51 protein-coding genes and 2 pseudogenes (1 of these 53 only partly in view) are annotated in these 57,385 nt (G+C 59.6%); 24 read left to right on the top strand and 29 right to left on the bottom strand.

Features of this window, described 5'->3' with window-relative positions; genetic code table 11:
* The first annotated feature begins 9 nt into the window (after window positions 1–9).
* Window positions 10–777 (top strand): 5-oxoprolinase subunit PxpA, encoded by a 768-nt coding sequence (locus RBH10_RS04065; protein WP_281038925.1) that lies wholly within the window; start codon window positions 10–12, stop codon window positions 775–777.
* Window positions 778–826: 49 nt separating this feature from the next.
* Entirely contained in the window at window positions 827–2,032 is a 1,206-nt protein-coding gene (locus RBH10_RS04060) for a pyridoxal phosphate-dependent aminotransferase (RefSeq protein ID WP_281038926.1), read from the top strand.
* 48 nt (window positions 2,033–2,080) lie between these two features.
* Here the strand turns inward: RBH10_RS04060 and nac are convergent, their stop codons facing one another.
* Window positions 2,081–2,986, bottom strand: coding sequence for a nitrogen assimilation transcriptional regulator NAC (nac, locus tag RBH10_RS04055; protein WP_045015544.1), 906 nt, complete (start codon window positions 2,984–2,986; stop codon window positions 2,081–2,083).
* Window positions 2,987–3,197: 211 nt separating this feature from the next.
* Here nac and RBH10_RS04050 point away from each other — a divergent pair, with 211 nt between their 5' ends.
* From RBH10_RS04050 to RBH10_RS04015, 8 genes are all read left to right on the top strand, one after another.
* The gene (locus tag RBH10_RS04050) at window positions 3,198–3,977 is read left to right on the top strand and encodes an SDR family oxidoreductase (protein WP_045015545.1); all 780 of its coding nucleotides are present in this window, start codon (window positions 3,198–3,200) and stop codon (window positions 3,975–3,977) included.
* Window positions 3,974–4,681 (top strand): amino acid ABC transporter permease, encoded by a 708-nt coding sequence (locus RBH10_RS04045; RefSeq protein ID WP_045020143.1) that lies wholly within the window; start codon window positions 3,974–3,976, stop codon window positions 4,679–4,681. Before RBH10_RS04050 ends, RBH10_RS04045 begins: the two co-directional genes overlap by 4 nt.
* Complete coding sequence (locus tag RBH10_RS04040) at window positions 4,678–5,436, top strand: amino acid ABC transporter permease (protein ID WP_281038927.1); 759 nt, start codon at window positions 4,678–4,680, stop codon at window positions 5,434–5,436. Before RBH10_RS04045 ends, RBH10_RS04040 begins: the two co-directional genes overlap by 4 nt.
* On the top strand, window positions 5,433–6,191 hold the full coding sequence (locus RBH10_RS04035) for an amino acid ABC transporter ATP-binding protein (RefSeq protein ID WP_045015548.1): 759 nt from the start codon (window positions 5,433–5,435) through the stop codon (window positions 6,189–6,191). Before RBH10_RS04040 ends, RBH10_RS04035 begins: the two co-directional genes overlap by 4 nt.
* A gap of 30 nt (window positions 6,192–6,221) precedes the next feature.
* A complete protein-coding gene (locus RBH10_RS04030) occupies window positions 6,222–7,058 on the top strand; it encodes an ABC transporter substrate-binding protein (RefSeq protein ID WP_019566615.1) in 837 nt (278 codons plus the stop codon).
* A 101-nt stretch (window positions 7,059–7,159) separates the two neighbouring features.
* Complete coding sequence (locus RBH10_RS04025; RefSeq protein WP_045015549.1) at window positions 7,160–7,834, top strand: 4-carboxy-4-hydroxy-2-oxoadipate aldolase/oxaloacetate decarboxylase; 675 nt, start codon at window positions 7,160–7,162, stop codon at window positions 7,832–7,834.
* A gap of 394 nt (window positions 7,835–8,228) precedes the next feature.
* The gene (locus RBH10_RS04020; protein WP_281038928.1) at window positions 8,229–12,236 is read left to right on the top strand and encodes a Pls/PosA family non-ribosomal peptide synthetase; all 4,008 of its coding nucleotides are present in this window, start codon (window positions 8,229–8,231) and stop codon (window positions 12,234–12,236) included.
* Complete coding sequence (locus RBH10_RS04015) at window positions 12,233–12,871, top strand: 4'-phosphopantetheinyl transferase superfamily protein (RefSeq protein ID WP_281038929.1); 639 nt, start codon at window positions 12,233–12,235, stop codon at window positions 12,869–12,871. Before RBH10_RS04020 ends, RBH10_RS04015 begins: the two co-directional genes overlap by 4 nt.
* Before the next feature lie 22 nt (window positions 12,872–12,893).
* On the opposite strand, the gene RBH10_RS04010 is transcribed toward RBH10_RS04015, so the two are convergent.
* From RBH10_RS04010 to RBH10_RS03960, 11 genes and pseudogenes are all read right to left on the bottom strand, one after another.
* A complete protein-coding gene (locus RBH10_RS04010; RefSeq protein ID WP_306180424.1) occupies window positions 12,894–13,553 on the bottom strand; it encodes a response regulator transcription factor in 660 nt (219 codons plus the stop codon).
* Complete coding sequence (locus RBH10_RS04005) at window positions 13,550–14,614, bottom strand: sensor histidine kinase (protein WP_281038931.1); 1,065 nt, start codon at window positions 14,612–14,614, stop codon at window positions 13,550–13,552. The genes RBH10_RS04010 and RBH10_RS04005 overlap by 4 nt, the downstream gene beginning before the upstream one ends.
* 124 nt (window positions 14,615–14,738) lie before the next feature.
* Window positions 14,739–16,071: pseudogene (locus tag RBH10_RS04000) on the bottom strand (AAA-associated domain-containing protein).
* Between the two features lie 23 nt (window positions 16,072–16,094).
* Window positions 16,095–17,855, bottom strand: a complete 1,761-nt coding sequence (locus RBH10_RS03995; protein WP_281038932.1) for an ABC transporter permease subunit — start codon at window positions 17,853–17,855, stop codon at window positions 16,095–16,097.
* A gap of 9 nt (window positions 17,856–17,864) precedes the next feature.
* Window positions 17,865–18,194 carry a hypothetical protein gene (locus tag RBH10_RS03990; RefSeq protein ID WP_281038933.1) on the bottom strand — a complete coding sequence of 110 codons (330 nt, stop codon included), beginning with the start codon at window positions 18,192–18,194 and terminating at the stop codon, window positions 17,865–17,867.
* Between the two features lie 436 nt (window positions 18,195–18,630).
* Window positions 18,631–21,015, bottom strand: a complete 2,385-nt coding sequence (locus RBH10_RS03985; protein ID WP_281038934.1) for a caspase family protein — start codon at window positions 21,013–21,015, stop codon at window positions 18,631–18,633.
* Window positions 21,016–21,596: 581 nt separating this feature from the next.
* The gene (speB, locus tag RBH10_RS03980; RefSeq protein WP_281038935.1) at window positions 21,597–22,550 is read right to left on the bottom strand and encodes an agmatinase; all 954 of its coding nucleotides are present in this window, start codon (window positions 22,548–22,550) and stop codon (window positions 21,597–21,599) included.
* A gap of 19 nt (window positions 22,551–22,569) precedes the next feature.
* Complete coding sequence (locus tag RBH10_RS03975; protein ID WP_281038936.1) at window positions 22,570–23,352, bottom strand: amino acid ABC transporter ATP-binding protein; 783 nt, start codon at window positions 23,350–23,352, stop codon at window positions 22,570–22,572.
* A 1-nt stretch (window position 23,353) separates the two neighbouring features.
* Window positions 23,354–24,004 carry an amino acid ABC transporter permease gene (locus tag RBH10_RS03970; RefSeq protein WP_281038937.1) on the bottom strand — a complete coding sequence of 217 codons (651 nt, stop codon included), beginning with the start codon at window positions 24,002–24,004 and terminating at the stop codon, window positions 23,354–23,356.
* A complete protein-coding gene (locus tag RBH10_RS03965; RefSeq protein WP_281038938.1) occupies window positions 24,001–24,651 on the bottom strand; it encodes an amino acid ABC transporter permease in 651 nt (216 codons plus the stop codon). Before RBH10_RS03965 ends, RBH10_RS03970 begins: the two co-directional genes overlap by 4 nt.
* A gap of 19 nt (window positions 24,652–24,670) precedes the next feature.
* Entirely contained in the window at window positions 24,671–25,513 is an 843-nt protein-coding gene (locus RBH10_RS03960; RefSeq protein ID WP_281038939.1) for a transporter substrate-binding domain-containing protein, read from the bottom strand.
* 114 nt (window positions 25,514–25,627) lie between these two features.
* On the opposite strand from RBH10_RS03960, the gene RBH10_RS03955 reads away from it, so the two are divergent.
* The 3 genes from RBH10_RS03955 to arsK all read left to right on the top strand — a co-directional run bounded on the left by RBH10_RS03955 (window position 25,628) and on the right by arsK (window position 28,245).
* Window positions 25,628–26,569 carry a LysR family transcriptional regulator gene (locus RBH10_RS03955; protein WP_281038940.1) on the top strand — a complete coding sequence of 314 codons (942 nt, stop codon included), beginning with the start codon at window positions 25,628–25,630 and terminating at the stop codon, window positions 26,567–26,569.
* 124 nt (window positions 26,570–26,693) lie between these two features.
* On the top strand, window positions 26,694–27,065 hold the full coding sequence (locus tag RBH10_RS03950; RefSeq protein WP_281038941.1) for a helix-turn-helix transcriptional regulator: 372 nt from the start codon (window positions 26,694–26,696) through the stop codon (window positions 27,063–27,065).
* Complete coding sequence (gene arsK, locus RBH10_RS03945) at window positions 27,010–28,245, top strand: arsenite efflux MFS transporter ArsK (RefSeq protein WP_372339779.1); 1,236 nt, start codon at window positions 27,010–27,012, stop codon at window positions 28,243–28,245. The genes RBH10_RS03950 and arsK overlap by 56 nt, the downstream gene beginning before the upstream one ends.
* Window positions 28,246–28,269: 24 nt before the next feature.
* On the opposite strand, the gene arsH is transcribed toward arsK, so the two are convergent.
* From arsH to RBH10_RS03870, 15 genes are all read right to left on the bottom strand, one after another.
* The gene (gene arsH / locus RBH10_RS03940) at window positions 28,270–28,998 is read right to left on the bottom strand and encodes an arsenical resistance protein ArsH (protein ID WP_372339767.1); all 729 of its coding nucleotides are present in this window, start codon (window positions 28,996–28,998) and stop codon (window positions 28,270–28,272) included.
* The gene (arsC, locus tag RBH10_RS03935; protein ID WP_281038943.1) at window positions 28,973–29,398 is read right to left on the bottom strand and encodes an arsenate reductase (glutaredoxin); all 426 of its coding nucleotides are present in this window, start codon (window positions 29,396–29,398) and stop codon (window positions 28,973–28,975) included. Before arsC ends, arsH begins: the two co-directional genes overlap by 26 nt.
* A 2-nt stretch (window positions 29,399–29,400) precedes the next feature.
* Entirely contained in the window at window positions 29,401–30,459 is a 1,059-nt protein-coding gene (gene arsB / locus RBH10_RS03930; protein WP_281038944.1) for an ACR3 family arsenite efflux transporter, read from the bottom strand.
* Window positions 30,459–30,986, bottom strand: coding sequence for an arsenate reductase ArsC (locus RBH10_RS03925; protein WP_281038945.1), 528 nt, complete (start codon window positions 30,984–30,986; stop codon window positions 30,459–30,461). Before RBH10_RS03925 ends, arsB begins: the two co-directional genes overlap by 1 nt.
* An 83-nt stretch (window positions 30,987–31,069) precedes the next feature.
* Window positions 31,070–31,423, bottom strand: a complete 354-nt coding sequence (locus RBH10_RS03920; protein ID WP_045015570.1) for a helix-turn-helix transcriptional regulator — start codon at window positions 31,421–31,423, stop codon at window positions 31,070–31,072.
* 264 nt (window positions 31,424–31,687) lie between these two features.
* Complete coding sequence (locus RBH10_RS03915; RefSeq protein ID WP_281038946.1) at window positions 31,688–32,407, bottom strand: ribonuclease activity regulator RraA; 720 nt, start codon at window positions 32,405–32,407, stop codon at window positions 31,688–31,690.
* Window positions 32,408–32,441: 34 nt separating this feature from the next.
* On the bottom strand, window positions 32,442–33,239 hold the full coding sequence (locus RBH10_RS03910; protein ID WP_281038947.1) for an NAD(P)-dependent oxidoreductase: 798 nt from the start codon (window positions 33,237–33,239) through the stop codon (window positions 32,442–32,444).
* A gap of 18 nt (window positions 33,240–33,257) precedes the next feature.
* Window positions 33,258–34,982: an L-arabinonate dehydratase gene (gene araD / locus RBH10_RS03905; RefSeq protein ID WP_281038948.1), complete on the bottom strand. Its 1,725-nt coding sequence runs from the start codon at window positions 34,980–34,982 to the stop codon at window positions 33,258–33,260.
* Between the two features lie 39 nt (window positions 34,983–35,021).
* A complete protein-coding gene (locus RBH10_RS03900) occupies window positions 35,022–36,101 on the bottom strand; it encodes an ABC transporter ATP-binding protein (RefSeq protein ID WP_045015574.1) in 1,080 nt (359 codons plus the stop codon).
* Window positions 36,102–36,124: 23 nt separating this feature from the next.
* Entirely contained in the window at window positions 36,125–37,168 is a 1,044-nt protein-coding gene (locus RBH10_RS03895; protein ID WP_045015575.1) for a carbohydrate ABC transporter permease, read from the bottom strand.
* Entirely contained in the window at window positions 37,161–38,129 is a 969-nt protein-coding gene (locus tag RBH10_RS03890) for a carbohydrate ABC transporter permease (protein WP_045015576.1), read from the bottom strand. The genes RBH10_RS03895 and RBH10_RS03890 overlap by 8 nt, the downstream gene beginning before the upstream one ends.
* A gap of 58 nt (window positions 38,130–38,187) precedes the next feature.
* Window positions 38,188–39,456 (bottom strand): ABC transporter substrate-binding protein, encoded by a 1,269-nt coding sequence (locus RBH10_RS03885; protein ID WP_281038949.1) that lies wholly within the window; start codon window positions 39,454–39,456, stop codon window positions 38,188–38,190.
* A 22-nt stretch (window positions 39,457–39,478) separates the two neighbouring features.
* Window positions 39,479–40,552, bottom strand: coding sequence for a Gfo/Idh/MocA family protein (locus RBH10_RS03880; RefSeq protein WP_281038950.1), 1,074 nt, complete (start codon window positions 40,550–40,552; stop codon window positions 39,479–39,481).
* Window positions 40,549–41,565 carry a Gfo/Idh/MocA family protein gene (locus RBH10_RS03875; RefSeq protein WP_045015579.1) on the bottom strand — a complete coding sequence of 339 codons (1,017 nt, stop codon included), beginning with the start codon at window positions 41,563–41,565 and terminating at the stop codon, window positions 40,549–40,551. The genes RBH10_RS03880 and RBH10_RS03875 overlap by 4 nt, the downstream gene beginning before the upstream one ends.
* Window positions 41,558–42,610, bottom strand: coding sequence for a Gfo/Idh/MocA family protein (locus RBH10_RS03870; protein ID WP_045015580.1), 1,053 nt, complete (start codon window positions 42,608–42,610; stop codon window positions 41,558–41,560). The genes RBH10_RS03875 and RBH10_RS03870 overlap by 8 nt, the downstream gene beginning before the upstream one ends.
* Before the next feature lie 106 nt (window positions 42,611–42,716).
* Between RBH10_RS03870 and RBH10_RS03865 the strand changes: the two genes are divergently transcribed.
* Together RBH10_RS03865 and RBH10_RS03860 are read left to right on the top strand one after the other, a co-directional pair.
* Window positions 42,717–43,430: a GntR family transcriptional regulator gene (locus RBH10_RS03865; RefSeq protein ID WP_281038951.1), complete on the top strand. Its 714-nt coding sequence runs from the start codon at window positions 42,717–42,719 to the stop codon at window positions 43,428–43,430.
* Window positions 43,431–43,467: 37 nt separating this feature from the next.
* A complete protein-coding gene (locus RBH10_RS03860) occupies window positions 43,468–44,391 on the top strand; it encodes an SMP-30/gluconolactonase/LRE family protein (protein WP_281038952.1) in 924 nt (307 codons plus the stop codon).
* Between the two features lie 37 nt (window positions 44,392–44,428).
* Here RBH10_RS03860 and RBH10_RS03855 read toward each other — a convergent pair whose 3' ends face one another.
* A complete protein-coding gene (locus RBH10_RS03855) occupies window positions 44,429–45,343 on the bottom strand; it encodes a LysR family transcriptional regulator (RefSeq protein WP_045015582.1) in 915 nt (304 codons plus the stop codon).
* A 161-nt stretch (window positions 45,344–45,504) separates the two neighbouring features.
* On the opposite strand from RBH10_RS03855, the gene RBH10_RS03850 reads away from it, so the two are divergent.
* From RBH10_RS03850 to RBH10_RS03825, 6 genes and pseudogenes are all read left to right on the top strand, one after another.
* On the top strand, window positions 45,505–47,106 hold the full coding sequence (locus tag RBH10_RS03850) for an ABC transporter substrate-binding protein (RefSeq protein ID WP_372339766.1): 1,602 nt from the start codon (window positions 45,505–45,507) through the stop codon (window positions 47,104–47,106).
* A gap of 88 nt (window positions 47,107–47,194) precedes the next feature.
* Window positions 47,195–48,172 (top strand): ABC transporter permease, encoded by a 978-nt coding sequence (locus RBH10_RS03845; RefSeq protein ID WP_045015584.1) that lies wholly within the window; start codon window positions 47,195–47,197, stop codon window positions 48,170–48,172.
* On the top strand, window positions 48,169–49,116 hold the full coding sequence (locus RBH10_RS03840) for an ABC transporter permease (protein ID WP_281038953.1): 948 nt from the start codon (window positions 48,169–48,171) through the stop codon (window positions 49,114–49,116). Before RBH10_RS03845 ends, RBH10_RS03840 begins: the two co-directional genes overlap by 4 nt.
* Window positions 49,117–49,126: 10 nt before the next feature.
* Window positions 49,127–50,104: an ABC transporter ATP-binding protein gene (locus RBH10_RS03835; RefSeq protein ID WP_281038954.1), complete on the top strand. Its 978-nt coding sequence runs from the start codon at window positions 49,127–49,129 to the stop codon at window positions 50,102–50,104.
* A pseudogene (locus RBH10_RS03830) lies at window positions 50,101–50,931 on the top strand (ATP-binding cassette domain-containing protein); the annotation flags it as partial. The gene RBH10_RS03835 and the pseudogene RBH10_RS03830, both read left to right, overlap by 4 nt.
* Before the next feature lie 88 nt (window positions 50,932–51,019).
* On the top strand, window positions 51,020–52,210 hold the full coding sequence (locus RBH10_RS03825; RefSeq protein WP_281038955.1) for an amidohydrolase: 1,191 nt from the start codon (window positions 51,020–51,022) through the stop codon (window positions 52,208–52,210).
* A 116-nt stretch (window positions 52,211–52,326) separates the two neighbouring features.
* Here RBH10_RS03825 and RBH10_RS03820 read toward each other — a convergent pair whose 3' ends face one another.
* A complete protein-coding gene (locus RBH10_RS03820; protein ID WP_281038956.1) occupies window positions 52,327–54,621 on the bottom strand; it encodes an FdhF/YdeP family oxidoreductase in 2,295 nt (764 codons plus the stop codon).
* A 381-nt stretch (window positions 54,622–55,002) separates the two neighbouring features.
* Between RBH10_RS03820 and RBH10_RS03815 the strand changes: the two genes are divergently transcribed.
* The 3 genes from RBH10_RS03815 to RBH10_RS03805 form a co-directional block, all read left to right on the top strand.
* Window positions 55,003–55,695, top strand: a complete 693-nt coding sequence (locus RBH10_RS03815; RefSeq protein WP_045015589.1) for a hydrolase — start codon at window positions 55,003–55,005, stop codon at window positions 55,693–55,695.
* Between the two features lie 71 nt (window positions 55,696–55,766).
* Window positions 55,767–56,057, top strand: coding sequence for a XapX domain-containing protein (locus tag RBH10_RS03810; RefSeq protein WP_045015590.1), 291 nt, complete (start codon window positions 55,767–55,769; stop codon window positions 56,055–56,057).
* A protein-coding gene (locus RBH10_RS03805; protein WP_281038957.1) for an amidohydrolase crosses the window boundary here: on the top strand, window positions 56,057–57,385 show its 5' portion. 654 nt of this gene lie beyond the right edge of the window; the window shows 1,329 of its 1,983 coding nt (coding positions 1–1,329); its start codon is at window positions 56,057–56,059; its stop codon lies beyond the right edge, outside the window. Before RBH10_RS03810 ends, RBH10_RS03805 begins: the two co-directional genes overlap by 1 nt.

Genomic DNA, 57,385 nt, shown 5'->3' with positions numbered 1-57,385 from the left:
GAGGAAACGATGAAGATCGATCTGAACTCCGACATGGGCGAAGGCTTCGGTCCTTACCGGCTCTGTGACGACGAAGCGATGATGAAGCTCGTATCGTCGGCCAACATTGCCTGCGGTTTTCATGGCGGTGAACCGGACACCATGGCCCGAATGGTTCGTCTTGCGAAGGAAAACGGCGTCGGCATCGGCGCGCATCCGGGGTTGCCGGACCGAGCAGGTTTTGGCCGACGCGAAATGCCGTTTCAGCCGGATGAGTTGAGACAGCAGATGCTCTATCAGCTCGGGGCCTTGATCGCGATTGCCAAAAGCGAAGGCGTCGAAGTCGGGCACTTCAGTTTTCATGCGGCCATGGGCAATATGGTCAATCGCGACCCGGCGCTTGCCGATATGATGATGAATGCCATTTCTGCCGTTGATCCGAAGCTTGTGGTGTTCGTAACGCCGGACAGCGAAATCGAGAGAGCGGCAAAACGCGCTGGCTTGAAGACCCTAGCATTGTTTTTGGCCGATCGCGCCTATGACGCCAAGGGAAGCCTTGTCGCGCGGGGTCTTCCCGGCGCGCTGGTCAAGGATGAACCATCGGTGCGCGCCCGTGTCTGCCGGTTCCTGACCGATGGCACGGTCAAAGCCATCGATGGCACGATCATCACAATGCCGGCTCGCTCCATCCTCGTCCACAGCGATACGCCCGGTTCACTGGAGCTGGCGCGTATCGTGCGTAGTGAAATCAGCGCCTCCGGCGCAACGCTCGCGCCTGCCGCAGAACTCGCGTCTTAATGGGCCTCTGGTTGGCCCGTTTTCCAAATCTTACCGAAAGATCACGCAGATGCCCTCTACATCAGACCGCCTGAAAAACGTTTCCATTTCCGCTTCCGCCGCCATGACCCAACGCGCCAGAGAGCTGGCCGCGCAGGGTGTCAAGGTGGTCAGCCTCTCCTCGGGTGAACCGGACTTTCCGACGCCCGCTCACGCTGTCGAGGCTGCGCACGAAGCAGCCGTTGGCGGGCAGACGAAATATCCGCCAATGGATGGCACGCCTGCGCTGAAGGCTGCGATCGCCAGAAAGTTCAAGCGGGACAACAATCTGACCTATGATGCCAGCCAGATCATCGTTTCCGCCGGCGGCAAACAGGTGATCTTTAACGCGATGCTCGCAACCTGCAATCCGGGTGATGAGGTCGTTATTCCCACGCCGTCATGGGTCAGCTATGCGGATATCGTCAAATTCGCAGGTGGCGTTCCCGTCGCTGTGCCGTGTTTTGAACAAACCGGCTTCAAACTGCGCGCCGAAGATTTGGAAGCTGCGATTACGCCGCGTACCAAGTGGCTCTTTCTCAATTTTCCCAACAACCCCACAGGTGCTGCCTGCTCGCGTGCGGAGATGGCGGCAATCGCAGAGGTTATGCTGCGCCATCCCGATGTCTGGATTCTGACTGACGATATCTACGAACATCTGGTCTATGACGGTTTCGAATTCAGCACAATTGCCGATGTTGAACCGCGACTTTATGACCGCGTGCTGACCATGAACGGCGTGTCGAAGGCCTACGCCATGACGGGATGGCGTCTGGGTTATTGTGCCAGCGGTTCGAAGGAACTCATCGCGGCAATAAGCAACGTAAACGGCCAGAACGGCGGCGGCATTGCTACCGTTTCGCAGGCGGCAGCGATTGCAGCACTTGATGGTCCCCAGGATCTCCTCAAGGAACGTGCCGCTATCTATCGGGAGCGTCGCGATTTTGTTCTGGGTAAACTCGCCGGGATTGAGGGTTTGCGCTGCCATAAGCCTGAAGGCGCATTCTATCTCTATCCCAACATGTCGGGGCTTATCGGCAAGACCACCAAGGGTGGGCGCAAGATCGAAAGCGATGTCGATTTCGTGATGGCGCTGGTGGATGAGCACCACGTAGCAACGGTGCAAGGCGCTGCCTATGGCATGAGCCCGCATTTCCGGATCTCCTATGCGACGAGTATGGAGATGTTGAATGAGGGTTGCGCACGCATTGCTCAGTTCTGCCAGGATATGCGTTGATCCTGACACGATCCTTTGGCCCGGTTGCCGGGCCAAAGGATGATTGTCCTAGAGCTTCAATTTTTCCGTCAGCTCCACCAGAATATCCTTCACGGCAAAAGCCGGCTCCGACAGTGAATTCTGGTCGGACATGCACAGCGACAGGGTCTCTTCGATCCGTGGCGACAAGAGCCGGCAAATAAGCGGTTCGCTCGTTTCCGAGACGATCCGGTTGGCAATGGCTTTTGGCATGATGGTTGCGCCGAGACCACTGGCGACGGCCCGGGCAAGTGTCCTGACGATTTCCACTTCCGCGACGACCTTGAGATTGATCCGGCTGCGGGTAAATGCCGTGTCCACAGCGCGCCGGACAAAATTATAGGCTGGTGGCATCAGCATGGGCATGCCGTCCAGCGCGGCAATCGGCACCGGTTTGGAGTCCGCTTCGATTGCGAAATCGCGATGTGCAACAAGATAAAATTCTTCGCTGAGCAGAGGCTCGAATTTTACACCCTTGATCGGCCCGACGCCGTGTATCAATGCCAATTCCAGACGCCCATTCATGATCATCTGGCTATAGGTTTGACCGACGCTTTCCGTCAGGTGGATCAATATCCCCGGATGTCGCTTTCGCGTTTCCGCCAACAGCTCCACGGAAAGCGTAGCCGCGCTGCTGAATGGAACCAAGCCGACAGAGACACGCCCGGCAAGTGAGTTGCCCGCGGCCGATACGTCGACCTGTGCCTGTTCCATCTGGCGCAATATGATCTGTGCGTGGCGGTAAACGGCATGTCCCGCATCCGTCATCGTCACGCCTTGCTGGCTGCGGATGAGCAGTTTCTGGCCGAAATGCTCTTCAAGGGCGGCTAGTTGCTGGCTGAGCGCCGGTTGCGCAAGGTGCAGAATATCGGCGGCGCGCGTGATGCTGCCGCTGTCTACGATGACGATGAATGATTTGAGACGTCTTATATCCATGCTTGCGACAGCTTACAGGCTCGCGCAGGTTTTGCAATCTGGGAGCCCGAGCGGGATGCTCCTGTCCGGGTTAAAAATCGCGCCGGAATCCCGTGTCGAAGTACCCGTTTGTGGGCCTCCATAAAAGTTACTTATTACTCCAAAAATAATCGGTCTTAGGCAAGCGCAGAAAGCTTCGCTAGTGTTCATGGTAACAAATAAGGGGATCAGAATGCCATTCTCCGATTACAGGACCGCTTTGGTCACCGGTGCTTCATCCGGTATCGGTGCCGCCATCGTCGAGCGGTTTTGCCGCGAAAACATTGAAGTCCATGCGGTCGCCCGCAGTGCCGGCGCCTTGAATGAACTGGCCGAACGAACCGGCTGTATTCCGCATGCGATTGACGTTACGGATCGCGCTGCAATTGCCGATCTTGCGAACAGGGTGCAGTTCGACATTCTGGTGAACAATGCCGGCGTCGACAGGCCGAAGAAGTTCCTTCAGGCGGATGCGGAAGATATCGACCTTTTGATCGATGTGAACCTCCGCGCCGTTCTTCACATCTGCCGCCTGATCGTTCCGGGCATGGTGGAGCGTGATCGCGGGCATGTCGTCAATATCTCGTCCATTGCCGGAAACTATAATTTCGGCGGCAACTCGACCTATCATGCCGTAAAGGCCGGGGTCGCCATGCTGTCGAACCAGTTGAGGCTGGATGCGTTCGGCAGGCGGGTACGCGTAACGGAGATTTGCCCCGGCCGCGTGGCGACGGATATCTTCAATCACGTTCATGGCAACGATCCGAGTGTGCGCGAGCGCTTCATCGACGGTTTCGAGTTGCCGAAAGCGGAAGATATTGCCGAGGCGATCGCATTTGCCATTGCCGCACCGGTTGCCATGAATATCGGCCATATGGAAATCACCCCGACATTGCAGGTTATGGGCGGACTTCAGACGGCCAAACCGCAGACTTTGGCGGAGGCTGACGCACCGAAGGAACAAAAGCCGTGAGCGGTTTCGACCTGTCGGCAATCCTGAGCAACCCGCAATATATTGCAATGCTTTGGCATGGATTGCAGATGACCTTCGTCATCTTTATCGGGTCCTGGTCTCTCGCCATGACGCTTGCGCTGGTCCTGTTATGCGTGCGGTTTTCATCGTCCCGTTTTGCTGATCGCGCCGTGGCCGCCTATGTTTCCTACCACCGCAATGTGCCGACACTCGTGCAATTGATGCTGTGGTACTTCGGGATATTCACTCTCCTGCCTTCGGGTTTGACGGACTGGCTGATTGCTCATAATGCCGAGGCAATCTTTGCCGTGGTCGGTCTCGGGCTCTGTCAGGCAGCCTATTTCAGCGAGGATCTGCGCTCAGGCCTGCGTTCCGTCAGCCCGGGCCAGATGGAAGCGGCGAAGGCATTGGGGCATGGTTATCTCTCCGCGATGCGCTTCATCATCATGCCGCAAGGCGTGCGCAATGCCCTGCCACCGCTCATCAATCACAGCGTCTCTCTGTTCAAGAACAGCAGCCTCGCCCTCATCATCGGGGCTTCCGAATTGACCCATGCCATCAAGGAAATTGAAAATCTCAGCTTCCAGACCTTCGAGATCTATCTTGTCGGAACCGTTCTGTACCTGTTCTTCTCGCTGTTGATAATGGGTGCCGGTGCTTATCTTTCGATGCGTCTCGATCCGGCGTGGAGGGCACGCGCATGATCGGCGACATGATTACCATCGTTCATGACTACTGGTTGCTGCTGTTGATCGGTCAGTATCCGAACGGCCCGCTTGGCGGCCTTGCGAACACGATCATCCTCTCCGCCCTCGCCATCGCACTGGCCTTTCCCGTCAGCATCCTTATGGCGTTGGCTCGCCTGTCCAAGTGGCGGTTCCTGCGGTGGCCGGTAACGGCGCTGGTCTATGTCACGCGCGGCGTGCCTTTGCTCATGCTCATCCTGTGGAGTTATTTCCTCGTCCCGCTCTGGACCGGTGCCGATGTACCGAGTTTCGTCATCATGTTGACGACACTCGTCATCTATCAGGGCGCATTTCTCAGCGAAGTCGTAAGGGCAGGCATTGTCGCTCTCGGTGCCGGACAGATGGATGCGGCAAGGGCGCTTGGCCACAGCTATATCGGTGCAATGCGCTTCATCATCTTGCCGCAAGCGCTTTACAACATGATCCCGAGCATGATCTCGACATTTGTCGCCACGATCAAGGATACGACGCTCGGTTACGTCATCAATGTACCCGACCTCACCTTCGCGGCAAGTCAGGTCAACAATCAGCTTCTGACCCAACCATTCCAGGTCTTCCTCATCCTCGCTGTTGTCTACTACGCCATTTGCTGGAGCTTGACGTATCTCGCAAATGCCGTCGAGCGGCGTATCGCCAAACGCCGTGCCGGTGGGGTCAATCGCCCGCAACAGGCATTGCAGGCGCAGGCGAAAATCTTAACGGAGCAGCCATGACAATCACTGCATCGAAACAGCAGACGATCCGTATTTCCAATGTCTGCAAGAGCTATGGCGACTACGAGGTTTTGAAGAATGTCGACGCCGAAGTTGCGCGGGGCGAGGTTATCGTCATCTGCGGCCCCTCCGGTTCCGGCAAATCCACATTGATCCGTACCGTCAATCGTCTCGAAGAGATCAACAGCGGCTCCATCATGCTCGATGGGCAGGATATTCATGCCGCAAAGAAAACAAGGGAACTCAATCTTCTGCGCAGCAGAGTGGGTTTTGTGTTCCAGAGTTTTAATCTCTTCCCGCACCTGTCCGTTGTCGAAAATGTCACGATCTCGCCGATCCGCGTAAAAGGCATCGCACCTGACGTTGCTCGGGAGAAGGCTTTGAAGCTTCTGGATCGGGTAGGCCTGTCCGACAAGGCTGGCGCTTATCCGGGGCAACTCTCCGGCGGCCAGCAGCAGCGCGTGGCGATTGCGCGTGCACTGGCCATGGAGCCGCCCGTCATGTTGTTCGATGAGCCGACAAGCGCGCTCGATCCGGAAATGGTTGGCGAAGTGCTGGCCGTTATGAAGGGGCTGGCCGCAGAGGGCATGACCATGCTTTGCGTGACCCACGAAATGGGCTTTGCCCGTGAAGTGGCCGATCGCATCTGGTTCATCGACGCCGGCGAAATTCTCGAAAAAGCGACGCCGGAAGAGTTTTTCACAGCACCACGCCATCCGCGCGCGCAGCGGTTCCTTTCCGATCTGCGCCACTGATACCAATCAATCATAAGAGGAGAACTGACGATGAACTGGAAATGCCTGACACTTACCGTTGCACTGGCCGGAACCGCTCTCGCTTCGCCGGCGGCGGCTGATCAACTCGACACGATCATGGCGAACAAGGTGCTGCGTTGCGCGACCTTCGCCGATGTCGTGCCATTTGCGGCGCCGGATCCGAAGACCCGCGAAATGGCCGGTTTTGATGTTGATCTTTGCAACGCGATCGCCAAAGAACTGGGCGTAAAGGCGGAAGTCAAGCCGGTCTCGGTGGAAGCCCGTGTACCGGAAGTCAAACTCGGCCGCGTTGATATCACCGTTGCCAATCTCGCTTACACACAAAGCCGTGCAGAGCAGATTCAGTTCAGCGATCCCTATTATCTCGCCAAGGAAATGCTGATCGTACCGGTTGATGATGCCGGCAAGAAGAAGTCGGATTATGAAGGCCAGCGTGTCGCCTCGACCAAGGGCTCGACCTCTGAAATGTCGATCAAGCTCAACAAGTCCGAGCCGCTGACCTTCCAGGATACTGCGTCCGCCTATCTTGCCGTTCAGCAGGGCAAGGCGCGGGGCATGGTGGCAAACACCATGACCACCACCAAGTTCGTCAATGAATCGAAGACCAAGGGCAAGCCGATGCGCATGATCGAGGAGCCGATGCTCTATCAGCCGATCGGTGTCGGCATGGCAAAGGACAATCCGGCGCTGACTGCCAAGATCAACGAAGTGCTTCGCACACTTGACGCCTCCGGTGAGATCAACAAAATCTGGGACAAGTGGCTTGGCCCGAACACCGAATACAAGATGACCCGTACCGACAAGGTCGTTCCGCTTTCCGAGCTGAAGTTCGACCCGATCCCCTGATCCGGCCGGCTTCGAGCCACGGCAACGATTGAAACATAACAATTAAACTCAATGCGAGCGGCGGGACGTTCCCGCCGCCAGCCTTACCGTGGGAGGTTTTTATGATCCACATTAAAGATATAGCAGAACGGCCAAGCAAGGCAGACGTCGAAGCCCTTTCGAAGTTTTCGCCAGCAACCATTCACGAGGCGCAGGGTCGAAGAGGCGCACTTTCCTCCCGTATCAAGCCGATCGATTACCGCATGAAACTGTGTGGTCCGGCCTTTACCGTCAAATGCGCGCCGCGTGACAACATCATGCTGCAGCTGGCCATCAATTACGCCAAGCCCGGCGACATCATCGTGGTTTCGGCCGGTGAATACGAAGAAGCGGGTTCCTTTGGTGACGTTCTGGCGAATGCCTGCCTCGCAAAGGGGATCGGTGGTCTGGTGACGGATACCGGTGTGCGCGACACCTTGCAGCTTCGAGACCTCGGCTTTCCCGTGTTCTCGTTTAGCGTCTGCATCAAGGGTACCGTCAAGGAAACGATTGCGGCAGTCAACGATACGATTATCATTGGCGACGAGATCATCAACCCCGGCGACATCATTGTTGGCGATGCGGACGGTTTGGTCGTCGTGCGTCGTGCGGAAGCGCAGGAGTCGGCCCGTCTCTCACAAATTCGCGAAGATGCCGAAGCGGGCTTCATCGAAGCTTACAAGCAGGGCAAATCCGTTATCGAAGTCAGCAATCTGGAGCCTGTCCTGAAGGCAAAGGGACTTGTCGTCGATATCTGATTTCGGCGTGGTGCAGCAAAACGCATCTGACATTCCGGGAAGGTCCAGGCCGACGATTCCAGTCCGTTCAGGGCCGCGAATTTTATAAATCGCGATGCCGTCAGGGCTGCCACCGAAGCTGCAAGCAATGCAAATAAAAGCCCTCCCAACGCGGAGGGCTTTTGTCGTTTCGGCGACAGCGTCAGGGTTTCAGCGACATCGCCGCGCAGTACAACCTCCACTTCCTTTACCGCCCCGAACAATCTCGATAAAGCGTGACGTCGTCCCTTCGCAGGGATGCGTTATTCTTAATAAGCGGGTGTCTGCGTGCCCGGCTGCTGCTCCTTTCGACGCAATTCGAAATCATGTATACGAGCATCGATTTTAGATGCCGGGTGACCCAATGAATCGGAATATGACTGCTGACAGGCAGCCGGAACTCACAGTATTTGCACCGATTGCGCCGTCGCTGCCAGTACGCGAGGATGAGCCTTACGCGCGCGATGAGATGTTGCACGAAATATTCGAGCGCACGAGCAAGCTATATTATTCGAAATGCGCGGTCAGGCTTCTTGGTCACGATCCCGAAAACAGTCGCCGCACGGAACTCAGCTATTCGCAGCTCGGCGAGCGCGCCATCCGGTTCGCACGGCAGCTTCGCTCCATGGGCGTTGAGCGTGGAGATCGCGTTGTTATCTGTCTGCCGCGCGGCCTCGATCAATATATGGCCATCCTCGGCACACTCTGGGCCGGAGCCTGTTATGTTCCTGTTGACTGGACCTATCCGCAGGACCGGATCGATTTCATCGCCGAGGATAGCGGCGCCACTCTGATCGTAACGGATGGTGAGCGCGCGGGCGACATGCCTGTCAGGACACTCGTGGTCAACGAGACCCTCGGCGATCTGGCTGCTCAGGATGCGGTGCCGATCACGCGCGCCGAAAGCGGTGCGTCTCCTGATGACCTCGCTTACATTATCTATACCTCGGGAACCACCGGTCGCCCGAAGGGTGTCATGATTTCCCACCGCAGCGCCTGCCATTTCCTGCGCTCGGAAGGTGCCGTTCTCGCAATCGATGAAAGCGACAAGGTTTTCGGTGGCTTCAGCATTGCTTTCGACATGTCGATCGAGACGATGTGGAGCGCGTTTTCTGCCGGCGCGGAACTTCTTGTTGCCAACGAAGCCCTGCATAAGGCCGGACCCGATGTGGCGGTCGCTCTGGCCTCGGAAGGCGTCACCGTCTGGCATGTCGTGCCTTCCCTGTTCACATTGGTCGAGGCGGAAATACCCACGCTTCGGCTCGTCAACCTTGGTGGTGAGGCGTGTCCGCCAGACCTCGTCGACCGCTGGGCGCGTCCCGGCCTGCGGATGCTCAACACCTACGGCCCGACCGAAACGACGGTAACGGCAACCTGGACCGAGGTGCAGCCCGGCCGTCGCGTCACGATCGGCCGCCCGCTGCCGGGATATACGGCCTGGATCCTTGACGAAAAGCTTTGGCCGGTCGATGCGGGCGCTGAAGGTGAGCTGGTGATCGGGGGGCCGGGTTTAAGTTCCGGCTACGTCAATCGCCTCGATCTGACAGCGGACAAGTTCGTCAACACCCCCTTCAATGGACCGGATGGGTTACCGGTCCGGATCTATCGTTCAGGTGATCTCGTGCGTCTGGACGCCGTCGGCGACATCGAATTCATGGGGCGAATAGACACGCAGGTAAAGATCCGCGGGTTTCGTGTGGAACTGGCCGAAATCGAAGCGGTCATCGCCGAAGATGCTTCCATTGCACAGGCAGTCGTCCATCTTTTCCGCGATAATGACGGTGCGGAATTCCTGGCCGCATTCCTTGTGGCGCGCGGAAATGCGGCGATCGACATCGAAGCCGCTCGCAAACGTGTGCATGATCGTCTGCCGAATTATATGCGACCGGTTGCCTATCAGGTGCTGGATGCTCTGCCGACCCTGCCGGCCTCCGGCAAGGTGGATCGAAAGGCGCTGCAGCGCCCGGTCGTCGTCCCCGTGTCAGACCGGGAAACAGTTGCTCCCGAGACGCCGCTCGAAGCACAACTCCACGCCATCTGGTCAGACGCCTTTGCCCCGCAAAAGGTTTCGGTGGAGGACGACCTGTTCGAGGATCTGGGTGGCCATTCCCTGAAGGCCGCTCGTCTTGCATCCGCCATCCGCAAGTCGCCGGGCCTTTCCGGCGTCTCGATCCAGGATCTTTACGCAGCACCCACGATCCGGCGGCTTGCCGAGCGGCTGCGGGATCGCATCGTTGCGGACACCGTGGTTCTGGAGCCTTTTCATCGCGTCTCGGCATTTCAGAAGCGTCTGTGCTGGGTACTCCAGACAATCGCTCTGGTGCCCATTTACGCGGTTGCCGGGTTGCAGTGGTTTTTCCCTTACCTCGCCTACACCTATCTCGTCGAAGACTTCGGTCGCGTGAAGGCCCTGCTTCTGGGTGGTCTGACCTTTCTTCTCATTCCGCCATTGGGGATGCTGTTCGCGATCGTCGTGAAATGGCTGATCATCGGCCGCTACAGGGCAGGGGACTATCCGTTGTGGGGCAGCTATTACCTGCGCTGGTGGTTCGTTCGTCGCCTCTCTGATGTCATCGCCACGCCTTATCTCAGCGGCACGCCGATGATCCGCTTCTATTATCGCCTGTTGGGCGCAAAAATCGGTCGCCGTGCCTTCATCGGAACGGTGAGCATCGATACGACCGATCTTGTCAGCATTGGCGACGATACCATCATCAGCGATTATGCAATGCTGGCTACCAGTTCGGTTGAGCGAGGCCTGTTACGCATTGGCCGCGTTACCATTGGAAAAAGCGCTTTCGTCGGCACCATGTCCGTGGTCGGACGCGACAGCTCGATTGGAGATGCGGCGGCGCTGGACGACCTGTCTTCCCTGCCGATGAACAAGTCAATTCCTGACGGGGAATGCTGGAGCGGCTCGCCTGCGAAATGCAGCACAACTGGCCGGGTGGCGCAGTGCGATGAAGAGGCTGGCTTCTTGCGCCGCCTGCTGGTCGGCATCGGGCTTTTCATCGCCGCCGCCATTCTTCCTCTCGTCGCCATCCTGCCGATTGCGCCGGGTCTCATTGCGATGATCGAAATAGACTGGAGCACTGAGGGCTACTCCTATCTCCTTATTTCGCCGTTCCTCGCCCTCACCTACATCGTTCTGATGTGCGTATTGACCGTCGCCGCCAAGCGACTGATCCTCGGCCCGGTCCGGCCCGGGCGTTATTCAATCCATAGCTGGTTCTACCTGCGCTTCTGGTTCGTTCAGCAGGTAACGGATCTGGCGCTGGCGCTGCTGCATCCGATCTATGCCACGCTCTATGTGATCCCCTGGTATCGCGCGCTGGGCGTGCGTATCGGCAAGAGAGCCGAAATCTCGACCGCCGCCAAGATCGTTCCAGATCTGGTTGACATCGGTGCGGAGAGCTTCATTGCGGATGCGGTGGTGTTCGGCGCGGCGCGGCATGAGCCAGGAATTATCGAACTGGCTCACACCCGGATCGGGCGACGCTCCTTCATCGGTAATTCGGCGCTGCTGCCGACCGGCGCAACCATCGCTGATGGCGTTTTGATCGGCGTGCTCTCCAAACCGCCCGTGGACGGCGGCGCCGAGCGACCGGATGGAACCTGGTTTGGCTCTCCGCCGATTTCGCTGCCAGTCCGGCAGGCTGTGGGGCTGTTCGACGAAGGTGCGCGCTTCAACCCGCGGCCACGTCTTGTCGCAACCCGTCTCGCCATCGAGGCCATCAGGGTAATCCTGCCGCTGACATTGTTTCTGGCATTTTTCAGCCTGCTCTTCTCCATCGTGGGCGACATTCAGGATTTCGATGACAGCCAGTCGCTGATTGCTCTGGTTTTCCCCCTTCTCTACCTGTGTTTTGCGCTCGCCTGCGGTCTTTCCGTCGTCGCGCTCAAATGGCTGGTCATGGGACGGTACAAACCAACGACCAAGCCGCTGTGGAGCACCTTCGTATGGCGAACGGAATTGGTGACGGCGACCTACGAAAACCTGGCGGTTCCCAACCTGCTGGAGCCGTTGCGTGGCACACCCTGGCTGCCGATGTATTTTCGCCTTCTCGGCTGCAAGATCGGCCGCGACTGCTTCATCGATACGACAGATATCACCGAACATGATCTGGTGCGCATAGGCGACGAAGTCGCGCTCAACGAATTTTCCGGTCTGCAAACGCATCTGTTCGAGGATCGCGTCATGAAAGTGAGCGGTGTAACGGTTGGCGACCGCGCGGTCATCGGCTCCTATTCCATCGTGCTTTACGATGCGGAGATCGGCGAAGATGCGCAACTTGGCGATCTCTCCGTGGTGATGAAAGGCGAGACCTTACCCGCCGGAACGTCGTGGGAAGGTTCTCCGGCCCAGCTCGTGCGTAACCCGTGACGGAGGTCGTCTGGCATTCAGGATATCTGGATCTGCCTGCCGACCCCGGTGATGCGCCTGTTGTTTGGTACGTGCGCCTCGACGACGCGGACACGGAAAAGACGGCACATTCCGCAACACTGTCGCGTGCCGATCTGGAAGATTTGGCACAGCGACCGGAAGCGGGGATGCGGGGCATCCGTCGCCGGCTATTGAAGGTTCTTCTGGCGCGTCTGTCGGGCCTTCATCCGGATGAGATCATCGTTGGCAGAACGGAGCCTGGCGCACCGCGGATACTTCATCCCGCCGGGTGGAACATCAGCGTCGCTGGCCGTTGGCCGCATTGCCTGATCGGGGTAAGCCGCTCTCCCATCGGCGTTGATATAGAGCCGCTTGACGCCGAGCCGCCTGCCGAAGACAGCTTCACCCCGGCGGAAGCCATCGAACTCCAGGGCGCCTCAAGTGCTGCCCTCCTCGCGCGTTGGGTAGCCAAGGAAGCACACGCCAAATGCCTGGGCATAGCCTCACGCATCGATGCAGCCGAGATCGAAACACGCACCGCAAGAGACCGATTGGACGTTGTCTCGGGCTTTGGAACCACCGCGAGCATTGTCCGGGTCCATGACAACACGGTGCAGGCGTTTGCCTTTCTCTAGATCACTTCCGATAATCGCCTGATCAGGATGCCGGCGGGTTTGCATTGCCGTTGACGGACGCGTCGGATACCCCAAGACGATCGGCCATCCTGATAAGATCGGCGACGGACTCGGCCCGCATCTTGCGCATGACCTGGCCACGGTGGACTTTCACGGTGATTTCGCTGAGGCCGATCTCCGCCGCGATCTGCTTGTTGAGGCGACCCCGCGTGACGAGTGCCATCACCTGCCGCTCGCGAGCCGTCAACGTCGCAAAGCGCTCATGGAGAGCAGCGGCAGAGGTCTGCTGCTGTAGCCGGGCACGATCTTTCTCTAAAGCCTCCCGGATCGCGTCGAGAAGGTCCTGTTCCCGAAAGGGCTTGAGCAGGAATTCTACCGCGCCGGCCTTCATCGCCCTGACCGACATTGGCACATCGCCATGGCCAGTCAGGAAGATTATCAGCAGGGGATTGCCGGTCCTTGCCAGCTCATCCTGGAAATCAAGGCCACTTGCATCCGGCATCCTGACGTCGAGGACAAGGCAGGAAGGGCTTTCGGATCGCTGGTGGCCGAGGAAATCGCGTGGCGATGGAAAGCTGCTGACGTCATAGCCGACCGAGCGCAGCAGGCTGTCCAGCCCATCCCGGACGGACGGATCGTCATCGATGACGTAAACGGTCGATTTCGGCTCCGGCATGGTCATCCCCTTGCTCCGGCATTCGATGGCAGGATGAAGCCGAACACGGCGCCGTGCGGGAAATTGGGTGCCGTATAGACCGTACCGCCATGCGCCTCGATGATCGACCGGCTGATCGCCAGCCCCATTCCCATTCCTGTCGGCTTGGTCGTGAAGAAGGCCTCGAACATTTTCTCGGAAGGGGCAGACGGCACGCCGGTGCCGGTGTCGCGCACGCTGATGGTTATTTTCCTGTCGTCAGTTGCGGCACTGACCAGCAGCTCGCGTTTTTCCGTGTCGACGCCCGCCATCGCCTCGATGGCATTGATGACGAAGTTCAGGATTACCTGCTGGAGCTGAACCCGGTCACCCGTCACGGATGGCAGATCGCTGGCAAGTTCGGTGCGCAGCAGGATATGGTTTTCGCGGATTTCGCCGCGCACCAGCGCCAGCGCCTCGGTGACGACTTCGACCATGTCGATCCTGTCGCGCGATGGTGCAGTTCGCGCAACGAGGCTACGGATGCGGCCGATCACCTCGCCGGCGCGGCCGGCATCCCTGACGATCCTGTCAAGCGCGTGCCGTGCTTCCTCATGGTCGGGAGGTGTTGCCGACAGCCAGCGCAGCGCCGCATTGCCGTTGGCGACGATCGCGGTGATCGGCTGGCTGACTTCATGGGCAACGGACGTGCCGAGTTCGCCCATCGTCATGATGCGCGACATCCGCGCAAGCTCGGATTGGGCCTGTCTGGCCCTTGCCTCGGTTGTCTCGATCCTGATTGCCAGATAGGTGGTCGCGCCAATTGCAAGCAGGCTGATCGCCCCGTTGACCATGCCGGATTGGAAGTCCCCATGCCGCGTCAAAAAATAGCTCGCTATGGTGAGAACGGCGCAGGCGATCCCCACGACCATGACGGCTCCGGGCCGGCCGGAACGGACGGAGAGGAGGATCACCGAGACATAGAGCACCGCAAAGGCGATCTCCAGATTGGTCACGGTGTCCGCAACGAAAATCAGGGTGGTGAGCAGCGTAATGCCCAGCCACATCAACGGCGCTTCGACCAGATAATGCAGGACCTCGCGCCTCATATCGTCTTAACCTTCCTACACGAATCTGCCGCCGCACATGCGACGGCAGGGTGCACGATCGGAAGCCCATCGGCAATGCCGGCCATTGGGGTGGCCAATGGCCGGCATCAACAAGACATGGTCCTCAGCTCGGGTTTTCCAGCGTGAACAGGTCCGCATTTTCGTCATAGGCGAAATATTCGGCATAACGGGCCCAGTTCGTCACGGCTTTCAGCGTGGTATCGGCATAGTCCTCCGACATGTAATCCTCAAGCTCGTCGCGGAAGCGCCGGGCCGGTGCACGATGCGTCGGCCGCTCGTCAAGGACGCGGCGGATGTGGGCGGCAAGCGGCACATAGCTTGCTAGATGCTGCGAGAACAGGCGTTTGCGTTCATCGACATCGCTGTCGGAGAAGCGCAGGCCCGGTGCCGTCAGCCGGATGTCGCCGCCTTCCAGATCGACAAAGCGCAGCAGTTGCAGCGTCTCGGCAACGGGGAAAAGGTCGTCGATGCCGAGATGCAGATGCGCGGCAAGCGGCGGCAGGTCAGCCTGTCCCCGATAGGGTTCGGCCGCGACCGTTTCGATCAGGCCGGACATCAGGTTTGTCGATACCCGCGGCAAGGCCATGGCAATGCCGGTGCCGGGGAATAGCCCGTCGCGCGCCGTCGTGCCGGTTTTCGCCGTCATCCTTGCATAGATGTCCTCGACCAGAACCCGGAAGCTGGGGTCGAGGCGGTTGCGCGGCTGAGGCAGGTCGACACGAATTTCGGCGATGACACGGCCGGGGTTCGACCCGAATATCAGGATGCGGTCGCACATCAGCACGGCCTCTTCGATATTGTGGGTCACCATTAGGATGGATCTCGATCGGCATCCGGCCCTCGCACCACAGATCGAGAAGATCGGTGCGCAGTGTTTCGGCAGTCAGCACGTCGAGTGCTGAGAAGGGCTCGTCCATCAACAGCACCTTTGGGCGCACGACGAGGGCGCGGGCAAGGCCGACGCGCTGGCGCATCCCGCCCGAAAGCTCCTTGGGATAGGCGCTTTCGAAGCCGTCGAGACCGATGAGATCGATGGCGGCAAGCGCCCGCTTGCGCCGTTCCGCCGGTGCGACGCCCTGGGCCTCGAGGCCTAGTTCGACGTTCTGCAGGACCGAAAGCCAGGGGAAGAGCGCGAAACTCTGAAAGACGACCGAGACGCCCGAATTGGGACCCGTCACGGGCCGGCCCTCGAAAGTGACCTCGCCCCTGCTTGGCCTGATCAGGCCGGCAATCGCCCGCAGTAGGGTCGACTTGCCGGAACCGGAGCGCCCGAGCAGTCCGACGATCTCGGCGGAGCGAAGCTCCAGATCGACATTGTCGAGGACGACCAGCGAGCCGGATGCACCCTTGTCATAGATCTGGCAGACCTGTCTGGCGGAGACCAGCGGCGCGGCTTCGGCAATTCCTGCCTTCTTCGTGAGTGTGATGTTTTCCATGATTGTTACTCCGACTGGAATGATCAGTTGAGGCGCAGGCGTCGTTCGGCGAAGACGTAGAGCGGGCGCCAGAGAGTTCTGTTCAGAAGCGTGACGAAGAGCGACATGACGGCAATGCCTAGGATGACACGCTGGTAGTCGCCGGCCTCCGTGGCCTTGGCGATGTAGGAACCGAGGCCGAAGGCTTCGAGCTTGGTATGGCCCCAGCTCACCACTTCGGCGACGATGCTGGCGTTCCACGAGCCGCCTGAAGCGGTCAGCGCTCCGGTGACGTAGTAGGGAAAAATCCCCGGCAGGATGGCGCGCCGCCACCAGGTCCATGACCGGAGCTGGTAGACCGAGCAGGCCTCTTTCAAATCCGTTGGAAAGGCGCTCGCACCTGCGATGACGTTGAAGAGGATGTACCATTGCGTGCCGAGCACCATGAGCGGCGATAGCCAGATATTCGGGCTTGCTCCGGTGGCGACGATTGCAATGACCGCGAAGGGAAACAGGACGTTGGCGGGGAAGGCTGCGAGGAACTGCGCCACCGGCTGAACACGCTCGGCAACGGCAGGCCGGAGACCGATCCAGACGCCGATCGGCACCCAGATGACGGACGCCACCGCAATCAGCACAAGCACGCGCAACAGGGTAACGAGACCTCCCTGAAAGGCTTCCCATGCGTCGCCCCATGTCAGGGTCTGGCTCACGAAGGCAAAGGCGTTCCAGATGCCCCAGATACCGATGGCTGCGATCATGGCGAACCAGGCATAATCGAACAGGCGTGTGGCCATGCCAGTGTTGGGCCTGTCGACGGTTGCCTTTCGGGTCTTCGCCGGCAGTCGGACGAGCATCAGGCCGCCCCATACCCAGGCAAGCGGTCTCATCAGGCGCTTCAGCAGGCGCGTGCGCTGGATCAGCGAATAGACCCATGAGCGGGGCTTTTCCTGTCCGGCGATCTGCTCGAACCGGAATTTGTCGGCCCAGGCAACGATTGGCCGGAACAGCAGCTGGTCATAGAGAACGATGACGACGCCCATGGCGAGCACGGCCCAGCTCACCGCCGCAAAATCCTGCTTGTCGATGGCAACGGCGAGCCAGGAGCCGAGGCCCGGCAGCTGCACCGTGGTATTGCCCACGGTGATCGCTTCGGAGGCAACAACGAAGAACCAGCCGCCAGACATCGACATCATCGTGTTCCAGATCAGCCCGGGTGCGGAAAAAGGTGCTTCCAGCCGCCAGAACCGCTGCCAGGCGGAGAGGCCGAAACCACGGCTCACTTCGTCCAGATCGCGCGGCACGGTCCGCAGCGACTGATAGAAGGAAAATGCCATGTTCCAGGCTTGGCTGGTGAAGATCGCGAAGATCGATGCACATTCGGCGCCAAGCTGGCTTCCGGGGAAAATCCCCATGAAGAAGGTGACGGTGAAGGTGAGAAAGCCAAGCACCGGCACGGATTGCAGGATATCGAGGGCGGGAATGATGATCATCTCCGCCCGCCGGCTCTTGGCCGCCAGCGTTGCGAAAACGAAGGTGAAGATCAGCGATGCCCCGATTGCGGCGAACATCCGCAGCGTCGTGCGCAGGGCATATTCCGGCAACCGCGCGGGGTCGAGCGAAATGGGAGCGCTTGCAAGGCCCTCCAGCGGAGCACGCATTTCGGCCGCCCCATGCAGAGCGAGCACGGCGAGTGCGGCGACGAAGGCGAACGCTGCGAGATCGTAGCCATTCGGCAGGATGCGGGCCCGCGCCAGTTCGGCAACGGCGCTATGCCCCCGGCGATCATTGGAAAGAAAAACCATGTGATAACCTCATGGAAGAATGTGGGAAGTGTCGGCGCGATTAGGGATGCAATCGCCGGGGCGATGCCGTCGACATTCCACGACCGAAGGGGAAGATTGGGCGGCTTTACGCCGCCCTTTGGTTGTCCGAACCGGCCTGTCCTCTTCATCGAGAGGCTCACCGGTTTCTGTGGTCCAGGCGCACTCCAGCTTTCCGCTGAGGGGATTGCTGTGCCAGACGGCAACAAGCTGACCGCGCTTTGGGTTCTTGCTCGGCAGGCCGGAATTGGCGGGCAATGCCCGGGTTACCGGAAATTCGCATGCGGACATCTGTCCGCGGAAAAGAACGATGCTGTTCATGGTTCACCTCCTTGGCCCGCTATCGGCGGGTCCGGGCGGCGAACCGGACAGGCTAGACCCGACCGGCGCTCGCCCGGGCAATTGCGCCGGGAGCGTTCCAGATTGTTGTGATGACCATCCGTTCACGGCCTGACGCCGCAACCGGATGGCGACTAAGGTCGCTGTCCATTGGTGCCTTGATCTGTTGTTTCGATAAGCCTCGCGGTGCATTGCATTGCGAAGGCATGGTGGTTTTGTCACGGGGGGGGATGGACGGTCAATCAGGCGTTGGTGCAACGCGGTTATACCTAGGTATACCGTCGATCGCCGAGGTCTTTGCGCTACGCCTTGAGGGGGGCTGGCGGGCTTGAAATTCAAGATCGCGGCCGTATGGGCCGCGACCTTTCAAATGGCAGCAATTGTTGTTTGGCTGCCGACACATGGGCCTCGCGTCACTTCAGTGACATGCGGGAAGGTCCGGTCCTCCGCAGGTCTTCTTTGCCGGGGGCTTCTTTGGTGGCGGGGCGCTCTTTGCCTGCTGTGGAGCCTTCGGCTGAGGTTGCGGCTTTGGTTGAGCCTGGGGTTTAGGAGCTGGCGGCGCCTTCGTCTGCGCAACCGCGTGTGGCGCCGGTTTTGGCTGTGAGGCCACGGGGTTTGCATGCTGCGGTGGTGTTGTTGCAACATGCGGCTGGTTGTTGTTGACGGCCTTCGGCTTGGCAGGAGCCTTGGCGGCAACGGCAGGCGCTGCCGGTTTTACCGGCTGGCTATGGGCATTTGGTTTTGGCACTGCCGCAACCGGGTTCTGTTTGGTGCTCGGAGCCACTTGCGGCGGTGCGGTCTTCGCGGTCTGGCTCACACCCTTGGCTGCAGTCGTATTGCCGACAACAGGCAGTGGCTGCCCCTTTGCACCGGGAAGCGCATGGGCATTGTTATTCGCACCCAATGGAGCAGGTGCCGCAGTCGTGACGGCCGGACTATGGGCAGCACCGGGCACAACCTGCGGCGATTGTGCCTGTTTCGTTGGCTGCACCTGCTCCTGAGCGGCCGGGAGCTTGCCCGCCATTGGCAAGGGTTGGCCGTTGATGCCGGGAAGAACATGACCGGTGGCGGCATTTCCAGCCTGCGGTTGCGCAGCAGGAGTGACGGGACTGCCGGCAGGTATTTTCGCCGCTGTCGCCGGAACCTGCGGCTGCAGAACTGCCGCCTTCTTCTGGATCGAGGGCGGAAGGGCCACATGCAATGCCGCTGCACCGGCACCGGCACCGGCAACAATGGCGGCTCCGGCCAGCTTCTGTCCGGTCGTCAGGCCGGGTGCTGCGGGTGCGGCACTGGTCTCGTTGACGGTGTTGCTGCTGTTATTGTTGACCGTATCGTTATTGATGACGGTGTTGTTCACCACCGTGTTGTGGATGTTATTGAAGATGACGTTGTTTTCCGGCGGTGCCACATCGCGCGGCGGCAGAACCCAGGCTGCGACCGGAACAAAGGCCGGTGCCGGCAGGGCATAGAGATCGACCACTGGCGGTGGCGGTGCCAACACGACGAAATCCGGTGGCGGCGGCGCCAGAAAAACGACCGGCGGTGGCGGTGCATAACCGAAATCGGCATCGTTGAAATAAAGGACTGGTCGATCGACATAAACGATCTCGGTCGGCGGTGGCGGCGGAACGTCATATTCGATCACGGTGAACGACGGCGGCGGCTCCAGCGCTGCCTCGAAGTGATCGAGACGGCGACGGGCATCCCAGACATGCGGGCCGCGCGGATAACGTCTCAGGTAAGACCAATATGCCCGTGGCGTATCCGCAACCCAGGTTTCGCGCCAGGTGATCGCCTCGCGACGGGCGGCGACGATTGCGCGTACGCGTCGGGCCATGGAATCGTTCGGATAGGCGGCAAGGAAATCCTCGTAGCCTTGCAGCGTGTCACGGTCGAGCGCTGCGAAATACGCATCCTTTTCATCGAAGTCGCGGATCGCCTTCGTGCGGATGGCCGCATTGTCATAGGCAGACACCTGAGCCGTCGGCGCATCAGGGCCGCGATCGAAGAAGGCAAAGGCGCTGTCGAATTTGGATGCGTTCCAGGAGATTTCGGCACCCTTGGTCAGATCGCTGACCCGCAGGCGCGTGCGGTCGAACACATCGCCAAGCGAAAGTCCGCCGACGCGGATCATTTCCGCCAGCGCATGTGCATAGGATCCATAGGGGCCTGCTTCCGGCGGTGCGACGGTGCCGGGTGCTGCGTTGAATGCGATCAACTGATGGGCGTCGGGTTCAACGAGCGTCAGGCCACCGGCCAGCGGCTGATTGGACTGCGCGAACGGATTGGCCCTTGCGGCATCGACGACGACGATGCTGCCGCGATTGTTGATCGCAGCCAGCGACTTGGTGAAATCCGTCATCCGGATCGCCTCGACGGGCACGTCAGTCGCATTGACTATCTGGGCGTCCACCGGTGCGAAGTAATTGTCGCCCTGGTATTGCAGTCCGTAGCCCGCCAGATAGACGAAAGCCACGGTGTTCGGCCCCGAGGCGTTCGCTTTTGCCAGGAAATCCCGCAACGTATCCCGCAATCCGTTCTGGTCGAGATCGCGCGCGCCGATCACATCGAAGCCGGCGGCCTGGAGTGTCTGCGCAATTAGGCCGGCATCATTGGCCGGTGTCGGTAATGCACCTGTCTTGTAGGCGGCGTTGCCCACGACAAGTGCTATTCTCTTTTCAGGGGAGTTCTGTGCCTCGGCCGAGGTCGCGAAAGCGATCCCGACCATGACCAACAGTGTGGCAAAAAATGCCGAGATCGTCTTCTTGGATGACAATCCCATCATTGAGAGCAAAGGTGACATACCGGTTTCTTTCAGGAAACATGTAGCGAACATTCCTTTGGCCAGAAGGCTGGCCGACGTATGACGCTCGTGTCAAAGAGGCTCGTGCGAAAACTTCGCACGAAGTTTTAGTAAACGCGGATGAATGTCGTATTGGGAAAACCTGAAGTGAAGCTGAAAGGAGTGTTTGTTTGTTTCGAGCAACGCAGCAATATAAGTCACGATGACGTGCGGTTACTATCCAGTTCTTCACTGGATTTACAATATACAATACATGGCCTGTGAGCGATGCTCGAAGGCCGACTGGGTCATGATGGTATTTAGACTTCGTCACTATTGATTCTGGATCGTCGCACATCCGTTCCAGACTGTCGTGATCTTGTCGCCAAGTGGCGGCAAATTGATAGATGGCGGGCGATGAGGGCAAAGTTGTGGTAAGGAAAAGCTCGGTGTCTCCACGTTAACGCCCCAGCTCGTTTGAACCTTGTTGATCAGACAGCTTTCAGGTCGCTATTCCTTTTCAACGAAGGGGCGAGCAATATCCGTCGCCCCTTCGGAAATATTTCTGACAGATCGATCCGGCCTCTGCGTCTCGCGGGGTTTTATGCCTTCCGAGCGATGAAGATACGTCCGATCGTGTTGAGCAGAAGCTGCGCTGCCAGAATGGTGGTCGAACCGCTGTGATCGTAATCGGGCGCGACCTCGACCAGATCAATGCCGACGATCTCACCGCGTTTTGCAAGGCCGGCGATCAGTTCCAGCACTTCATAATAGATGAAACCGCCATGGCTCGGTGTACCGGTTCCAGGCGCGATGGACGGGTCGAAGCCATCGATGTCGATCGAAAGATAATAGCGTTTGCCAGCCGGGATGCGCTCCACCACGGCTTCTACGCCGAGTTTGCGGATCTGGCGCACGGAGAGGATATCCGAGCCCTGGGAGCGGGCATATTCGTATCCTTCCTTTGCGGTGGAGGAGACATTGCGGATGCCGAGCTGGGTCATTCCGGTGACCCACGGTTTTTCCGAGGCGCGGCGCATCGGGCTGCCATGTCCGAAGCGGACGCCATGACGCTCATCGACGAAATCCAGATGCGCGTCGATCTGCACCAGATGGATCGGCTCCTCATCGCTGAAGGCATTGATGCAGGGGATATTGATGGAATGGTCTCCGCCGAGGACCACGGGCAAGGCCCCGGCTGCGAGGATCTTGCGGACGCCGAACTCGATATTGGCATGGCTGTTTTCTGTATCGGTATGAACGATGTCGGCGTCGCCGATATCGACGATCTTCACGCCTTCCAGATATGTGACGTCGTCCTCGTGGTCATAGGCGCCCGCGTGTCCGAAGGAGAACAGGGTGGAGGCCTCACGGATGCCGCGCGGCCCGAAGCGGGCGCCGGCGCGCCATTGCGTGCCAAAGTCGAACGGCGCACCGAGAACCGCAACATCCGCGTTGATCGCGTCCCAGTTTTCGACATAGGGACTTTTGGCGAAGGTGGAGATGCCGACGAATGGCAGGTTCAGTCGTCCGCCGTCGTAACCGTGAGCAGCCATGAATATGTCCTTTCAGATATCAGAGTGCGCGTTCGCGCCAGGTTTGCAGAAATTGGGAAAGGCGTTCGCTCTTCGGGTTGCTGAAAAGCGTCTGTGGCGGGCCTTCCTCAACGATCTTGCCGTCATCCATGAAAACGACGCGGTTGGCCGCGTGCGCGGCAAAACCCATTTCGTGCGTGACAATGACCATGGTCATTCCCTCCGCCGCGAGTGTTTTCATGACGGAAAGCACTTCACCGACGAGTTCGGGGTCGAGTGCCGAGGTCGGCTCGTCGAACAGCATGGCGCGCGGGTTCACCGCCAATGCGCGCGCGATGGCGACGCGCTGCTTCTGCCCGCCGGACAGGGCATCGGGCCGACGGTCTGCGAAATCGGCAAGCCCGACTTTTTCGAGCATGGCGCGGCCCCGCTTCATGGCTTCTGCTTCGGGCAGGCCATGGACGAGCCTGAGCGCCAGTGTCACGTTTTTGATGACGCTCATATGCGGCCACAGATGAAAGTGCTGAAAGACCATTCCAAGCGGGCGGCGGGTCTCGGCCAGCTCGCGCGCGCCGGCGCGTTCGCGGCCAAGCGGGGTTTCCCGCCAGCCGATCAGGTGGCCGAAGACATGGACGTCGCCTTCGTCATAGGGATCAAGAAATGCAAGCGAGCGCAGGAGCGTGCTTTTGCCCGATCCCGAAGGTCCGATGATGCACAGCACATCGCCCGTGTGAACATCGAGATCGATGCCTTTCAGCACGGTCTTGTTGCCGAATCTCTTCTCCAGGCCGCGTGCGGAAATGGCAGCTGTTCGTTTGCTCATATCAGGAGCCCTCCGTGGAAAGGCGGCGTTCGAGATAAAGACCGAGCCGCGACAGGATTTCGACGATTGCCCAGTAGAGCAGGGCAATGGTGAGATAAGGAGTGACGACCGCGAAGGTGATCGAGCTGATCGTGCCGGCGACCTTGGTCAGCTCATTGAGCGTGATGACGGAAAGAACGGCGGATTCCTTGACGAGATTGATGGCCTGGCCGACGGAAGCGGGCAGCGTGACCGCCAGCGCCTGCGGCATCTGGATCCTGAAAAAGGTGTCGCTGGAGGTGAGCCCCAGCATTTCCGCCGCTTCGATCTCGCCTTTCGGCACGGCATTGAAACCGGCGCGAAAAATCTCCGCAAAGGGGCCGGCGCCATAGAGGCCAAGACCGACGATGCCGGCGGCATAGGGGCTGAGGATCAGCCCCAATTGCGGGCCGCCATAATAGAAGAGAAACAGGATCAGCGCGAGCGGCGCACCCCGGGCAAATTCCACATAAAGCCGCACCGGCAGCGAGATGGCCGCATAGGGAGACCGTAAAGCAGCCGCCAGCACAATGCCCATGATGGTGGCCAGCGCGATACCTGCAATAGAGACCGTCAGCGTTGCCAGCAGCCCGGCCGCATAGAGCGGAATGTCGTTCAGGAAGCCGGAAATCATCGCGTTGCCCCCTTTGTCAGGTGCCGTTCGACGACGAGGCCGATGCCCGCAAGCAGCGCGCCAACCGCGACATAAAGCAGGAGAGCCGAGAGATAGGCATCGAGCGGCCGGAAGGTGGCGGCCGCATATTGCTGCGCGCGGCGCGTCATGTCGGTAACGGCGATCACCGAAACGAGGGAAGAGTTCTTCACAAGAGCCTGTATCTCGCTGATGAGCGCCGGCAACATGGTTCTGAAGGCCTGTGGCACTTCGATATGCAGGAAGGTGCGGCCGGCGGAAAGCCCAAGCATGGCGGCGGCTTCACGCTCGCCTTTCGGAATGGACTGCAGGCCCGCCCTGTATATCTCCGACTGGAAGGCAGCCGTGTTGAGAGCCAGGGCCAGCGTCGCTGCAGCGATCGGTTCCAGATCCAGCCCGATAAGAGGCAGGAGATAGAAGACGATCAGCAGCTGAACGAGGATGGGCGTGCCGCGCCAGAAGGAGACGTAGAGGCCCGATGCCAGGCGCGGCAGGCGGCTGCCCCGACCGGCAGCCGCGAGGAAGAGGGCCAGCGGCGCTCCAAGCAGGAGCGCCGACAGGCTGACGGTCAGCGTTGTTAAGAGGCCGTCCAGCAGAACCGGCCATATGGCAAAAAATGTCTTGTCCATGACCGGTCGGACCTGCCGGTCACTCTGTCGCCGGCAGCGTGGCAGGCAGCTCCATCTGCGCGCCGAACCATTTCTTCTGGAGTTCGGCCAGTTTGCCGGAAGCGTTGAGCTTGGCCAGTTCGCTGTCCATGAAGGTGTTTAGCGTCGCGCTATCGGCATCGTTGCGACCCGCCCAGGAGAAATAGGTCTTCGGTCCGAAGGTCGGCAGAACGACTTCAAAAGCGTCCGGGCGCTGGCGCGCGGCCTCCAGAAGGTTTGGAAGCGAGTTGACGACGGCACGCAGGCGCCCGGCGCCGAGGTCGGCATAAGCTTCCGAGAAATCCGTATAGCTGGAGACCGTCGTGGCGTCCTTACCTGCCGCCTTCAGCTCGGCGGAAAACGTCTCGAGCGCCTTCAGCTGTGCGGAGCCTGCCTGTGAACCAACCGGCTTGCCTGCAATATCTTCCGGCTTGGAAATTTCGGCGTCGCCCTTGCGTTTCAATATGGCCATCGTCGCATCGGCGACGGGCGCGGAGAGCTTGTAGGCCTTCATGCGTTCCGGCGTCACGGTGACCGAGGTCACGACATAATCGAAACGGCTGGCGGCAAGACCCGGAAGGATGCCCTGCCAGGGCAGATCGAGACGCTTCAACTCGACACCCGGCAGAGCTTTCATGATTTCCTGCATGATGTCGGCGGAATAACCGACGATCTTGCCATCCTGGACAAATTCGAACGGCGCGAAACGAGCCTCGGTCGCGACCGTGAAAACCTTATCGGTCTTGATCTTTTCCAGAAGATCGGCGGCATGGGCTGATGCGTTTATGCTGACGACGAAGGCTGCGCCGAGCATGAGGGATTTCAGATTGAGCAGGTTTTGCATGGTTTCGTTCCCCTTATTGGTTTGTGATTAGAGGGGAGGAAACCATGGACAATATTCCAGAAAAATAGGAAACTGATGGAGTTCATATTAGTAAAATTGATGTAACGGTTCGCCATGCAACTCGCGCAATCCGATCTTCGTTCGCTCGCCGTCTTCCGCGCCGTCGTGGAGCACAAGAGTTTTCTCGGTGCGCAAATCACGCTCGGGCTGAGCCAGTCGGCTGTCAGCTTCCATATCAAGGCACTCGAAGACAGGCTGGGTTTCAAGCTCTGTCGCCGGGGGCGCTCCGGTTTCGAATTGACGGATCGCGGCGCGCTGGTACACGAGCGTTCGAAAGTGCTGTTCCTGGCGCTGAATGCCTTCGAAAGCGATATCGGCACGCTCAAGAACCGTATTACCGGCACGTTGCGGCTCGGGCTTGTTGATAACACGATTACCGACCACGACCTGCCCATTCACCGGATCATCGCCCGCATCAGCGAAAAGGCGCCGGAAGCGCGTATCGAACTGGTGATCGACACACCGGACGCCCTTTTGTCGGAAATTGCCAATGGCGGCCTGGATATCGCACTGCTGCCGGAGACGCAGCCGTATCAGGGCCTGAAGCTATCGCACTTCAGGGAAGAGGCGCACTCCCTGTATTGCGCCAAGGGACATCCGCTCTTTCATCTTCTGGACGCTGAACTCTCCGTCGAGCGTATCGAGGCTTTCGATTTTGTCGTGCGGCCCTATGCCAATATGCGCGAACTGCAATATTTTCCGGCGGCAAGGGCGCGCGCTTCCGCCTCCAACATGGAAGCGCAGGCGATGTTCGTGATGTCCGGGCACTATGTGGGGTATCTGCCCGATCACTACGCGGATGATTGGGTCCAGAAGGGAATTTTCCGCTCGTTGATGGCGGCAAAGACCCGCATCCAGTCCACATTCGTCATTGCTACGCGATCCGCCGAGAAGCCTTCGACGGTGCTCGATTTTTTCATCCGCGAACTCACCGGCTTCGCGTCTGAGGCGTTTCACAGGGATGCGCGAAAGACGCAGGGCATACGCGCCTCATAATCCCTGTCACCGCGAACGCGGATAGGGGCTGTCGGGAGAACTGGCGTGATGCCGCACGAAATCGCCTTGTCGATCGCATTCCTGTACGCTATCCATACTTCAATAATTCAAGGATTATTGAAGTATGGATGAACATCAGGCTCTTTCGGCATTTGCCGCCCTTTCTCAGGAGACGCGTCTCGCTATCGTTCGAGCGCTTGTCGTTGCCGGTCCTGACGGATTAGCCGCCGGCGCGATCGCCGTGCGTATGGGCGTCTCGGCGACGAACGTATCGTTCCATCTCAAGGAACTGGAGCGGTCTGGCCTGATCTCGCAACGACGGATGTCACGGTCGATCCTTTATAGCGCCAGCTACGAGACTTTGGCCGAGCTTGTGAAATTCCTGATAGAAGACTGCTGCGCCGAACATCCGTCGATTCGGGAGAATGTCGAGCGAAGCGATGGATGCGGCAGTCCGGCCGGCACTTCGTCCGACGGGGGTAATATCGTTGCATAATTCGAAAGTACCCGCGGGCATCGTCTCCGCGCTTGGCCTGACACAGATCATCGGTTACGGCACTCTCTATTACAGTTTCAGCATTCTCGCACCCGGCATGGCGAAGGACCTTGGCCTGACATTGGCGCAGGTATTTGGCGTGTTCTCGGTGTCACTGTTCATCGGCGGTCTGTCGGCAACCTATATTGGCAGGCAGATGGATCGGATCGGAGCCGCCAGGGTGATGACGATCGGCTCGCCCCTAGCTGCCTTGATGTTGGCGGCCTGTGCCTGGTCACCGTCGGTTGTAATCTTCGCCGTCGCCATCATCCTGCTCGAGGTGTCGTCCGGCATGGTGCAGTATCAAGCCGCATTCGCCTCGCTGGTCGAAAGCGATCCCCGAACAGCATCCCGCAGCATCACTTACCTGACCTTGATCGGTGGTTTCGCCTCGACCATCTTCTGGCCGATATCGGCCGCACTCACCGGATACTTGTCGTGGCGCGAAATATATCTCGCCTTTGCGGGATTGAATCTCTTTCTGTGCATGCCGCTTCACTACTGGATCATGCGCGTCGCGAAAGCAGGAGTGAACGCTGATTCCACCATCCGAACGCGTGAGACGGTGATCGGGACGCTTCCTGCCCATGCGCGCCGGCGCAGCATGATGCTCGTGTCGTTTGCCTTTGCCATGCTGGGCTTTACTCTCTCTGCCATGCTCGCGCATATGGTTCCAATGCTCGGGTCGATCGGGCTTGGCGCCGCTGCGGTGGTGATCGGATCGCTCTTCGGCCCAGCCCAGGTGCTGAGCCGGCTGATTAACATGGTGTTTGGCAAAAGCCTGTCGCCACCGGCGCTTGCGGCGCTTTCCGCAATCTTGATCGTCGTCGGTGTTTTGATCCTGCTGATGACAGGTGACTGGTTGCCGGGAGCTGTTGCCTTCGCGATCTGCCTTGGTCTCGGTTCCGGCATCAACAGCATCGCGCAGGGAAGCCTGCCGCTCTATTTGTTTGGCTCCGAAGGCTATGGGGCAATCACGGGCAGGATGGCGGCCGCGCGATTGGCGGTGAGTGCCGCAGCGCCATTCGTCTTTGCAGCAGTGATGGAGAATGTCGGCATCGGCTTTGCGCTCGCTGCCAACGCCTGTCTCGGGGCGATCAGCATTGCCGCATTCGTTGCTGTCGCAGCGTCCTCGCGGTAACCCGCCACCGCAACGGCCTGAACGTCAGATCGATTTCAGAGAAACACGCTTCTCGAGTTCGTCTGCCTGTTCCTTGCGTTCGCTATAGCGGTTGGTCAGATAGGCCGAAGCATCGCGTGTGAGGATCGTGAATTTCACCAGCTCCTCGCAGACATCCACCACCCGGTCGTAATAGGATGACGGCTTCATCCGGCCATTGGCGTCGAACTCCTGATAGGCTCTGGCGACCGAGGACTGGTTGGGAATGGTGATCATCCGCATCCATCGCCCGAGGATCCGCATCTGGTTCACGGCGTTGAAGGACTGGCTGCCACCGGAAACCTCCATGACGGCGAGCGTCTTGCCCTGCGTCGGGCGAACCGATCCGAGCGAAAGAGGTATCCAGTCGATCTGTGATTTCATGATGCCGGTCATGGCGCCGTGGCGCTCCGGGCTGACCCAGACCTGGCCTTCCGACCATTGCGAGAGTTCACGCAACTCCTGCACCTTCGGGTGGCTCACCGGCGCTTCGTCTGGCAAAGGCAGGCCTTTCGGATCGAATATCCGAACTTCGCATCCAAGCCGTTCCAGCAGTCGTCCTGCTTCGAACGCCAGCAAACGGCTGTAGGACACCTCGCGAAGCGAACCGTAGAGGATCAGAATGCGAGGCTTGTGGGTCGAGAAGGCCGGGCGCAGAGCACCGACGTCAATTGCATGCAGGTTTTCGCCTTGCAGTGCGGGGAATGTCTCAGGCAATGCGCTTTCCTTCATCATCGAGGACCTTTTCGCCGTCTTCTTTGGTAAACGGCCCCTTGAATGCATCCGCCGGAAGTATATCCAGAACCACTTCCGAGGGGCGCGACAACCGCGTACCCATTGGGGTGATAACGAACGGCCGGTTGATCAGGATTGGCGTCTCGAGCATGGCGTCAAGCAACTGGTCGTCGGTCAGCTCCGGATAGCCAAGCCCAAGCACCGCATAGGGCGTGCCCTTCTCGCGGATCGCCTGGCGCACCGAAAGGCCGGCGTCGGCGATCATGTTGACGAGCTGCTCACGGCTCGGCGGGGTTTTCAGGTACTCGATGACAGTGGGTTCAATACCAGCGTGCCGAATGAGTTCCAGAGTGTTGCGCGAGGTGCCGCAATCCGGGTTGTGATAAATGGTAACGTTCATGATCAGGTTCTTTCCGTGATGGTGGTTCGGGAAACTGCAGGCGATGCCTCGTACCAATCCTTGGAACGGTTCACGATCCAGACGACGGAGAGCATGACCGGTACCTCGATGAGGACGCCGACAACGGTTGCGAGCGCCGCGCCTGACTGAAAGCCGAACAGGCTGATGGCGGCCGCGACCGCGAGTTCGAAGAAGTTGCTAGCGCCGATCAGGGCCGACGGACCGGCAACGCAGTGTTGCTCCCCGGACATGCGATTGAGAATATAGGCGAGCCCGGAGTTGAAATAGACTTGGATCAGGATCGGGATGGCAAGCAGGCCAATGACGGCTGGTTGCGCGATGATCTGCTCGCCCTGGAAAGCGAAGAGAAGAACCAGCGTTGTCAGCAGCGCCACCAGCGAAATCGGCTGCAGCTTTGCGAGAATGCGATCCAGCATCCGTGACGTTCCATCCGCCATGAGCCGGTGCCTGATGAGCTGCGCGAGGATGACGGGCACAACGATATAGAGGGCAACGGAGAGAACAAGCGTGTCCCACGGAACGGTGATCGCGGACAGGCCAAGCAGCAGGCCGACAATCGGAGCAAAGGCGATGACCATGATCGCATCGTTGAGCGCTACCTGCGAGAGCGTGAACAGCGGCTCGCCGCGTGTCAGGTTCGACCAGACAAACACCATGGCCGTGCAGGGCGCTGCGGCAAGGATGATCAGCCCGGCGATGTAGGAGTCGATCTGGTCAGCGGGAAGATAGGGGCGGAACAGCCAGCCGATGAAAAGCCAGCCCAGCAGCGCCATCGAGAACGGCTTGACCGCCCAGTTGATGAACAACGTAACGCCGATACCCCGCCAGTAGGTGCCGACCTGCGTGAGAGAGCGGAAATCGATCTTCAGCAGCATCGGAATGATCATCAACCAGATCAGGATGGCGACCGGAATATTCACCTTGGCGATCTCGGCTGCGCCGATGAGCTGGAAGACGCCGGGCATCAGATGGCCGAGGGCAACACCGACAATGATGCACAGAAACACCCAGACGGTCAGATAACGTTCGAACGTGGACATCAGGCGGACTTTCCCTGCGGCGCTGTCGAGCCTTCCATCGCGCCGATATTGCGAAGCCTCGTTTCAAGCGCCATGCGATCGATCGACTGCAGGGGCAGGCTGACGAAAGCCGTGATCCGGTTCTTGAGGAAACGGGCAGCTTGCGCGAAGGCGCGCTGGACCTCCAGTTCGGAGCCGACGACAGCGGCGGGATCCTCGACACCCCAGTGGGCTGTCATCGGATGGCCGATCCAGACCGGGCAGGCTTCACCGGCGGCGTTATCGCAGACCGTGAAGATGAAATCCATCTCCGGTGCGCCGGACCCGGCGAACACGTCCCAGCTCTTCGACGTGAAGCCCGTGGAAAGATAACCCAGCGCCGCCAGTTCCTTCAGGGCGTGAGGATTGACCTCGCCCTTCGGCTGGCTGCCGGCCGAATAGGCGTTAAACCGTCCCACGCCTTCCTTGGCGAGGATGGATTCGGCGAGAATAGAGCGAGCGGAATTGCCCGTGCACAAGAAGAGCACGTTGTAGATCTTTTCGGTCATGATCTTGGTCCGTGGTTAGGTTGGCGGTCTGATAAGCTTTGCGATTCTCGCGAAGAATGTTGCCTGCTCCAGCCCGATGGCATTCATGACAGCTTCGCCTCCGGGATGCAGCAGGGCGTCAGTTCGGCGATCAGCGGAGCGCAAAGCTCTGCCGATCCACCGCAGCAATCCTTCAGGAGAAACAGCGTCATGTCGCGAAGCTGCTCTATCTGCGCGCGATACATGATGATTCTGCTCTGGCGTTGCGACGAGACGAGCCCTGCGCGGGACAGAACATTCAGATGCGCGGACATGGTATTTTGCGGCACCACCAGAGCGCGCGCAATGTCGCCAGCTGGCAGGCCTTCCGGTGCGTGCCGCACAAGCAGCCGGAAAGTTTCGAGACGGGTCGGCTGCGCGAGCGCGGCCAAAGCGAGAATAGCTTGTTCTTGTTCCATATATCCAGATTAATGGAAATATTGATGAAGTCAACGTCTTTGTTCGGGTGTTCTAAAACCCCGAAAGCTCATGGGGATCGTTTTACGAACACCGACCGAAACCCGTTGCAGTTCGGTTTTCAACGCGTGAAAATTGACGGCTCATTGGCCTCGGCGATTGATCATTAGGGCACATTATAACGTCTACCTGCATGGACGGGATACCACCCATGCAGGCTATACTTCAAAGCATTGCGGACGAAACCGGCAAGCGTTCCGTGCGGCTCACGCGCCCGAACGGTCTCTCTGTTCGCGCCATACGGCGAAGGCCTTCTGGTGCTCGTCCTTGGTGCAGGGATAAAGGCCGATGATGCTTGCGCCGCCCTTGACCTGTTCGACCACGAAATCCTCGTAAGCGGTCATTTCCACCGCTTCCGTCGCGATCTCGTCGGCAATTCCGGCGGGGATGACGATAACGCAATCCGCATCACCGACGATGATGTCGCCGGGGAAAATCGGGGCATCGCCGCAACCGATCGGGCCGTTGATTTCGATCGCTTCGTGTTTCGTGAGATTGGTGGGGCTGGACGGCCGGGTGTGGTAGGCGGGAATATCAAGCTCTGCAATCGTTGCGGCATCGCGGAAACCGCCATCGGTAACCACGCCGGCGGCACCGCGCACCATCAGGCGCGTGATGAGAATATCACCCGCCGAAGCAGCGCTCGGGTCTTTCCGGCTGTCCATGACCAGTACGTGGCCGGGCGGGCAGGTCTCAATGGCGACGCGCTGGGGATGTGCGGGGTTGCGGAATTCCACCAGCTGGTTGCGGTCTTCGCGGGCGGGCATGTAACGCAGCGTGAAAGCCGGTCCGACCATGTTTGCGCCCTTGTGGCCAAGCGGGTGGACGCCCTGAATGACCTGGTTGCGCAGGCCGCGCTTGTAGAGCGCGGTCGCGAGTGTGGCGACGGAAACCGTCATCAATTTTTCCCGGGTTTCTGTATTCATCTTATTCTCCTCGAAGGGCGTGAGTGTCTGCACATCAGTTTTTGTGGATCGGCTCGTCTATGAAGACGCCGCCCTGATATTTGGCGATTGCGGCATCCGGATCGGGGCGTGGAACATCGCGGTCGATATCACCCCGGAAGTTTGCGGCGTTATCCCGCGGCTGCCAGCCGAGAAAATCGACATGGGCGTTGTCCCACCAGCTATCGTCGTTGGCGGAAACACCCCAGATGACCGGGCATCCGAGTTTCGGCGTGCGGAACACGGCCTCGACCAGGGAGACCAGATCGTCATGGCTGAGCCAGGTGGACAACATGCGCCAATTGCTGGGTTTCTTCTCGCAGGAGCCGATGCGCACGATGGCTGTTTCCTGTCCGAATTTGGAATGGTAGAGGCTCGCCATCGCCTCGCCGAAGATCTTCGAAACACCGTAAAGGCCATCCGGCAGAAACGGCGTCTCCGGCGATAGCTGCTCACCCTGCGGATAATACCCGATGGTATGGTTGCTGGAGGCGAACAGGATGCGCGGTAAGCCGTTCAGCCTTGCTGCCTCATAAAGATTGTAGACACCGCGCAGATTGGCGGCCTCGATGGGATCGTAAGCCTTTTCGACGGAGATGCCGCCGAGATGGACGATGCCGTCGCAGTCCTTCACCAGCGCGTGGACGGCGGCCTCGTCTTCCAGAGAGCAGCGGATGATCTCTTCATTTGCTGCCGCCGCGCCCATGTCAACGATATCCGAAAGCCGGATGATCTCTGCAAGGTGGCCAAGCCTGCCGCGCAAAATGTTGCCCAGCTTGCCGCCCGCACCCGTAATCAGCAAACGCTTCATCATTTTTTGCGCGCTCCCGTGTCAGAATATGTCCGGTTCGCCAGCGGTGCGGCCGAAATCCGTCTGGAGGAAATCGAAATCGCACCCGGCATCCGCCTGCGTAACGTGTTTCGAGAAGATATAGCCGTAACCACGCTCATAGCGCGGCGGCGGCGCCTGCCATGCGGCACGGCGCCGGGCGATTTCCTCTTCGCTGACCAGCATGTCGAGACTGCGCTGTGGCAGATCGAGCCGCACGATATCGCCGGTCTTCAGCAGGGCAAGCGGCCCGCCGACGAAGCTTTCCGGCGCAACATGAAGAACGCAGGCGCCGTAGGAGGTGCCGGACATGCGGGCATCGGATATGCGCACCATATCGCGGTGACCCTTCTTGATCAGCGCCTTGGGGATGGGCAGCATGCCCCATTCGGGAAAACCGGGGCCACCCAGTGGGCCTGCATTGCGCAGAACCAGAACGTGGTCGGGCGTCACATCCAGATTTTCGTCGTCGATTGCCGCCTTCATCTCGGGGTAGCTGTCAAAAACCAGCGCCGGGCCTTCATGGACATGGAGTTTCGGATCGCAGGCGGCGGGCTTGATGACCGCGCCGTCGGGGCAGAGATTGCCGCGCAGCACGGCAAGCGATCCTTCCGCGTAAACCGGATTGTCCAGCGAGCGGATGACGTCGTCATTATAGACCCGCGCGCCTTCGAGATTTTCGCCCATGCTGCGGCCGGTGACGGTGAGCACGGAACAGTCCAGACGGCTTTCGATCTGCTTCATCAGGGCCCGCAGGCCGCCTGCGTAATAAAAATCCTCCATCAGGTAATCTTTGCCGGAGGGGCGGACATTGGCGATGAGCGGCGTCACGCGGCCGAGTTCGTCCAGCTCGTCCAGCGTCATCGGCACACCGGCGCGGCGCGCCATGGCAATCAGATGCACGACGGCATTGGTGGAACAACCGGTCGCCATGGCAACGATGGCCGCATTCCGAAACGCGGCCGCAGTCAGAATACGATCCGGGGTCAGCTCCTCGGCCACCATTTCCACAATGCGACGGCCGCAGCCTGCCGACATGCGCTGGTGTTCGGCATCCACCGCCGGAATGGAGGAGGCGCCCGGCAAGGTGATGCCGAGTGCGTCGGTAATCGCCGTCATGGTCGATGCCGTGCCCATGGTCATGCAAACGCCGGCGGAGCGGGCAATGCCGCCCTGTACACCGCGCCATTCCTCATCGGTCACGTTACCGGCGCGGCGCTCGTCCCAGTATTTCCAGGCATCGGAGCCGGAGCCCAGCACCTTGCCGGCATAATTGCCGCGCAGCATCGGGCCGGCCGGCAGGTAGATCATCGGCACGCCGGCCGAGATCGCCCCCATGACGAGGCCGGGCGTGGTCTTGTCGCAACCGCCCATCAGCACCACGCCATCAAGCGGATGCGAACGGATCATTTCTTCCGCTTCCATCGCCAGCATGTTGCGGTAGAGCATCGAGGTCGGCTTGGTGAAGCTCTCATCGACCGAAAGGGACGGCATCTCGACCGGGAACCCGCCCGCCTGAAGCACGCCACGCTTCACATCCTTCACGCGCTCGGGAAAGTGCGAGTGACAGGTGTTCAGCTCGGACCAGGTGTTGAGAATGCCGATGACGGGCTTGCCGCCAAAATCCTCCTCCGAATAACCCAGCTGCATCATGCGCGAGCGGTGGCCGAAACTGCGCAGATCGTCGGGCGCAAACCAGCGGGCGGAACGGAGTTTTTTGTCGGTCATGTCAAAGGTCCTGCTTTACGGGGGCGTCGCGACGGAGGCTTAGTCCTGCTTCAGCGTCAGCCCGCTTTTCGTATCGAAGAGATGGATATGTTGCAGCGGTGCCGACATGCGAATGACTTCGCCGGCCGATGTCGAGGTCTGTCCCGAAAGATGCAGAGTGACGTGGCTGCCGTCACCGAGGCTTCCATAGAGATAGGATTCGCCGCCAAGCTGCTCTGCCGTGCGTACGGACATCGTCAGCGCGCCGTCTGGCGTCGGTTGCACATGGTTGGGGCGGATGCCGAGCGTGACCTTCTGGCCGGGTGCGTAAGAAAAACCGCTCTGCGGCAACGGGATCAATTCGCCTGTCGCAATCTTAAGCGACGCCTGACCGTCCACCACTACTTCGCCGGCGAAGAAATTCATCTTCGGTGAACCGATGAAGCCCGCAACGAAGAGGTTTGCTGGGCGATTATAGAGATCGAGCGGAACGCCGAACTGCTCGAGCTTTCCGGCGCGTAGCACGGCGATCTTGTCGGCCATCGTCATGGCTTCGACCTGATCGTGGGTCACATAGATCATGGTATTGCCGAGGCGGCGATGCAGGCTCGAAATTTCGCCGCGCATATCCACACGCAGTTCCGCATCGAGGTTCGACAGTGGCTCGTCAAACAGGAAAACCCGCGGTTCGCGCACGACGGCGCGGCCGATCGCGACACGCTGGCGCTGGCCGCCCGACAGATCCTTCGGGCGTCGTTCGAGCAGCTGGTCGATCTGCAGCATCTTGGCCACCTGCGCGACCTTCTCGACGATGTCTTTTTTCGGCGTGCCGATGTTTTCGAGGCCGAAGGACAGGTTTTCTCGAACCGTCATATGCGGGTAGAGCGCATAGGACTGGAACACCATCGCAAGCCCGCGGTCGGCGGCAGGAACCGCGTTCACCACATCGCCGCCGATGACGATATCGCCGCCGCTCAACTCCTCAAGACCGGAGATCATGCGCAGCAGCGTCGATTTTCCGCAACCGGAAGGGCCGACGAAAACACAGAACTCGCCGTGTTTGATATCGAGGTCGATACCCTTGATGACGTCAAGCGCGCCATATGTCTTTTTGACCTGACGAAGTTCGATACTTGCCATTGTCTCATTCCCTCCCTTGAGGATTATTTTCCGCCGGTCGATGCGATGCCGGTGGCGATATATTTTTGCAGGAACATGAAGACCAGTGCGATCGGCGCCAGTGTCAGCACCGTCATGGCCAGCAGATTGCTCCATTCCGTCGTCATTTCTCCCTGGAAGGAGTTGAGCGCCAGTTGCAGGGTGAAATTGTCGTTACGGGTCAGCACGATAAGTGGCCACAGGAAGTCGTTCCACCGCCACATGATGGCGAGGATGGCGAGCACCGCAAGCGCCGGCGCCGAGAGCGGCAGGATGATGCGCCAGTAGATTTTCCATTCGCTGGCCTTGTCCATGCGTGCCGCATCGAGGATTTCATCCGGGATGGTCAACATATACTGGCGCAGCAGGAACACCCCGGTCGGCGTTGCCGCACCCGGAATGATGACGCCCCACAGACTGTTGATCATACCAAGCTGGCTGGTGATGAGAAAAAGCGGAACGAGCACGACGGTCTGCGGGATCATCAACGTTCCGACGACGAGCGCCAGGACCACGCCTCTGCCCTTAAAGCTGTATTTCGACAGCGCGAACGCCGCCATGGAGTTGACGATCAGCATGATGACGGTCGACGTCACGGTGATGAAGGTCGAGTTCCAGAAATAGAGCGGAAAGTTGAAGCGCTGGAAAAGCTCGGTGTAGTTCTCCGTCGCCAGCGCCACCTTCTCGGCCGGGCGCAGCTCGTTGAACGGCATCTTCATGACTTCGCCGGGCTTTGCCGGGTCCACCACCTGGGCGACGAGCCCGACGCGCCTGATCATGCCGAGCTTGCGGCCTTCCTTGTCGACAAAGGCCGGCAAAGGTGCGGCCTGACCGTCAATGACCACCGTTTCCTGCGCATAGGGAAGCAGGCGTGGCGGAAACCGCTGAAGATCGGCTTCCGTCTTGAAGGACGACAGGACGAGCCAGACGACGGGGCCGAACATCATCAGGACGGCTACGCCGAGATAGGCGTAGGACAGCCAGTCGGTCCAGTGCAGTTTGCCGTTTCTGCCGCGTGTGCGGGTTAGAAATGCGCCAATCCTAGCCATCGACTTTGCTCCTGTTGGCCCGGAATTGCAGGGCGGTCAGCACCACGAGAACCACGGCAAGCAGCAGCGAAGCGGCCGCGGCCAGTCCGAAATTGCGCGGCGTTCCGGCAAAACCAGTCTGATAGATGAATTGAATGATGAAGGTCGTTGCCGAACCCGGACCGCCGCCGGTAAACGCGAAGACTTCATCGAAGGTCTGTACGCCCTTGATGAGGGACAGCACGAGGACCACGAGCATGGTCGGTGCGAGAAGCGGCATCGTAATCCGGCGGAAAATCCGCCACGGGCTTGCCTTGTCCAACTGTGCCGCCTCATAGACGTCACGGGGAATGGCCTGGAGACCCGCAAGCAGGATGAGCGTGTAAAAGCCCATATGCGCCCAGACGGAGAGGAATACCGACCAGCCGAAGGCGAGATTGGCTTCCAGCAGCCAGTCCACCGAGCCGATGCCGACGGCGTCGAGTGCCGCGTTCAATACGCCGAAGCGCTGGAGTATCCACTTCCATATCAACGCCACGACCACCGGGGACAGCAGCACGGGAAAGAAGAAGACGGCGCGGAAGAAACCGCGTGCCCGGATGTCACGGTTGAGCACGACCGCCGTGATCAGCGAGAAGCCTACCATGAACCCGACCTGCAACACGACGAAGAACAGCGTGTTCCAGACGGAGCGCCAGAAAAGATCGCGCTGACAGGAATTGGGATCGAAGTAATTCTGGCACGACAGAAGGACCGAGAAGTTTTCGCCGCCCACGGAGGGACGCTCCGACAGCAGGATATGTTCGCTGCCGGTCACTGAATAAGCCATGTTGAGAACGATCGGCAAAAACGCGAAGACCGCAAACAACAGGAGATTGGGTGTCAGGAACACCCAGGCGATGCGCCGATGCCCGAGCACTTTCTGCAAGAGGGCGAAGGGCAGCTCGATGATGCCCATGACGGGCGCGAGAAGTCTGTACATTGATGGTCCTCCTTCGATCCGGCGCGGCGCGGCTTGCGCCGCGCCGGAAGGCGATGGATCACTTCGCCTGTTTCAACGCTTCCTCAAGATCGGCCTTCGCACGCGTCATGGCGTCGTCAATCGAGCTTTCGCCAACAATCGCCTGCGTCACGCGCTGGACGGAGATGTTGAACATCGCACGGTTGTTCTTGTAGCCCTGATAGGCGTAGGCGATGGGGCTGATGCCGGGGACCTGATCGAGCCAGGCGTTCATGGCCTTCTGTGTCGCCGGTGTCGCGCCGGTGTAGGTGACACCCTTTTCGCCGACGGCCTTGTGAGCCGGGACGTTGCGGGTACGCACGGTGAAATCGAGATAATTCTCGTCCTGTGCGAGGAAGTTCAGAATATCCGCGACGATCTTCGGGTTCTTGGTCTGCTTGAAGCCCACGACGCCCGTTCCGCCCGGCATGCCTGTGCAGGCGGCCGGTCCGCATGGCTGCGACACGACTTCCCAGTCGAAGGCATCACCAACCTGGCTGTCGAAACGCGCGGTCTGCCAGCTGCCGGAATAATAATAGACCAGCTGGCCGTTGATGAATTCCTGCGCAGCATCGCGGTAGGTGTTGCCGCCCTGGCCGGCCCAGACGTCACGCGCCATGGTGCCGTCCTTGTTCCAGTCAACGAACTTCTTCACGAAAGTTGTGAAGCCCTCGTCGACCAGGATCGGCTTGCCGTCGGCATCGAAAATTTTCGCGCCGTAGGAAATAGCCGGACCGGCGATACGGTGGCCGGAACGGTCGATCGCCATCGGGTAAGGCGTGCCGGTTGCCTTGGCAACCGCATTTGCAGCCTTGGCCCAATCGTCAAACGTCGCATCCTTGCCGGGAACGGCAACGTTTGCCTGATCGAACAGCGTGCGGTTGATGAAGGCGCCGGTGATGGTGAGCTGGGTATGCATACCGTAGATGCCCTTGTCGTCTGGGCCGCTGCGATACCATTTCAGCACGTTTGCGAAATTGTCTTCCCAATATTTCGCATCCACATAGGGCGTCAGGTCGAGATAATAGCGGTTGAGACCGCCAAGATCGGTGACGGTCGCAAAGTCAGGGCCGCTGCCGCCGGCCAGCTGCACCGGCAGGCCTTCGAGAAGCGCTTTGTAAGGCACGATATCCGTGACGATCTTGACGTCGGGATGCTGTTTTTCGTAACGCGCAAGAATGTCCTTGAGGACTTCGCAGCCGTTGCCGTCATAGGCGCAGGTGAAGCGAACTTCCTGGGCCTGGGCGGCGCCGGCAAACGAAGCCGCCCCCAACGCCAAGGCAAACGCCAAGCTGTATTTTCTGCTCATCTGGTTTCCTCCCTTTAGATGATTATGCCGTGGCGGACGAGCGCGGAGCCCAACCCTTGAACCGCTCATCTGCAGCGGTAAGCGGCAGGCGAACGGCCTTGCCTTCCTGTACCGATGTGTAGATGGCGGTTACGAGTTCGATGGACTGCATGCCGTCCGTAATCGTCACTTCCTTGCCTTCGCGACCCTCCATCGCATTGGCAATCGCCTCGACGAAACCGGTAAAGCCGTTTTCGCCATCTTCCACCGTCGCAAGAACGGCGTCGATCTGATCCTGCGTGGTCGGTGCACGGGCGGTGAAGTGCCATTTATCTTCGGCCGGACGGTAAGGCAGCGTTCCGCTTTCGGCCGTGAAGCCTTCGAAGCAGAACCGCAGACGGGACGTATCGTCGGCAGCACCAAGCGTGACCGAGCTGGTGGCAAGTGCACCGCTCTTCATGCGGAAGCTTATGGCGGCACAGTCTTCCGTTTCGATCTTGTTCACCCGCGTATCGGCCATTGCGAAGACTTCATCGACCGGGCCGAGTACGTGGCACAGAAGATCATGGGCGTGAATGGCGTGACCGAGGATCGCACCGCCGCACTCACCCTTCCAGGTGCCGCGCCAGGGAATGTCGTAGTAGTTCGCGCCACGGTTCCAGTGCACTTCCGAGCTTGCCACATAGGCTTTGCCAGCAAGTCCGGCGTCGATAAGGGCGCGCAACTGCCGCAGAGCGTGACCAAAACGATACTGGAAAACCGGAAAGACGCGCCGCCCGGTCTTCTTGACGGATTCCAGCAGCGCGCTTGCCTCCTCCAGCGAGCGCACCAGCGGCTTTTCGCAGACCACGTCCTTGCCGGCCGCGTGAGCCTTCAGCGCCACGGGGAAATGCAGATGCGGCGGCAGGCAGATGTCGATCAGCGAAATGCTGTCATCGGCGAGGACTTTTTCGAGATCCGCCGTGATGTGGATGGGAGAGCCTTTGCCGGCTACCGCCCGCGCCCGCTCCACATCAAGATCGCAGATGGCCTTGACGGTGAAACGTTCCGGCAGCGCCAGATAACCGCTCAGATGTTGTGCGCCAATACCGGCGCCGATAATGGCGACGCCGATCATGCTGCGGCTCCTTCGGCCTTGGCCTGCGCCTGAAGCGAGAGGTCGCACACCTTGAAGACGTGCTCCTGCGTCATGGCCGTTTCCGTGCGGTTGCGGATATCGTCGCATACACGGGCGAAATAAGGCAGGCCGGCATCGGATGCGTCGATATATTCGCAACGGTCGCCGTTGACGAGGATCAGCCGGTCGGTGCCCTCGGTATTGCCGACGTCGACGTATTTGCGCAGCTCGATGTAACCTTCGGTTCCAAGGATCGTCAGGCGACCGTCACCCCAGGTCGGCAGTGCATCCGGCGTGTACCAGTCGACGCGGATATAACCATGGCCCTTGTCACCGCGCAGCACGACTTCGCCGAAATCCTGGAGGCCCGGATCGCGCGGGTTGGCGTAATTGGCAACGGTGGCAGACACGATCTCAACCTCGGTCGAGCCGGTAAAGAACATGAACTGGTCGATCTGGTGGCTGGCGATATCGGTGAGAATGCCGCCATAGGCCTCGCGCTCAAAGAACCACTTCGGGCGAATCTGGCGGTTGAGGCGGTGTGGGCCCATGCCAACCGTCTGGATGACGCGGCCGATGGCGCCCTGCGCAACCAGCTCGGCGGCTTTCGTGACACTCGGAACTTCGAAGCGCTCTGAAAAGTCTACGGTCCAGATGCGCCCGGTTTTGGCGACGGTCTGGCGAAGGCGATCAAGCTGTTCGAAGGTGGTGCAACCGGGCTTGTCGGACATCACGTCCTTGCCGGCTTCCATGGCTGCGACCGCCAGATCGGCGCGCTTGGAGGGAATATCGGCGATGACGACGAGATCGATGCTCTTGTCGGCCAGCAAATCCTCCTTGGAGGCAGCACGTGGTACGTCCGGAAAGCGCTTTACGAAGCCTTCAACCACATCCGGCTCGCCTTCCGTCCACCAGCCGGCAAATTGCGCGCCGGCGTCGAGCAGGTTCTGCGCCATGCCGAAAATGTGTCTGTGCTCGATGCCAAGAGCCACGAACCTGATTGCTTTACTCATCCTGCAGTTCCACTTCCTTGCCGGTTTCGGCCGAGTTAATGATCGCGTCGATCAGTCTGTGAGACAAAAGAGCCGCTTCGCCGGTGACGACCGGCGGGCGCCCTGAAGAAATGGCGTCGACGAAATCGTCGAATACGCCCTGATGCCATTCATGCGTGAAAGCCATGGGATCGGCGCCGCCGCCGGTGCCGGATGCGGCGCCGCCAAACGTTTCCTGGCTGCCGTCGCGCCAGTCGACATGCAGCAAGCCGGATGCGAGCCGCAGGCTTGCCTTGTCGAAATGGAGAAGAATGGATTCAGGCGCGCCGGGAAAACTCGCGGTGCTTGCAACGAGCGAACCTACCGCACCGTTTTTGAAACGAAGGCCGGCCGATACGTAATCCTCGGTTTCCATCTTGTGAAAACGCGTCGTTGCCGCCATGGCCTGCACACGTGCCACGGGGCCTGCAAGGCTCAGCGCCAGATCGATCGTGTGGATTGCCTGCGAAATCAGAACGCCGCCGCCATCGCGCGCCAGCGTGCCGCGTCCCGGCTCGTCGTAATAGGCCTGGGTGCGCCACCACGGCACGGAAATCTCGCAAAGGCCGAGTTCGCCGAGCTTGCCGGACGCGACCAGTTCGCGTGCCTTTTGCGATGCGGCGCGCATGCGGTGCTGGAAAATGATGCCGAGCGTGACGCCCGCGTTGCGACACAGCGCAACGAGATCGCTCGCTTCCTGCGTGTTACGGGCAACCGGCTTTTCCAGAAGAATATGTTTGCCGGCTGTTGCAAGCGGTCCGATGATATCGGCGCGGGCATTGGGCGGCGTCGCGATGATGGCGAAATCGACATCCCCGTCTTTCGCTGCTTCCTCGATTGACGCGTAAACGGCAACGTCGTGGCCGGTATGTTTGGCCGCTTCGGCAGCCAGCGCTTTCGCGCGGCCGGAGCCACCGTCGACAATACCTTTCAAGCGGATTTTTTCAGGGCTTGCCGCACAGGCGAGCACATGCGTCTTCGCTACCATTCCGGCACCGACGATGACGCAGGTCTTGATATTTTGCATTCGGGAGCCTCCTTCCCATGGCCATTCAATTGCATACCGGTATGCCGGTTGTCAACACACCAGTGTTCCGGTATACCGGTTATAGGAAAAGACATTTGGAGCGCGCATGCCAAAAATCCCGATGACAGGCGGCTCTGTGCCGACGATGGAACGACTGGACCTCAACCGCCCGGTTGTGGACCAGATTTATTCCGCGCTGAAATCGGCCATCCTTTCGCGGGAGCTCTTTCCGGGCCAGGCCGTGTCGGAAAACGAAATCGGTCAGCTGTTCAATTCCAGCCGCACCCCGGTGCGCGAGGCCTTGAGCCGGCTGCGTGACGACGGGTTGATCGTCACCCTGCCGAGCCGGGGCACTTATGTTTCCAAACTATCGGAAAAACATATCCGCAGCGCACAGTTCATTCGTGAGGCGCTCGAGGTTGCTGCGGCGCGCAGGCTTTGCCAGACCGGCATTTCGACCGAGGCAGACCAGGAAATTCTGCATGCGCTGGATGGTCAGCGCGCGGCGATGGCGCTTGGCGACAAAAAGGCTTTCCGCGTGCATGACGACCAGTTCCATAGCGCGCTTGCCGCCGCGACTGGTCTCGAAAGGCTGGAGAACCTGCTGATCCGTGAAAAGGCAGGGCTCGACCGTCTGCGGGCGCTGGCCATTACCGACGAAGCGCATATGGCCAGACTGCTGACGGAACATGAGGCCGTCTATAATGCAATCAAGGCGCGTGAGGAGGAGAGTGCGGTGGATTACCTGCGCCAGCATCTCCGGCGCGTCCTCGGCATTCTGTCGCAGATTTTCGACGCACATCAGGAATATTTCGAATAACGCCATGCTGCGCAATTCAACGGTTCAGACAAGAGAAATGAAAACAACAAATTTTGACGATGCGCCTGCGATCGATCAGGCCAGACTGCTGTGCGACGAAATCAGCACCCTTGCGGAAAGCCCGGTATGGGACGAAAGGCGCCAGCTCCTGTTCTGGTGCGACATCCTTGGCAAGAAGGTGCGGTCCGCCGGCATGGGCGGTGTCGGGTATCGCGAATGGACATTTGCGGAAACCGTCTCCAGCCTCGGGCTCTGTGAGACCGGTGACCTGATTGTCGCTTGCGGTATGCAGATACTCATCCTCAACCCGGAAAGCGGTGAGGCAAGCACTCTTCATTCCATTCCCGCACCAGAGGGCATTGCCTGCCGGTTGAATGACGGACGTGTCGGCCCGGATGGCGCTTTCTGGGTTGGCACCATGCACAATGTTCCTCTCTCACAGATGCAGCCGCTTGGCGAGCTTTGGCGCATTACGAAGGACAAGGCCGAACGCGTCCAGACCGGGCTGACATGTCCGAATGGTCTTGCCTTTTCGCAGGACGGTTCCGTCATGTGGCAAAGCGATTCCGTGCAGAAATGGATACGCAAGCGGACATTCGACAAAACCAACGGCGTATTCGATGACGGCGTGCTGGTTGCGCAAATGCAGGAAGAGACCGGAAGGCCCGATGGCGGCTGTCTGGATTCAAGTGGCCGATATTGGAGCGCGGGTGTCTCTGCCGGTGTTTTGAACATTTTCTCGGAAGACGGCAGTCAACAGATCGGGACGATAAAGATGCCGGTTCCGCATCCAACCATGCCCTGCTTTGGCGGGCCTGATTTCGGTTCGCTTTTCGTAACGTCGCACCGTCATAATATGACGGAAGACAGGCTGAGCCAGGTTCCTCTTTCGGGCGGCGTGTGGGTCATCCCGTCGGATATCAAGGGCTTTGCCGCATTCCGCTTCGACGATGGTGCGTAAAATCCGACGCGCTCGTTTCTAGTGATGTCGGTTTCGACTAGTCGATAGAAGACATGTCGAAATCGCCCGACTTGATCAGGAAACGCAAAAGCGTCCGCATGGCGTTCGTAAGGTGCCTGTCCATCCGGGTGATGATCTGGGTCTGCGATGTCACCTTGGTGACGTAGTTCAGCGGAAGCGGAACAAGATCATCCGAGATTTCCCGCTGCGGAGAAGGTCTGTACGGCATGATGAAGACGCCGTTTCCCAGTGAGACGAAATTCCTGAGGATGCGATAGGAATTGGCGACCAGTTTCGGGCGAATGACGACGTTTTCAGACCGTGCGATCAGATCGGTTATCTGCCGCCCGCCGAATTCAAGCTCGAGCAGGCCGATTGGATAGATCAGCAGGTCGGCGAGCATGGGGTCCCTGCCGAGCCGGGTCAGCGGATGGTCCTTATGGACGACGGCGCAAATCGGAACATCCGAGCGCGCGTGAAATTTCAGCTGCCTGTCGTTGGGCGCAAAATAGGTGACGCCGATATCCGCTTCGTCATCAAGAAGCGCCTTTACCGTGGCCGAGGTGGAGTGCACCATGACCTCCATATCGATGCCCGGATATTGCAGCTGGAAATCCCGCAGCGGCTCGTTGACGATCCACTCGGCGAAGCCTTCGCCGATGGACAACCGGATCAGGCCCCTTTTGACATTGCGAAACTCGTCCAGCCGCGCGCGCAACTGAATATCCGCCGACTGCTGGTTACGATAATAATCGCAAAGGGTCCGGCCGACTTCGGTCAGACGGACATTCCGCCCGGCATGTTCGAGCAGGATCAGGTTCAGATCCGTTTCAAGATTTGACACCTGCCGGCTTATCGTCGATGGGCTGACGTTCAAATGGTCGGCAGCCTGCCGCACACCGCCATAGGTATCGACGAAGAAAAGATATCGTAATTTTAGAGGATCCAGCATCTCTGCCAATCTTGCTCAACCGTTGCATTCTACGCAACGAACGATATTATTTTGTGGCATTGCTGGCAACATTTATTCGCCTAAGGTTCCGGCAGAGTGGTGCAGCCACCACCGACAGGGGAATGCCCGAATAATAAGGGCAATAGAAATGGGAGAATGAATTGAACCTAAAAACCATCATTGCGTCTGCTGCTTTCGCTCTGGCGGCATCCGTCGCGGTCACGGCCGCCGCACCGGCTTATGCAAATACGTTTCGATTTGCGACACAGGGCGATCTGAAGTCGCTGGACCCCTACGCGCTTGCGGAAACATTTTCGCTGGCAATGATCGGCAGCGTTTACGAAGGGCTTGTGGCCCGTGACAAGGACCTAAAGATCGTGCCGGCTCTTGCCGAAAGCTGGGATGTATCGCCCGACGCCCGGACATGGACTTTCCATTTGCGAAAGAACGTCAAGTTCCAGAACGGCGAAGCCTTCACGGCTGATGACGTGCTGTTTTCCGCGGACCGCGTCCGCTCTTCCGGCTCCGACCTTAAAACGCGCGTTCCGGCCAATGCAGTCTTCAAGAAGATCGACGACTACACCGTCGAAGTCACCACGCCGGAGCCGGCGCCGCTTTTGGACGCTGTCTGGGACACATGGTATATCGTTTCGAAGACTTGGACCGAGGCCCATGGCGCGACCGATGTCGCGAGTGCTTCTGCGGCCCCATCCTATATTTCGCTGAATGCCAACGGCACCGGTCCCTTCATCCTGCAGGAGCATCAGCCGGGTGTTCGCACCGTCTGGAAACCCAATCCGGGCTGGTGGGGCAAGCCGGTTCATAATCTCGACGAAGTGGTGCTGACGCCGATCTCTTCAGGTGCTACCCGCGTTGCCGCGTTGCTGTCCGGCGAAGTCGACATGATCGAACCGGCACCGTTGCAAGACGTCGACCGTATCAACGGCAGCAGCAATGCCAAGGTCCTGCAGGGTCCCGAGGTGCGGACGATCTATCTCGGTTTCGACCAGCGTCGCGACGAATTGAAATATTCCTCGGTCAAGGGAAAGAACCCTTTCAAGGATGCCCGCGTCCGGCAGGCCTTCTACACGGCCATCGATATCGAAGCCATCCAGAAGCGGGTGATGCGCGGCGCGTCCGTGCCGACGTCGCTGATCGTTGCCAAGGAACTCTTCCCGCTCGCAGGCGAATTCAAGCGCCCGGCCTATGATCCGGAAGCGGCCCGCACCCTTCTCAAGGAGGCCGGATATCCCGATGGTTTCCAGGTACGGCTCGATTGCCCGAACGATCGTTACGTCAATGACGAGCGCATCTGCCAGTCCATCGTCCCGATGCTGGCCAAGGTCGGTATCAAGGTCGATCTCAATGCAGAACCGAAGGCGACCTATTTCGGCCGGATCTTCGCAAGCGGCGGCTACGACACCTCGTTCTACCTTCTCGGCTGGCAGACCAACGGTTCGGGTAGCCTCGGCGTCTTGCAGGATCTCTACCGGTGCCGCGACGACAAGGGTAATGGCGGAACATCCAATGTCGGCGGTTACTGCAACCCCGAGGTTGATGCGCTCATCAAGCAGATCGGCAAGGAGCCGGATGAGACGAAGCGTAACGACCTGATCCGTCAGGCCTTCGATATTGCGCAGAACAAGGAGGCGGCCTACCTTCCGCTGCATCAGCAGTCGCTTGCATGGGGCGTGTCCAAGAGCGTCACCGTCGTACAGCGCGCCGATAACGACTTCCGGTTCTACTGGGTCACCAAGAACTGAGCCCGACTGCCGGGGTCGCTCCGCGATCCCGGCTCCGGTCCGGCCGCGCGGTTTTCCGCAAGGTGCAATTTACAAGGTTTGATCTTTCATGTTGGCACTCATCATACGCCGGCTGTTGCAGTCGCTGGCGGTCATGCTGGCCGTGGCTCTTCTGGCGTTCATCATGTTCCGGTTCGCGGGCGATCCCGTCAACCAGATGGTCGGCGTCGAGACGACGGAGGCCGAGCGGCAGGCCGTTCGCGAGCGTCTGGGACTGGACCAGCCGACCATCGTGCAGTTTACGCGCTATATCGGCCGGGTCGCGACGCTGGATTTCGGCGTGTCCTACCAGTTTCGCCAACCCGTCACCAAGCTGTTGGCGGAACGTGTTCCAGCCACTCTGGAGCTGTCTTTCGTGGCAGCGGTGCTTTCGCTCGTCTCCGGCGTGTTGCTGGGCGTCTATTGCGCGCTCAATCCGCGCGGGCGCATTTCCAGCCTTCTGCAAAGCGTATCGCTCGTTGGCGTCAGCCTGCCAACCTTCCTGATCGGCATATTGCTGATCTATATTTTTTCGGTGACGCTCGGCTGGCTGCCGGCCTTTGGACGCAGCGGGCTCGTGCAGATAACACAAAACTGGTCGACCGGCCTTTTGACGGTGCAGGGCTGGAAATCCCTCATTCTGCCGGCCGTGACACTCGGCCTGTTCCAGATGACGCTGATCATGCGCCTCGTCCGTTCGGAAATGCTCGAAGTTCTGCGCACCGATTTCGTCAAGTTCGCCACCGCGCGCGGCCTGCCGAAAAGGCGCATCTACTTCCGGCATGCGCTTAAAAACACGCTCGTTCCGGTCATTACCGTCGTCGGCTTGCAGATTGGCTCCATCATCGCCTTCTCGATCATCACCGAGACGGTGTTTCAGTGGCCGGGCATGGGCCTTCTGTTTCTGCAGGCCGTGCAGAATGTCGATATCCCCATCATGTCGACCTACCTGCTGCTCATCGCTTTCCTGTTCGTCATGATCAATCTCATCGTCGACCTCGTCTACCACGCTATTGATCCGCGCCTGAAGGAGGTTGGAAAATCGTGACCGATACATCTCCACGCGAAACTTCCGCCCCGGTCGGCTTCTGGGCCCGCCTTGCGGACAATGATCTCCTCGTCGATTTCCTCGGCAACCGGCTGGTGCTCATCTCCAGCGTTCTTTTGCTGGTGTTGCTGGCAGCGTCGCTGCTGGCACCCTGGATCGCCCCGACCAACCCTTACGATCCCCTTTCGCTCGACATCATGAACTCGAGCCTGCCGCCGGTGTGGCAGGCGGATGGCGATGCGCAGTTCCTGCTGGGGACGGATGATCAGGGTCGAGACATGCTGTCGGCCATTCTCTACGGCCTGCGGATCTCCATCATCATCAGTGCCCTCGGCGTCGCCGTCGCGGCGGTGGTCGGCATCACACTCGGGGTTGTCGCCGGTTATTTCGGTGGCGTCGTGGACGCCGTCATCATGCGCATTGCCGATATTCAGCTGAGCTTCCCGGCCATTCTCGTGGCGCTGCTTGTCGATGGGCTTCTGCATTCCATGATCCCGTCCGTCAGCCGTGAAAACAGCGCTTCATGGGTGATCATCATTTCGATCGGCCTGTCCTTCTGGGTGCAATATGCCCGCACGATAAGATCCTCCACCATGATCGAGCAGAAGAAGGACTATGTGAGCGCGGCGCGGCTTTTCGGGCTGCCGGATGTCGCCATCATGGTCCGTCACATCCTGCCGAACGTCATGGGACCTATCCTCGTCATCCTCACCATCAATTTCGGCTTGGCGATCATCACCGAGGCGACGCTTTCCTATCTTGGCGTCGGCTTGCCGCCGATGCAGCCGTCGCTCGGCACGCTCATCCGCACCGGGCAGGAGTTTCTGTTTTCCGGGGAATGGTGGACCGTGGCTTTTCCGGGCATCGCACTGGCTGTTCTCGTCCTGACCATCAACCTTCTCGGCGACTGGTTGCGCGACGCGCTCAACCCGAAGCTTCGATAGGAGGCGCAAAATGAACGATATTCTTCTTTCAGTCCGCAATCTGCGCGTCGAATTTAATACCCGTCGTGGCACGCTCACTGCTCTGCGCGATGTTTCGTTCGATATCCGCCGCGGCGAGGTTCTCGGCGTCGTCGGGGAATCGGGCGCCGGCAAGTCGATGACGGGATCGGCGATCATGCATCTTATCCCGCGTCCCGGCCGTATTTCGAGCGGGGAAATCCATCTCGGTGACCGCCGGATCGACAATCTCGGCCAGGCAGAAATCGAAGCCATCCGCGGCCGCCATATCGGCATGGTCTTTCAGGATCCTCTGACCAGTCTCAACCCGTTGATGAAGGTGGGCGAGCACCTGATGGAGACCATGCGTGTGCATCTCGGGCTTTCGCGCCGGGCTGCCCGCGACCGGGCGGTGGAACTGCTCGAAGAGGTCGGCATCCCCGATCCCGCCGTGCGCATGGATTCTTACCCTCACGAATTTTCGGGAGGGCAGCGGCAGCGCGTCGTCATCGCGCTTGCGCTCTGCGCGGGGCCAGAACTGGTCATCGCCGACGAGCCGACCACGGCGCTCGACGTTTCGGTGCAGGCGCAGATCATCCGCCTGATCCGGAAACTGTGCGAGACGCATGGTACGGCCTTCATGTTGATTACCCATGACATGGGCATGATCGCTGAAACAGCCGACCGTGTGGCGGTGATGTATGCGGGTCGCGTGGCGGAAATCGGCAAGGTGGCGGATGTGGTGAAGTCTCCGCTGCATCCCTATGCCCAGGGACTTATGGGCGCCATCCCTTCGCTGGAAAGCGATGAACCGCGTCTCAGGCAAATTCCGGGCTCCATGCCCTCGCTTTCGGCGACGCCGAAAGGTTGTGCCTTCAATCCGCGCTGCGAGCGGGTCATGGATATCTGTCGTGTCGACCAGCCGGAACTTGCGGGGCGTTGGGGGCACATGGCCGCATGTCATCTCTATCCGAGGGAGTATGTGGCATGAGCGACAACACTTTCGTGAAGGTTGAAAATCTCAACCGGGTATTTGACGTCTCCAAGCCGTTTCTTAACCGGATCATCGAGAAACAGCCGCGCCGCTTCGTCAACGCTGTTACCGACGTCAACTTCACCATCGGCAAGGGTGAGACCTTCGCGCTCGTCGGCGAGTCCGGTTCGGGCAAGTCGACCGTCGCAAAAATGGTCGTGGGCCTGTTGCCGCCCACCTCCGGCCGGGTCGAAATCGATGGCATTCCCATCACCGCACACCATGACAGGGCGGAACTTCGGCAATTGCGCCGGCGCATGCAGATGATCTTTCAGGATCCCTATGCCAGCCTCAATCCGCGCTGGCGTGTGGGGCGTATCATCGCCGAACCCATGCTTGCCCTCTCCGTCGTCGGTTCAAAAAGAGAGGCGCAGGAAGAAGTTCGCCGCCTGCTGGCGCTGGTCGGGCTCAGCCCGGCTGACGACCGCAAGTTTCCGCATGAATTTTCCGGCGGGCAGCGGCAGCGTATCGCGATTGCCCGCGCGCTGGCTTCGAAGTGCGAATTCATCGTGTGCGACGAGCCGACCTCGGCGCTCGATGTGTCGGTTCAGGCACAGATCCTCAATCTGATGCGCGATTTGCAGGAGCAGCTTGGTCTTACCTATCTCCTCATCAGCCACAATCTTGCGGTGGTGCGCCATATGGCAAACCGCATAGGCGTCATGCATTTCGGCAAACTCGTCGAGGTGCAGGAGGCGCGTGCGCTCTTCAAACAGCCCGGTCACGAATACACGCAGATGCTGATCAAGGCGGTCCCCGATATTTCCATGGCCGGACGGGAAAAAGCCTAACCCGCCGCTGCGCCCCACCCGATCCGATACCGCCCGCGATCATCGCGGACGGTCACTCTTGTCCAATTACGGAAACTTTCCCATGTCCGCTATCGACGAAAACCGACTGAACGCCTATCTCCCCGAACTCGTCGCGCTGCGGCGCAACATTCACGCCCATCCCGAAACCGCCTTTGAAGAGGTGCGAACCTCAAAGCTTGTCGCGGACAGGCTGCGCGAGTGGGGGATCGAAGTTCACGAGGGCATTGGCGGAACGGGCGTCGTGGGCGTGCTGAAGGGCAAAAGGCCGGGGCAAAGATGCATCGGCCTGCGTGCCGACATCGATGCGTTGAATATCTTCGAGAAAAACACCTTCGACTATGCATCGACCGTTCCGGGAAAAATGCATGCCTGCGGTCATGACGGCCATACCACGATGCTGCTCGGTGCGGCGCGTTATCTTGCCGAAGATCCGGATTTCGCCGGCACGGTCCACTTCATCTTCCAGCCTGCCGAAGAAGGTGGCACCGGTGCACCCGCCATGCTGCGTGATGGACTTCTGGAACGTTTCCCCTGCGATGCGGTCTATGGTCTTCACACCCATCCGGGCCAACCGGTGGGCGAGATCGCGACGCGGTTGGGCGCTGCGCTTGCGGGATCGCTCAGCTTCCATGTCACGTTCAAGGGCACGGCTGGCCACGGCGGTGCGGCACCGCATCTGGCAAAGGACGCGACTATCCCCGTCGCCCATTTCATTCTCGGCCTTCAGACCATCGTCGGACGCAAGGTCCCGGCACTGGATGCCGCTGTCATTTCCATCGGCCACATCGGTGGTGGCTCGAAAGGCTCGCCAAACGTCATGCCGGCGGAGGTGCTGGTTTCCGGCACCGCGCGTTACTTCAAGACCGAAACACTTGAGATCATCCGAACCCGTCTCGTCGAACAGGCGGAACTTTTCGCGCGTGCATGTGATTGCGAGGTCGACGTCAGGATCGACTACGGCACCCCGCCGCTCGTCAACCATCCCGAAGCCTTTAAAATCGCCATTGAGGCGGCTACCCGTACATTCGGAGACGGCAATGTCGATACGGAGCGCACATTGTCGACCGGTGCGGAGGACTTCGCTTTCCTCGCGAATGCCGTTCCCGGCACCTATGCCTGGATGGGTGGCGGCCTAGGGCCGGATGGGCTGGTGCATGACGTTCATACCGACAAGTTCGATTTCAACGACGCGTCCCTGCCTTACGGCGTGTCCTACTGGGTCAATATCGTTAATGTCGAACTGCAGTCCTGATCTGAAAGGGCGATAGCCTCAGGTCGCCCTCTTTGCGGGCCATGGGGTCTTACCCGCTGCGTTTCCAGTGTGCCCCGCCGTCGCAGCGGCAGGGCACAATCAACGGATATCTGCTTTTAGCCGTTTGCGGCGGAGATCGTGATCGGTACTCCCTTGTAGGAGGGCGTGCCCGAAAGCGGATCGTGGTGACCAAGTGCAACGACCGCGTTCATTTCCGGATAATATCCCGCAGCCGAACCTCTCGGTATATTGTAGGCGACGGCGGTAAAGCCCTGCACCAGACGTTTGCCGGGGTCTTCTGCGCCAAGCCCGCGAATGTCTATGCGGTCGCCATCCTTGAGGCCGCGTTCGGTGAGGTCTTCCCTGTTCATGAAGATCACATCGCGGCGGCCAAACACGCCGCGATACCGGTCATCCATGCCGTATATCGTCGTATTATACTGGTCGTGGCTTCGAATCGTGGTGAGAACGAGGGCTTGGGGATTGGCGATCAGCGGATCCTCGTCGAGGCCCGCGGAGACGAGGAAGTTTGCCTTGCCATTCTCCGTGTTCCAGCGCCGGAAGGATGCCGCGACGTCGAGGCGGAAACCTCCGGGTACCCGAACCCGATGGTTGAAGTCGCGGAAGTCCGGAAAGACCTGTTCGATCTTGTCGCGAATACGGTCGTAATCGGCAATGAGCCACTCCCAGTCTATGCCATGGCGATTGCCGAGCGTGGCCTTGGCAATGCCGGCGACAATGGCCGGCTCCGCCTTCACCATTTCTCCCGGCGGTTTGAGAAAGCCGCGCGAGGCATGAACCATCGACATCGAATCTTCCACCGTCACGGCCTGCGGGCCGGACGCTTGCGTGTCGAGATCGGTGCGGCCGAGACACGGCAATATGAGGGATGCTTTGGCGGTCAGGAGGTGCGAGCGGTTGAGCTTCGTTGCGATGTGGACGGCAAGGTCCAGCTTGCGCATGCCTTCAAAGGTCACCGCCGGGTCGGACATGGCAACGGCGAGATTGCCGCCAAGACAGATAAGCACCCTGGATTTTCCGGCAGCGATCGCCTCGATGCACTCGATGGCATTGTGTCCCTTTTCCGCTGGGGGGCGAAAACCGAATGCACGCTCCATGCCGTCGAGCAAAGCCTTGTTCGGGATCTCAGTGATGCCGACCGTCCGGTCGCCCTGCACGTTCGAGTGGCCTCGAATTGGCGCGATGCCGGCTCCCTGTCGTCCCATATTGCCGCGAAGCATCAGCAGATTGGCGATCTGCTGCACGTTCTCCGTACCTTTGGTATGCTGGGTGATGCCCATGCCATAACAGATGATGACGTTCGATGCTTTGACGTAGATGCGGGCAACGCTTTCGAGCGCTTCCTTCGTCAGTCCGCTGACGAAGGTGATGTTTTCCCAGGATGTCTGGTCCACATCGGCGTAAAGCGCCTCAAAGCCTTCGGTGTGCTCCGCAATGAAGGCTCGGTCGAGAAGGCCGGGGCCGCCCTCGGCCCTGTTTGCCGTATCCAATGCAAAAACGGCCTTCATGATGCCCTTGAGGGCGGCAAGATCGCCGCCGGTGCGAAGCTGATGGTAGGCGGAAGCGATCTGCGTCGAGGATAGCGTCGCCATTTCCACGGGATCCTGCGGGGCGGCAAAGCGTTCCAGCGCGCGTTCCTTCAACGGGTTGAAAACCACGATAGGCACGCCGCGACGGGCCGCATTGTGCAGAGTCGTCATCATCCGCGGGTGGTTGGTGCCGGGATTGTGCCCAAAGCTGAAGATCGCATCGGCATGGTCGAAGTCCTCCAGCGTGACGGTTCCCTTGCCAACGCCGATGGACTTGGGAAGGCCGACGCTGGTTGCTTCGTGGCACATGTTGGAACAGTCGGGGAAGTTGTTGGTCCCGAAGGCACGCACGAAAAGCTGATAAAGAAACGCTGCCTCGTTGGAGGTCCGGCCCGAGGTGTAGAATTCGGCCTCGTCCGGGTGATCGAGCTTGTTCAGTTCCTGCGCGATCAGGCTGAAGGCGTCATCCCATTCTATCGGCTCGTAACGGTCGCTCTCGCTGTTGTAGCGCAAGGGAACCGTCAGGCGACCGGCATCCTCCAGCTTGTGATCGGTCCAGCCCCACAGCTCGGACACGCAGTGTTTTTCGAAGAACTCCGGCCCGGATCGCTTGGCGGTGGACTCCCAGGTAATTGCCTTGGCGCCGTTTTCGCAGAACTCGAAGGAAGATGTGTGCTTGGGATCGGGCCAGGCGCAGCCGGGACAGTCGAACCCTTCCGGCTGGTTCGCCTTGAGCAGTGTCATCGTTCCCTGCGCGATGATCTGCTGGTGGGCGAGGGTTTTGGCAACGGCCTTGAGCGCATCCCAGCCACCGGCGGGATGATCGTATTTTTCGATACCTTCCGGGCGTTTATCTTCCATTTCGGCACTCCTCTACGTTTCGCAGTTCGAGATGGGGAGGACGCACAACGGCATCCCTGATGCCAGAATACCCGTTTTTACCGCAGTAAACATTATACCCAGGCATAGGTTGCCAGCTTTCCTGACGAAAAAGGCCGTCTGCAGCGGCGGGTTTCGGGGAAGACCCGTAGCTCCGGGGCGCTGCGGGCTAATTGTTTCATAAATCGCAATTCAGTCGAGATTATTATTGCAATTCTTCTGGGCGCTCGGCCGGGCTAGATATGTTGCCAACAGAGACGCAACGGAAACATCGGACGCCCTTCAAGGCACCCGGTCAACCGGAGCGGCGAAGTTTCCCAACCGCCGGATACCGGCACAACGCACCTGAACGGAGAACTGAAAATGTCCAAGCTCGAAGTCCTCACCCCCGCTAACAGCCAGCTCATCTTCATCGACCAGCAGCCGCAGATGGCTTTCGGTGTGCAGTCGATCGACCGCCAGACCCTGAAGAACAATGTCGTCGGTCTCGCCAAGGCAGCAAAGATCTTCAACATCCCGACGACGATCACCACCGTCGAGACGGCATCTTTCTCCGGCAATACCTTCCCCGAATTGCTGGCGGTCTTTCCGGAAAATGATATTCTCGAGCGGACCTCGATGAATTCCTGGGACGATCAGAACGTCCGCGATGCGCTGGCGAAGAACGCCGCCAACGGCCGCAAGAAAATCGTCGTCTCCGGTCTCTGGACGGAAGTGTGCAACACGACCTTCGCGCTCTCGGCTCTCCACGATGTCGCAGACTACGAGATCTACATGGTGGCGGATGCTTCGGGCGGCACGTCGCTCGATGCACACAAATACGCGATGGACCGCATGGTTCAGGCCGGCATCATTCCGGTCACCTGGCAGCAGGTCCTGCTCGAATGGCAGCGTGATTGGGCGCGCAAGGAAACCTACGATGCCGTCACCTCGCTGGTGAAGGAACATTCCGGCGCCTACGGCATGGGCATCGATTACGCGGTCACCCACGTCCATGGCGGTGAAGAGCGCGTCAAGCACGGCAAGCGCATCGGCCCGAACCCGGCCGCCAAATAAGCTTTCAACCGCGCCGCGCCGGCGGGATATATCTCCAGTCGGTGCGGCTTTCACCCGCGAGGAAGGTCCCCATGAAGGTCTATCTTTTTTCTCTTGGCGCCGGTCTGCTGGTCGGTATCGTTTACAGCCTGCTCAATGTGCGCTCCCCGGCGCCGCCCGTCATAGCTCTGGTCGGTCTTCTCGGCATATTGGTGGGAGAACAGATCATTCCCCTCGCCAGAACGCTCCTCGACAGGGAGCCGGCCGCCGTTTCCTGGATCAACCACATCAAGCCGCACATGTTCGGCCACATGCCGAAGGGTGGTGAGGAAACTGTGGATCTCGCCAAGGTTAAACAGCAGAACGGGCAGGAGAGAAGCTGATGCCGACTCGTCGCACGTTTCTCGGCGCGGCATCAAGCCTTGCCTTTCCCCATCTGTTTTCATCGGCCAATGCCGCCGATCCCATCCAGACCGGAGCTTATTCCATGCATCCCGATACCATTCTTCACAATGGCCGCCTCACGACGCTTGATCGCGGCAATCCGAATGCAACGGCTGTCGCCATCAAGGATGGGCTGTTCGTAGAGGTAGGAACGGACGCCGAGGTCATGGCGCTTGCCGGTCCGGAGACCAGGATCGTCGACCTCAAAGGCAAGCGCGTGCTGCCGGGCCTGATCGACAATCATACCCACGTCATTCGCGGCGGCCTGAACTTCAACATGGAACTGCGCTGGGACGGCGTGCGCTCGCTGGCCGACGCCATGGACATGCTGAAGCGGCAGGTGGCGGTGACGCCGGCCCCGCAATGGGTGCGCGTCGTCGGCGGTTTCACCGAGCAGCAATTTGTCGAAAAGCGGTTGCCGACCATCGAGGAGATCAATGCGATAGCGCCCGATACGCCGGTCTTTCTGCTGCATCTTTACGACCGGGCGCTGCTGAACGGCGCAGCGTTGCGTGCCGTCGGTTATACGAGGGATACGCCGAACCCGCCCGGCGGCGAGATCACCCGTGATGCGAACGGCAACCCCACGGGCATGCTGCTTGCCAAGCCGAATGCCGGCATCCTCTATTCGACGCTCGCCAAGGGACCGAAGCTGCCTTTGGACTATCAGGTCAATTCCACCCGCCACTTCATGCGTGAGCTGAACCGGCTTGGCGTGACCGGCGTGATCGATGCCGGCGGCGGTTTCCAGAATTACCCTGACGATTACCAGGTGATCCAGAAGCTTTCCGACGAAGGCCAGATGACCGTGCGTCTCGCCTACAACCTCTTCACGCAGAAGCCCAAGCAGGAAAAAGAGGACTTCCTCAACTGGACCTCTTCGGTCAAATACAAGCAGGGCAACGACTATTTCCGCCACAATGGTGCCGGGGAAATGCTGGTGTTTTCCGCTGCCGATTTCGAGGATTTCCGCCAGCCGCGACCGGACATGCCGCCGGAGATGGAAGGCGAATTGGAAGACGTCGTTCGGGTTCTTGCGGAAAACCGCTGGCCCTGGCGCTTGCACGCCACCTATGACGAAACGATCTCCCGCTCCCTCGATGTCTTCGAGAAGGTCAACAAGGATATCCCGCTCGAAGGGCTGAACTGGTTCTTCGACCACGCCGAGACGATCTCCGAACGGTCGATCGACCGTATCGCGGCTCTCGGTGGCGGCATCGCGACCCAGCATCGCATGGCCTATCAGGGTGAATATTTTGTCGAGCGT

Origin of the sequence: Rhizobium sp. AN73, from assembly GCF_030757975.1 — a bacterium.
Lineage (GTDB): Bacteria > Pseudomonadota > Alphaproteobacteria > Rhizobiales > Rhizobiaceae > Agrobacterium > Agrobacterium arsenijevicii.
Note: the sequence above shows the minus strand (reverse complement) of the source record. Positions and strands in the feature narration are given on the sequence as shown.

Bases quoted from the DNA above. Each gene is read 5' to 3' on its own strand.
- RBH10_RS03875 (WP_045015579.1), bottom strand. From the start codon at position 41,565: ATGAGTAAAGCAATCAGGTTCGTGGCTCTTGGCATCGAGCACAGACAC.
- RBH10_RS03910 (WP_281038947.1), bottom strand. From the start codon at position 33,239: ATGATGAAGCGTTTGCTGATTACGGGTGCGGGCGGCAAGCTGGGCAAC.
- RBH10_RS03825 (WP_281038955.1), top strand. From the start codon at position 51,020: ATGTCCGCTATCGACGAAAACCGACTGAACGCCTATCTCCCCGAACTC.
- RBH10_RS04010 (WP_306180424.1), bottom strand. From the start codon at position 13,553: ATGACCATGCCGGAGCCGAAATCGACCGTTTACGTCATCGATGACGAT.
- RBH10_RS03855 (WP_045015582.1), bottom strand. From the start codon at position 45,343: ATGCTGGATCCTCTAAAATTACGATATCTTTTCTTCGTCGATACCTAT.
- RBH10_RS03990 (WP_281038933.1), bottom strand. From the start codon at position 18,194: ATGAACAGCATCGTTCTTTTCCGCGGACAGATGTCCGCATGCGAATTT.
- RBH10_RS04060 (WP_281038926.1), top strand. From the start codon at position 827: ATGCCCTCTACATCAGACCGCCTGAAAAACGTTTCCATTTCCGCTTCC.
- RBH10_RS03890 (WP_045015576.1), bottom strand. From the start codon at position 38,129: ATGTACAGACTTCTCGCGCCCGTCATGGGCATCATCGAGCTGCCCTTC.
- RBH10_RS04020 (WP_281038928.1), top strand. From the start codon at position 8,229: ATGACTGCTGACAGGCAGCCGGAACTCACAGTATTTGCACCGATTGCG.
- RBH10_RS03975 (WP_281038936.1), bottom strand. From the start codon at position 23,352: ATGAGCAAACGAACAGCTGCCATTTCCGCACGCGGCCTGGAGAAGAGA.
- RBH10_RS03895 (WP_045015575.1), bottom strand. From the start codon at position 37,168: ATGGCTAGGATTGGCGCATTTCTAACCCGCACACGCGGCAGAAACGGC.
- RBH10_RS03860 (WP_281038952.1), top strand. From the start codon at position 43,468: ATGAAAACAACAAATTTTGACGATGCGCCTGCGATCGATCAGGCCAGA.
- RBH10_RS03995 (WP_281038932.1), bottom strand. From the start codon at position 17,855: ATGGTTTTTCTTTCCAATGATCGCCGGGGGCATAGCGCCGTTGCCGAA.
- RBH10_RS03810 (WP_045015590.1), top strand. From the start codon at position 55,767: ATGAAGGTCTATCTTTTTTCTCTTGGCGCCGGTCTGCTGGTCGGTATC.
- RBH10_RS04050 (WP_045015545.1), top strand. From the start codon at position 3,198: ATGCCATTCTCCGATTACAGGACCGCTTTGGTCACCGGTGCTTCATCC.
- RBH10_RS04035 (WP_045015548.1), top strand. From the start codon at position 5,433: ATGACAATCACTGCATCGAAACAGCAGACGATCCGTATTTCCAATGTC.
- RBH10_RS03845 (WP_045015584.1), top strand. From the start codon at position 47,195: ATGTTGGCACTCATCATACGCCGGCTGTTGCAGTCGCTGGCGGTCATG.
- RBH10_RS03960 (WP_281038939.1), bottom strand. From the start codon at position 25,513: ATGCAAAACCTGCTCAATCTGAAATCCCTCATGCTCGGCGCAGCCTTC.
- nac (WP_045015544.1), bottom strand. From the start codon at position 2,986: ATGGATATAAGACGTCTCAAATCATTCATCGTCATCGTAGACAGCGGC.
- RBH10_RS03815 (WP_045015589.1), top strand. From the start codon at position 55,003: ATGTCCAAGCTCGAAGTCCTCACCCCCGCTAACAGCCAGCTCATCTTC.
- RBH10_RS03880 (WP_281038950.1), bottom strand. From the start codon at position 40,552: ATGATCGGCGTCGCCATTATCGGCGCCGGTATTGGCGCACAACATCTG.
- RBH10_RS03915 (WP_281038946.1), bottom strand. From the start codon at position 32,407: ATGAATACAGAAACCCGGGAAAAATTGATGACGGTTTCCGTCGCCACA.
- RBH10_RS03920 (WP_045015570.1), bottom strand. From the start codon at position 31,423: ATGGAACAAGAACAAGCTATTCTCGCTTTGGCCGCGCTCGCGCAGCCG.
- RBH10_RS03835 (WP_281038954.1), top strand. From the start codon at position 49,127: ATGAACGATATTCTTCTTTCAGTCCGCAATCTGCGCGTCGAATTTAAT.
- RBH10_RS04030 (WP_019566615.1), top strand. From the start codon at position 6,222: ATGAACTGGAAATGCCTGACACTTACCGTTGCACTGGCCGGAACCGCT.
- arsB (WP_281038944.1), bottom strand. From the start codon at position 30,459: ATGTCCACGTTCGAACGTTATCTGACCGTCTGGGTGTTTCTGTGCATC.
- RBH10_RS03985 (WP_281038934.1), bottom strand. From the start codon at position 21,015: ATGTCACCTTTGCTCTCAATGATGGGATTGTCATCCAAGAAGACGATC.
- RBH10_RS03950 (WP_281038941.1), top strand. From the start codon at position 26,694: ATGGATGAACATCAGGCTCTTTCGGCATTTGCCGCCCTTTCTCAGGAG.
- araD (WP_281038948.1), bottom strand. From the start codon at position 34,982: ATGACCGACAAAAAACTCCGTTCCGCCCGCTGGTTTGCGCCCGACGAT.
- RBH10_RS03925 (WP_281038945.1), bottom strand. From the start codon at position 30,986: ATGACCGAAAAGATCTACAACGTGCTCTTCTTGTGCACGGGCAATTCC.
- RBH10_RS03965 (WP_281038938.1), bottom strand. From the start codon at position 24,651: ATGGACAAGACATTTTTTGCCATATGGCCGGTTCTGCTGGACGGCCTC.
- RBH10_RS03870 (WP_045015580.1), bottom strand. From the start codon at position 42,610: ATGCAAAATATCAAGACCTGCGTCATCGTCGGTGCCGGAATGGTAGCG.
- arsK (WP_372339779.1), top strand. From the start codon at position 27,010: ATGGATGCGGCAGTCCGGCCGGCACTTCGTCCGACGGGGGTAATATCG.
- RBH10_RS03885 (WP_281038949.1), bottom strand. From the start codon at position 39,456: ATGAGCAGAAAATACAGCTTGGCGTTTGCCTTGGCGTTGGGGGCGGCT.
- arsC (WP_281038943.1), bottom strand. From the start codon at position 29,398: ATGAACGTTACCATTTATCACAACCCGGATTGCGGCACCTCGCGCAAC.
- arsH (WP_372339767.1), bottom strand. From the start codon at position 28,998: ATGATGAAGGAAAGCGCATTGCCTGAGACATTCCCCGCACTGCAAGGC.
- RBH10_RS04025 (WP_045015549.1), top strand. From the start codon at position 7,160: ATGATCCACATTAAAGATATAGCAGAACGGCCAAGCAAGGCAGACGTC.
- RBH10_RS03820 (WP_281038956.1), bottom strand. From the start codon at position 54,621: ATGGAAGATAAACGCCCGGAAGGTATCGAAAAATACGATCATCCCGCC.
- RBH10_RS03970 (WP_281038937.1), bottom strand. From the start codon at position 24,004: ATGATTTCCGGCTTCCTGAACGACATTCCGCTCTATGCGGCCGGGCTG.
- RBH10_RS04065 (WP_281038925.1), top strand. From the start codon at position 10: ATGAAGATCGATCTGAACTCCGACATGGGCGAAGGCTTCGGTCCTTAC.
- RBH10_RS03955 (WP_281038940.1), top strand. From the start codon at position 25,628: ATGCAACTCGCGCAATCCGATCTTCGTTCGCTCGCCGTCTTCCGCGCC.
- speB (WP_281038935.1), bottom strand. From the start codon at position 22,550: ATGGCTGCTCACGGTTACGACGGCGGACGACTGAACCTGCCATTCGTC.
- RBH10_RS03900 (WP_045015574.1), bottom strand. From the start codon at position 36,101: ATGGCAAGTATCGAACTTCGTCAGGTCAAAAAGACATATGGCGCGCTT.
- RBH10_RS04040 (WP_281038927.1), top strand. From the start codon at position 4,678: ATGATCGGCGACATGATTACCATCGTTCATGACTACTGGTTGCTGCTG.
- RBH10_RS04005 (WP_281038931.1), bottom strand. From the start codon at position 14,614: ATGAGGCGCGAGGTCCTGCATTATCTGGTCGAAGCGCCGTTGATGTGG.
- RBH10_RS03865 (WP_281038951.1), top strand. From the start codon at position 42,717: ATGCCAAAAATCCCGATGACAGGCGGCTCTGTGCCGACGATGGAACGA.